At 46.2% G+C, this 57,671-nt stretch carries 39 protein-coding genes and 1 CRISPR repeat array (1 of these 40 only partly in view); of the genes, 27 read left to right on the top strand and 12 right to left on the bottom strand.

The window, feature by feature from the left end; translation table 11 throughout:
• The 5 genes from QT987_RS10530 to moeB all read left to right on the top strand — a co-directional run.
• A protein-coding gene (locus QT987_RS10530) for an ATP phosphoribosyltransferase regulatory subunit (protein ID WP_333239593.1) crosses the window boundary here: on the top strand, positions 1-698 show its 3' portion. It extends 538 nt beyond the left edge of the window; the window shows 698 of its 1,236 coding nt (coding positions 539-1,236); the start codon falls outside the window, past its left edge; its stop codon occupies positions 696-698.
• A 130-nt stretch (positions 699-828) separates the two neighbouring features.
• Positions 829-1,056: a ferredoxin family protein gene (locus tag QT987_RS10525; protein ID WP_333054336.1), complete on the top strand. Its 228-nt coding sequence runs from the start codon at positions 829-831 to the stop codon at positions 1,054-1,056.
• Between the two features lie 181 nt (positions 1,057-1,237).
• Positions 1,238-1,846 carry a Uma2 family endonuclease gene (locus tag QT987_RS10520; protein ID WP_333239591.1) on the top strand — a complete coding sequence of 203 codons (609 nt, stop codon included), beginning with the start codon at positions 1,238-1,240 and terminating at the stop codon, positions 1,844-1,846.
• A gap of 113 nt (positions 1,847-1,959) precedes the next feature.
• On the top strand, positions 1,960-2,439 hold the full coding sequence (locus QT987_RS10515) for a M67 family metallopeptidase (RefSeq protein WP_333239589.1): 480 nt from the start codon (positions 1,960-1,962) through the stop codon (positions 2,437-2,439).
• 79 nt (positions 2,440-2,518) lie between these two features.
• Positions 2,519-3,691, top strand: a complete 1,173-nt coding sequence (moeB, locus tag QT987_RS10510; RefSeq protein WP_333239587.1) for a molybdopterin-synthase adenylyltransferase MoeB — start codon at positions 2,519-2,521, stop codon at positions 3,689-3,691.
• 270 nt (positions 3,692-3,961) lie between these two features.
• On the opposite strand, the gene alaS is transcribed toward moeB, so the two are convergent.
• Positions 3,962-6,613 carry an alanine--tRNA ligase gene (gene alaS, locus QT987_RS10505; protein WP_333239585.1) on the bottom strand — a complete coding sequence of 884 codons (2,652 nt, stop codon included), beginning with the start codon at positions 6,611-6,613 and terminating at the stop codon, positions 3,962-3,964.
• 950 nt (positions 6,614-7,563) lie between these two features.
• On the opposite strand from alaS, the gene QT987_RS10500 reads away from it, so the two are divergent.
• From QT987_RS10500 to QT987_RS10465, 8 genes are all read left to right on the top strand, one after another.
• Entirely contained in the window at positions 7,564-7,704 is a 141-nt protein-coding gene (locus tag QT987_RS10500; RefSeq protein ID WP_333239583.1) for a hypothetical protein, read from the top strand.
• A gap of 170 nt (positions 7,705-7,874) precedes the next feature.
• Positions 7,875-8,483 (top strand): hypothetical protein, encoded by a 609-nt coding sequence (locus QT987_RS10495; RefSeq protein WP_333239580.1) that lies wholly within the window; start codon positions 7,875-7,877, stop codon positions 8,481-8,483.
• 6 nt (positions 8,484-8,489) lie between these two features.
• The gene (locus QT987_RS10490; protein WP_333239578.1) at positions 8,490-11,189 is read left to right on the top strand and encodes an OmpA family protein; all 2,700 of its coding nucleotides are present in this window, start codon (positions 8,490-8,492) and stop codon (positions 11,187-11,189) included.
• A 2-nt stretch (positions 11,190-11,191) separates the two neighbouring features.
• Complete coding sequence (locus QT987_RS10485) at positions 11,192-11,728, top strand: Rab family GTPase (protein ID WP_333239576.1); 537 nt, start codon at positions 11,192-11,194, stop codon at positions 11,726-11,728.
• The gene (locus tag QT987_RS10480) at positions 11,725-13,281 is read left to right on the top strand and encodes a PAS domain-containing sensor histidine kinase (protein ID WP_333239574.1); all 1,557 of its coding nucleotides are present in this window, start codon (positions 11,725-11,727) and stop codon (positions 13,279-13,281) included. The genes QT987_RS10485 and QT987_RS10480 overlap by 4 nt, the downstream gene beginning before the upstream one ends.
• Before the next feature lie 57 nt (positions 13,282-13,338).
• Positions 13,339-16,125, top strand: coding sequence for an adenylate/guanylate cyclase domain-containing protein (locus tag QT987_RS10475; RefSeq protein WP_333239572.1), 2,787 nt, complete (start codon positions 13,339-13,341; stop codon positions 16,123-16,125).
• A 90-nt stretch (positions 16,126-16,215) separates the two neighbouring features.
• Positions 16,216-19,923, top strand: a complete 3,708-nt coding sequence (locus tag QT987_RS10470; RefSeq protein ID WP_333239570.1) for a PAS domain S-box protein — start codon at positions 16,216-16,218, stop codon at positions 19,921-19,923.
• A 4-nt stretch (positions 19,924-19,927) separates the two neighbouring features.
• On the top strand, positions 19,928-21,046 hold the full coding sequence (locus tag QT987_RS10465) for an ATP-binding protein (RefSeq protein ID WP_333239568.1): 1,119 nt from the start codon (positions 19,928-19,930) through the stop codon (positions 21,044-21,046).
• 46 nt (positions 21,047-21,092) lie between these two features.
• On the opposite strand, the gene QT987_RS10460 is transcribed toward QT987_RS10465, so the two are convergent.
• Positions 21,093-22,325 carry an FAD-binding oxidoreductase gene (locus tag QT987_RS10460; protein WP_333239566.1) on the bottom strand — a complete coding sequence of 411 codons (1,233 nt, stop codon included), beginning with the start codon at positions 22,323-22,325 and terminating at the stop codon, positions 21,093-21,095.
• A 210-nt stretch (positions 22,326-22,535) separates the two neighbouring features.
• Here QT987_RS10460 and QT987_RS10455 point away from each other — a divergent pair, with 210 nt between their 5' ends.
• Positions 22,536-22,814, top strand: a complete 279-nt coding sequence (locus tag QT987_RS10455; RefSeq protein WP_333225179.1) for a hypothetical protein — start codon at positions 22,536-22,538, stop codon at positions 22,812-22,814.
• A gap of 50 nt (positions 22,815-22,864) precedes the next feature.
• Positions 22,865-23,404 carry a DUF2231 domain-containing protein gene (locus QT987_RS10450; protein ID WP_333239564.1) on the top strand — a complete coding sequence of 180 codons (540 nt, stop codon included), beginning with the start codon at positions 22,865-22,867 and terminating at the stop codon, positions 23,402-23,404.
• A gap of 67 nt (positions 23,405-23,471) precedes the next feature.
• Here QT987_RS10450 and cutA read toward each other — a convergent pair whose 3' ends face one another.
• The 3 genes from cutA to QT987_RS10435 all read right to left on the bottom strand — a co-directional run bounded on the left by cutA (position 23,472) and on the right by QT987_RS10435 (position 27,647).
• Positions 23,472-23,792: a divalent-cation tolerance protein CutA gene (cutA, locus tag QT987_RS10445; protein WP_333239562.1), complete on the bottom strand. Its 321-nt coding sequence runs from the start codon at positions 23,790-23,792 to the stop codon at positions 23,472-23,474.
• 188 nt (positions 23,793-23,980) lie between these two features.
• The gene (locus tag QT987_RS10440; protein WP_333239560.1) at positions 23,981-24,877 is read right to left on the bottom strand and encodes a pentapeptide repeat-containing protein; all 897 of its coding nucleotides are present in this window, start codon (positions 24,875-24,877) and stop codon (positions 23,981-23,983) included.
• A 253-nt stretch (positions 24,878-25,130) separates the two neighbouring features.
• The gene (locus QT987_RS10435) at positions 25,131-27,647 is read right to left on the bottom strand and encodes a VIT domain-containing protein (RefSeq protein ID WP_333239558.1); all 2,517 of its coding nucleotides are present in this window, start codon (positions 27,645-27,647) and stop codon (positions 25,131-25,133) included.
• A 315-nt stretch (positions 27,648-27,962) separates the two neighbouring features.
• On the opposite strand from QT987_RS10435, the gene QT987_RS10430 reads away from it, so the two are divergent.
• The 3 genes from QT987_RS10430 (at position 27,963) to QT987_RS10420 (ending at position 31,571) form a co-directional block, all read left to right on the top strand.
• Complete coding sequence (locus QT987_RS10430) at positions 27,963-28,919, top strand: Rpn family recombination-promoting nuclease/putative transposase (protein WP_333239556.1); 957 nt, start codon at positions 27,963-27,965, stop codon at positions 28,917-28,919.
• A 106-nt stretch (positions 28,920-29,025) separates the two neighbouring features.
• Positions 29,026-30,684, top strand: coding sequence for a CTP synthase (locus QT987_RS10425; RefSeq protein WP_333239554.1), 1,659 nt, complete (start codon positions 29,026-29,028; stop codon positions 30,682-30,684).
• 464 nt (positions 30,685-31,148) lie between these two features.
• Complete coding sequence (locus tag QT987_RS10420) at positions 31,149-31,571, top strand: hypothetical protein (protein ID WP_333149438.1); 423 nt, start codon at positions 31,149-31,151, stop codon at positions 31,569-31,571.
• Between the two features lie 234 nt (positions 31,572-31,805).
• On the opposite strand, the gene QT987_RS10415 is transcribed toward QT987_RS10420, so the two are convergent.
• The 4 genes from QT987_RS10415 to QT987_RS10400 form a co-directional block, all read right to left on the bottom strand.
• Positions 31,806-32,693 (bottom strand): ROK family protein, encoded by an 888-nt coding sequence (locus tag QT987_RS10415; protein WP_333239552.1) that lies wholly within the window; start codon positions 32,691-32,693, stop codon positions 31,806-31,808.
• Between the two features lie 227 nt (positions 32,694-32,920).
• Positions 32,921-33,643, bottom strand: coding sequence for a tetratricopeptide repeat protein (locus QT987_RS10410; RefSeq protein WP_333239550.1), 723 nt, complete (start codon positions 33,641-33,643; stop codon positions 32,921-32,923).
• A gap of 376 nt (positions 33,644-34,019) precedes the next feature.
• Positions 34,020-35,243, bottom strand: a complete 1,224-nt coding sequence (locus QT987_RS10405; RefSeq protein WP_333239548.1) for a murein transglycosylase A — start codon at positions 35,241-35,243, stop codon at positions 34,020-34,022.
• The gene (locus QT987_RS10400) at positions 35,236-35,493 is read right to left on the bottom strand and encodes a hypothetical protein (RefSeq protein WP_172192361.1); all 258 of its coding nucleotides are present in this window, start codon (positions 35,491-35,493) and stop codon (positions 35,236-35,238) included. Before QT987_RS10400 ends, QT987_RS10405 begins: the two co-directional genes overlap by 8 nt.
• 579 nt (positions 35,494-36,072) lie before the next feature.
• Between QT987_RS10400 and QT987_RS10395 the strand changes: the two genes are divergently transcribed.
• The 3 genes from QT987_RS10395 (at position 36,073) to carB (ending at position 40,371) form a co-directional block, all read left to right on the top strand.
• Positions 36,073-36,312: a hypothetical protein gene (locus QT987_RS10395; RefSeq protein ID WP_333070946.1), complete on the top strand. Its 240-nt coding sequence runs from the start codon at positions 36,073-36,075 to the stop codon at positions 36,310-36,312.
• 266 nt (positions 36,313-36,578) lie between these two features.
• Positions 36,579-36,782 (top strand): hypothetical protein, encoded by a 204-nt coding sequence (locus QT987_RS10390; RefSeq protein WP_333239546.1) that lies wholly within the window; start codon positions 36,579-36,581, stop codon positions 36,780-36,782.
• 277 nt (positions 36,783-37,059) lie between these two features.
• Positions 37,060-40,371, top strand: a complete 3,312-nt coding sequence (gene carB / locus QT987_RS10385) for a carbamoyl-phosphate synthase large subunit (protein ID WP_333239609.1) — start codon at positions 37,060-37,062, stop codon at positions 40,369-40,371.
• A gap of 286 nt (positions 40,372-40,657) precedes the next feature.
• Here carB and QT987_RS10380 read toward each other — a convergent pair whose 3' ends face one another.
• Together QT987_RS10380 and QT987_RS10375 are read right to left on the bottom strand one after the other, a co-directional pair.
• Positions 40,658-40,912: a DUF6737 family protein gene (locus tag QT987_RS10380; protein WP_333239544.1), complete on the bottom strand. Its 255-nt coding sequence runs from the start codon at positions 40,910-40,912 to the stop codon at positions 40,658-40,660.
• Between the two features lie 52 nt (positions 40,913-40,964).
• Complete coding sequence (locus QT987_RS10375) at positions 40,965-41,567, bottom strand: Uma2 family endonuclease (protein ID WP_333239542.1); 603 nt, start codon at positions 41,565-41,567, stop codon at positions 40,965-40,967.
• 388 nt (positions 41,568-41,955) lie between these two features.
• Between QT987_RS10375 and QT987_RS10370 the strand changes: the two genes are divergently transcribed.
• The 6 genes from QT987_RS10370 (at position 41,956) to QT987_RS10345 (ending at position 49,106) form a co-directional block, all read left to right on the top strand.
• Positions 41,956-42,618: a VWA domain-containing protein gene (locus tag QT987_RS10370; protein ID WP_333054290.1), complete on the top strand. Its 663-nt coding sequence runs from the start codon at positions 41,956-41,958 to the stop codon at positions 42,616-42,618.
• A 225-nt stretch (positions 42,619-42,843) separates the two neighbouring features.
• Complete coding sequence (locus tag QT987_RS10365) at positions 42,844-43,629, top strand: PP2C family serine/threonine-protein phosphatase (protein WP_333239540.1); 786 nt, start codon at positions 42,844-42,846, stop codon at positions 43,627-43,629.
• Positions 43,630-43,820: 191 nt separating this feature from the next.
• Positions 43,821-44,513, top strand: a complete 693-nt coding sequence (locus QT987_RS10360; RefSeq protein WP_333239538.1) for a hypothetical protein — start codon at positions 43,821-43,823, stop codon at positions 44,511-44,513.
• A gap of 350 nt (positions 44,514-44,863) precedes the next feature.
• On the top strand, positions 44,864-45,868 hold the full coding sequence (locus tag QT987_RS10355) for a ribonuclease III domain-containing protein (RefSeq protein ID WP_333239536.1): 1,005 nt from the start codon (positions 44,864-44,866) through the stop codon (positions 45,866-45,868).
• A gap of 33 nt (positions 45,869-45,901) precedes the next feature.
• Positions 45,902-46,618, top strand: a complete 717-nt coding sequence (locus QT987_RS10350; protein WP_333239534.1) for a Uma2 family endonuclease — start codon at positions 45,902-45,904, stop codon at positions 46,616-46,618.
• A 370-nt stretch (positions 46,619-46,988) separates the two neighbouring features.
• Positions 46,989-49,106 carry a DNA-binding protein gene (locus QT987_RS10345; protein ID WP_333239532.1) on the top strand — a complete coding sequence of 706 codons (2,118 nt, stop codon included), beginning with the start codon at positions 46,989-46,991 and terminating at the stop codon, positions 49,104-49,106.
• A gap of 279 nt (positions 49,107-49,385) precedes the next feature.
• A CRISPR array of direct repeats spans positions 49,386-56,438; the repeat unit is 37 nt; unit sequence GCCGCAATTAACCAAACTCCCTATCAGGGATTGAAAC.
• Between the two features lie 51 nt (positions 56,439-56,489).
• Here the strand turns inward: QT987_RS10345 and QT987_RS10340 are convergent.
• Complete coding sequence (locus QT987_RS10340; RefSeq protein WP_333239530.1) at positions 56,490-57,590, bottom strand: precorrin-8X methylmutase; 1,101 nt, start codon at positions 57,588-57,590, stop codon at positions 56,490-56,492.
• Positions 57,591-57,671 lie beyond the last annotated feature (81 nt).

The following is a 57,671-nucleotide window of genomic DNA, read 5'->3' as shown; positions in this document are numbered from 1 at the left end:
AAGTTCGGGGGGCGATCGCAAATCTCGATCGAATTGCCTTGGAAACTTTGCCGCTGTCAACCGAATTGCGAGAAAGAGCACTGTTGTTATTTGACTTGCGCGGCCGCCCAGAAGATGTGTTGCCAATTGTTGCCAAGCTGGATTTAGATTTGCCGCAGCAAGCCGCGTTAAATAATCTCAAATCGGCGATCGAATTGCTGCACCAATGTCAATCAAAAATTCCCAATCTCAAATCCCACATTCACCTCGATTTGAGTTTAATTCAAACCTTTGACTACTACACGGGAATTGTGTTTGAAGTTGTCAGCAGCAGCAAGACAGGACAGCGAGTTTTAGGACAAGGGGGACGCTACGACCAACTGTTGGGACTGTTCGATCCGCAAGGGCAAAATTCCCCCGGCATCGGGTTTTGTCTGAATATTGAAGATTTGCACCAAGTTTTGCTGACAGAGGGACAATTGCCCACCCAGACGCCTGCTAGCGACTGGTTGGTTGTGGCTCAAACTCCTGAAGCTAGTGCCGCCGCGTTTGCTTACGCTCGCAAACTCCGAGACTCTAGTCACCTAGTTCGGGTAGAAATAGATTTGGAGAGTCGGGAGACAGAGGAGGCGGCGCGGGAATTCGCGCGCGATCGACGAATTGCTCAAATTGCTTGGGTAAATGCCGAAGGATTGCCAACAATTGAAACGGTAAATTAGGCTAATTGGTAATTGGTAATTGGTTAAAAATCACCTGATATGATATTATGTATCCTGCTGATTGAGATCAGGTTTTGCCAATTACTAATTGCTAATCCCCTATCTAACTAAAATCTTTTGAGAGAACACTATGGCACACACTATTGTTACGAATATTTGCGAGGGAATTGCTGATTGCGTCGGCGCTTGTCCGGTTGCTTGCATTCACCCCGGCCCCGGCAAAAATGTCAAGGGTACTGATTGGTTTTGGATTGATTTTGATACCTGTATTGACTGCGGTATTTGTTTGCAGGTGTGTCCTGTCGAAGGTGCGATCGTTCCAGATGAGCGGCCTGAGTTACAGCAAACTCCGACTTGATTGAATTAACTCTTTTTCCCCTTTTCTTCTCTTCCTTTGTTTCCTAAGCGTCTTCGCGGTTCGTTAAATTTATATAGGAACTTTTTTTACGAACCGCAGAGGCCGCAGAGGACACAGAGAAGAAGTTGAGAAAGAACGAAAAAATCTAACGTTGAGATATCTTAAGTGCAGGTAATTAGTTATGCTACTTTTAGATCCAAAAACTCTCGATCCAGCGACTGAACAGCGCATAATTCTATATGATGTGACTTGGAAGCAATACGAACAACTTTCCGATATGTTTGTCGATGAATTTCCAAGGATGATCTACTTGGAAGGAACGTTAGAAATTATTATGACGACTTCGCCAGAACATGAAAGGCTTAAGAAAATTATTGCCCGGTTGATAGAAACCTATGCAGTTGAAAGGCTAATTAATCTCAACGGTTACGGAAGTGCTACATTTCGCCGCGAAGCTGTGAGACGGGGTGCCGAACCCGATGAGTGTTACTGCTTGGGTGCACTTGCAGAAATCCCTGATATTGCGATCGAAATTGCTCTCACTAGCGGCGGTGTTGACAAACTAGAAGTGTATCGCGGTTTGCAGGTTCCTGAAGTCTGGTTTTGGGCTAACGATCAATTTTCTCTTTACCGCTTGCGGGAGTCTGGTTATGAGTTAATTTCGAGGAGTGAATTTTTGCCTGAGTTAGACTTTTCTGTATTGAGCCAATATGTAGGATATGTTAACCAAACTGAAGCTGTTATTGCTTATAGAACTGTTTTGCAAACAGTTACAGGAACCTCAAATTAATAGACATTTCCAGAAAAGCCAGTATTGAACAGGCAAGATGCCTGTTCCACAATTTAAAAAAAGCCCATCGCACTTTACAAAAAAAACTACAATAAAATCTACAATAAAATCCTATGCAGCCGATCGCACTTTCCGACTCTCACATTTTATCCATGCGAACCCACGCCGAAAGCGCTTATCCTGAAGAATGCTGCGGTTTGTTGCTCGGTCGAGTTACTGGCGATGTTAAAACTTTAGTGGAAGTTTGGCCGACTGACAATGCTTGGAGTGCGGAAGCTGAGGAGAATTGGCCGGAAGAAAAAGGATTGACAGAAAGACGCAGATATGCTATTAAGCCCGAAGATATGTTGCGGGCGATGAAACATGGGCGCGATCGCAGTCTGGATATTATCGGTATATATCATTCTCACACGGATTGTCCCGCAGTGCCCTCAGAGTGCGATCGGACATTGGCGTGGGCCGAATACTCTTATATCATTGTGTCCGTCCGACAAGGCTGTTCGGAAGACATCCGCAGTTGGAGTCTTGACGGAGAGGGGAACTTTCAAGCAGAGGAAATTCTCGCACAGGAACCGACTGAGATTAAGAAATAATTAGTAAAAATAACAAACAGGTAAAAATGCGAAAGATTCAGATAGGATGTAATTCAAAATCTGCGCTACACACAATATCATGCTAAATCCTAATCTGGAGGAGATCCAGCTCAACAAACAAGAATACGAACGCTACTCTCGCCACCTGATCCTGCCAGAAGTTGGATTGGATGGACAGAAGCGTCTCAAAGCTGCCAGCGTGCTCTGCATCGGTACGGGAGGCCTCGGTTCGCCGCTGCTGCTGTATTTAGCCGCAGCCGGTGTTGGCCGCATTGGGATTGTAGACTTTGATGTTGTAGACCATTCTAATTTGCAGCGGCAAGTAATTCACGGCACTTCTTGGGTTGGGAAACCGAAGATTGAGTCGGCTAAAAATCGGATTTTAGAAATTAATCCTTTTTGCCAAGTTGATTTGTACGAGACTCGCGTTAGTTCCGAAAATGCGATCGACATTGCCACTCCTTACGATATCATCATCGACGGCACGGACAATTTCCCGACTCGCTATTTGATGAACGACGTTTGCGTGCTTTTAAACAAGCCCAACGTCTACGGTTCCATCTTCCGATTTGAAGGGCAAGCAACAGTTTTCAACTACGAAGGCGGCCCGAATTATCGCGATTTGTACCCGGAACCCCCGCCTCCTGGGATGGTTCCTTCTTGTGCCGAAGGCGGTGTTTTAGGCGTTTTGTGCGGAGTTGTCGGGTCTATCCAAGCAACGGAAGCTATCAAGATTATCTTGGGTCAAGGCACTACTTTGAGCGGCCGACTGTTGCTTTACAATGCCTTAGATATGACGTTCCGCCAATTGAAACTGCGGCCTAATCCAGTGCGCCCGGTAATTGAAAAGTTAATTGATTACGAACAATTCTGCGGCATTCCTCAAGCTAAAGCGCAGGAAGCAAGTCAGCAAACGCAAATTCCTGAGATGACTGTCACGGAACTTAAGGAGTTAATCGACAGCGGCGCCAAGGATTTTGTATTGTTAGATGTTCGGAATCCCAACGAGTATCAAATTGCTCAAATTCCGGGGTCTGTTTTGGTTCCTTTACCGGATATCGAACACGGCCAAGGTGTTGAGAAAGTTAAGGAATTGTTGAACGGGCATCGCTTGATTGCACACTGCAAAATGGGCGGGCGTTCTGCGAAGGCTTTGGGCATTTTGAAGGAAGCTGGAATTGAGGGGATTAATGTTAAGGGCGGAATTACTGCTTGGAGTCAAGAAGTAGACTCGTCTGTTCCTCAATATTAAGTAGCAAAGCAGGACACGGCACCGTGCTTTTCGTCCTGTCAATTTAAGCCGAAAGCCCGCCAGTCTTCCCACTCACCCGTCAGTCCGCCAGGGACTGAAGTCCCTGGCTAATAGCGAAAGTCCTCTGAAGAGGACTAATGAGTTCTTCAGTCCTCTTCAGAGGACTTTCGCTTTGAGGCAGGGGTTTCAACCCCTGCCGGACTGTGGGTTTGACGTTAAGTTGACACGAAGCAGGACACGGCAATCCCGTGTCCCTACAAAAAACCCAGACTAACCCAACCCTTCAACTAACAAATTGCGAGCACTTTCCAACGCTTCCTGCAACTTACTTGCATCGCGTCCCCCAGCTTGCGCCAAATTCGGCCGCCCGCCGCCTTTTCCGCCGCAAATTTGAGCAATTCCCCCGATAAACTTGCCAGCTTGCAATCCTTTCTTATTGACTTCAGGACTAAAAGCTGCCACCAAACTTACCTTGTCCGGTTCAGGAATTGATGCCAAAACAACCGCAGCATTTCCTAACTTTTGCTGCAACCTTTCCGCCGCAGTTTTCAGCGCTTCTGTATCCACATCACCCAATTGAGCTACAATGATTTTGAATTCGCCGATCGCCTCCGCCGCACTCAGCAACTGGTCGGATTTCGCGATCGCCAATTCCGACTTCACAGCAGCCAAATGTTTCTGAGTATCCTTCAACTCATTCTGCAAATTAGTAATCCGGTTCGGCAATTCTTCAGGCTTCGCCTTAAATCGATCGCCCAAATCGCGCACCACCTTATCCCGCACGTTCAAATAGTCCAAAACAGCTTGACCGGAAACCGCTTCAATCCTGCGAGTTCCCGCCGCTACCCCCGCTTCCGAAACAATCTTAAACAGCCCGATTTCTGCCGTATTGCTAACGTGAGTTCCCCCGCACAATTCCATCGAAACGCCGGGAAAATCGATCACCCGCACCACGTCGCCGTACTTCTCGCCAAACATCGCAGTCGCGCCTTTTTCTCTCGCAATGGCGATCGGCATTTCTGCAACGACTGCAGCGTGCGCCTCAGCAATCCAACTATTAACTAAATCCTCAATTTTATGCAACTCTTCTGGTGTGACAGCGCGCGGAGAATTGAAATCAAATCGCAATCTCTCTGACGATACCAGCGAACCAGCTTGCGAAATCGAATCGTCCACAATTTTCCGCAAAGCTGATTGTAATAAGTGAGTTGCTGTGTGGTTAGCCTGAACTCGGCGGCGGCTGCTATTGTCAATTTTCGCAGTAATACTATCGCCAACTCTCAGCGTTCCCCGTTCCACCAAGCCGAAATGCACGAAGAAATCCGATTCCTTCTTCACATCATCAACTCTTACCAACAAACCATCACCATTATCTCCGCTTTTCAAATAACCTTTATCCCCAATTTGTCCGCCGGATTCAGCATAAAACGGCGTTTGGTTCAAAACAACTTGTACCTCAGTGCCGGCCGCTGCTTCCTCGACAGATTTACCGTCAACTAAGATAACTTCCACCTCAGCTAAACTCGACAATTCAGCATAACCGACAAACTCAGTTCCCTGGATAGTTTCAGCCAACTTATCCAAAGAACCCTGCACCGTCAAATCGATTGTTTGGCGAGCATCTTTCGCGCGATTTTGCTGTTCCTTCATCGCCGCTTCAAAGCCGTCCAAATCCACAGTTATGCCCTGTTCCTCAGCAATTTCTTGAGTCAGTTCTAAGGGGAAACCGTAGGTATCGTAAAGAGTGAAAGCGTCTTGACCGCTGATTTGTTGGTTGGTTTGCTGTTTTGTACGATCGACAATTTCCTCCAGCAGCTTCTCTCCGCGTTCCAAAGTCTTGAGAAACTGCGCCTCTTCCCTTGCCAATTCCGCCTTAATTTGAGCTTCCCGCCGCCGCACGTTGGGATAAGCTGCTTCCGAAAGGGCGATCGCACTTTCAGCTACCCGCACCGTAAATTCGCCCTGAATTCCAATCAGTCGCCCGTGGCGCACCACCCGGCGAATCAACCGGCGCAAAATGTAACCCCGACCAACATTCGACGCGCGAATTTCGTCCGCAATCATGTGCACCACAGCCCGAATATGGTCGCCAATTACTTTCAGCGAAACCTTGACTTTTTCATCGCTATTGTGGTAATCAATCCCGGCAATTTCCGCCGCCGATTGAATGATCGGAAAAATCAAATCTGTTTCGTAATTATTGGGGACTTTCTGGAGGATTTGCGCCATCCGTTCCAGTCCCAAGCCAGTATCAATATTTTGATTTTGCAGCGGAGTTAAATTGCCCTCTGCATCTTTATTGTACTGCATGAAAACCAGGTTGTAGAATTCAATAAACCTGCTATCATCTTCGAGGTCAATATTGTCGCCTCTTTCTGGGTGAAAATCATAGTAAATCTCCGAGCACGGGCCGCAGGGGCCAGTCGGGCCGGATTGCCAGAAATTGTCATCTTCTCCCATGCGTTGAATCCGATCGCCCGGAATGCCAATTTCATCGCGCCAAATCGCAAAAGCTTCGTCATCTTCTCGGAAAACACTAACAACCAAATTCGACGCTGGTAAACCGAAAACTTCCGTGGAAAGTTCCCACGCCCAGGCGATCGCCTGTTTCTTGAAATAATCCCCGAAACTGAAGTTGCCCAACATCTCAAAAAACGTGTGGTGGCGGGCGGTGCGGCCGACGTTTTCGATGTCGTTGGTGCGGATGCACTTTTGAGAAGTCGTGGCGCGCGGTGATTCGGGGGTGCGCTGTCCGAGAAATATCGGCTTGAATTGTAGCATTCCGGCGATCGTCAGCAACACCGTCGGATCTTCTGGCACCAAAGAAGCACTCGGTAAGATTTTATGTCCTCGCTGGGCATAAAAGTCGAGGAATGTTTGGCGGATTTGGCTACCACTGAGAAACTTAGGAGAAATAGTCATGACAAGAACTGTTAAGAATGTAAAGATGTAGCAACAATAGAATTTATAGGACTTTTGCACGGGTGTCCAGAAACCGGGTTTTTCAACCAAAATACTTGCTTAAAATCCTCAATCTCGGTGAAAAAACCCGGTTTCTTTGTGGGCGAGTGCGTGAGTGCTAACTTACATCTATTTGGATATTCATATCATTATACTTAGTAATGTAAAGACCTATCAAGTTTTGCAAATAGTGCTTTACTCCTCGGAAAGCTCATGCTAACTTAATAATAGACACCGGGACAGGAAGAGAAAGGAGGTCGCTATATTTAGAAAGAAAGTTCGAGGATATAGACATGGTGTCTCCGGTCTAGATTCCGAGGCGCAGCTGAAATTAACCGAACACAACTTGAAATAGTGGCGAACTGCCGATCGAGCAGTCAAGCCAAACCGCAGTCGAGTCAGACGTAGTTGTAGTTGCGGATTAAGAGTAAAGCTGCACAAGTTGTAAACCCTAGTAAGTCACAGTTCTCAACCGGAAACACATCTCGTTTGTTAGAAAAAACAAAGTTCTCATATTATTGGGTCTGGTCGCTGTCGATCGGGCCCTATGAATTTTATAGGACGATCGCAGGATTCGAGGATTCGAGGGGGAGAGCTCGGCCGAGTTCGACTTTATAAGGAATGACAATTAAATAACTTACAATGCGTGATGGTTCTTGTGGGATGGGCGTCCCGCCCGTCCAGAAAGGGCGGGCTATAAGCCCAACCCCTACTCCCCAAAAACTTGTGTAAATTATTTAATTCGCGCTCCTAAGTGCTTTCTGCTCAAAGGCAGCATCCCTCCGAGCCGATCGGCGATCGATCGGTGCAGGTTTTGAGTTATATATTATATATAATGGCACGTGGAGCGCGCCCGCCTGCTTTTTGCCGGGACTCCAGCGCTGTGGTATGAGGCACTGTCAAGATGCGATATGATTGAGGATGTCACTCAAGACCTTAAAACCTACCCCGCTGTGCTGTATAGCAGCAAAATCAACGCTTCTATGAGCTTGCTGCAAGCCAAGGATAGCCAACCGCCATTTTTGGTGACAAGACCAGGCTCAAAAATTTGAATCTCAGGATATTTAGAGTCAAGACTCTAAAAAATCCCATCCCCGACGCATGGGTGAGAGTTCAAATAATAAAAGCCCGCCCACTCAAAAAAGCTAGTGCCACCAACAACGCTAGTAAATCACTAGCACAGTTCTTAAACTCACAATTTCCGGAGATTCCAGGTGCAAGTATGGCCGAAATAACTAAAGAAGAAATGCGCGAACGGCTGGGAAATATCGACCAGATTCGCGATATAATTTTCGGAGCGCAGCTTAGAGAATACGATAATCGCTTCGATAAAATAGATTCCGACTTGTCGATGATGCAGCAAGATATGCAAACTCGCATCGAACAAGTAAAAACTGTTCTTTCAGGAGAAATGAGGGCGGCTGTTGATTCGTTAGAAAAGAAAGTTAAATCGCTCACCTCAAACACCCAAGAAGAAAGCGCAGACATCCGCCAGCAAGTCGATCGCATTAACCGCAAATTCTCCAGCAGCATGGAAGCCCTCGACGAAGCTATCGACAATCAAACCAGTTCGCTGCGTGAGGAACTCTCCCAAACCAGAGAGCGACTATCTGAAGAAACCCGCACTTTGAAAACACAGGTTTTTGAAGAGCTCGATCGTCGCTTTTCTATGCTCAGAGATGTTAAAGTTTCTAGAGACGACATGGCAGAAATTCTGTTTGAACTCGGCATGAGGCTCAAAGGAACAGAATTTGTACCCGAACTTAAAGGCGTTGCGGATAATAAGTTAAATACCGAGTTTCTGTTGCCGGAGCGCCACCATAACGGATAATAACGCATGGCTTTACCGAAAGAAAATCCGGCTGACGACAATGAGTTAGAGGGTTTTGTTTCTCAACCTGACGAGTCTGCTGCCGATGCAGCAACCCAGCTAGAACCCTTGCTGAATCTGTTAGTCGATCTCAAAATTATTGCTGGTTCAAACCAGCAAAATGCAGATCGCGAAACTGACAGCAGCGACAAAAATAATCAAGCTGGGGCCCTCGGCGGGTTGATGGATTTGTTAGGTATTTCTGAGCAAGCGCCAGAGGAAGTTGCAGCGAGTGTTCCGCCAAAAACTGGGGATCGCGAACCGGAGTCTACTGATTCTGCTAATGCAGACGAACCTAAAAGTCTGCTATTCGCTACTCACAGACTTAATAGTTCAGAACTGGAAAAAGACTATTCCTCAGCTAAAACTATAGATGTTTCCGCGATCGCCCAGCCGGATTTGGAGGAGGAATCACAGCCTGTCGAAGAATTGTCTAACTTGACAATGAAAGATTCTCTACAGTACGTACAGGCTCAAAAATCCCACAAGCTCGATCGGCATTTACAGGATTTTTCCGCTCCCGAAACCGAGTCAAAACCCTCGGAAATTCCCGATAATCCCATAGTTTCCACAGTCTCAGAGCCACCAGAAAAGGGATATTTAGATGCTGCGGTGGCTTCGGATCTAGAAATCCCAAACTTACGAGAACAGCCAGCAGAAATATTAGGTCAAATTAAACAGGATTTAAATGAAGCCGACAGCGCGATGGAAAGGCTGCAAAATCTGATGTTCGGCTCAAAAATGTCGGATATCGAGCAAGTCAAAAACCTGCTGGCAGAAAACGATTTGCCGGGGGTGCGCCACCTGATGGCCACAATCGACGATAAATTAGGAAAATTGGAGCACCAAATCTACGAGCCCCAAGAGTTGATTGAGTTGATGCTGCCTTGGATCGCAGAAATTCTCAGTCGCAAAGTGGCCGATTCCAGGGAAGAAGTTGTTAAGGCGATCGTGCCGATTATTGACGAAGTGATTAGGGCAAAAACTGTCGAAAACAAGTCGGCAATGAGTGCGGCAATAGCTGAGCTGCTTCCCGACGCACTTGCTCAACAAATAGTGAATTCGCCAGCGGATATTGCTAAGGCGATCGCCCCAGAAATTGGTCTGGCAATTAAAGAGCAAATTCGCCTTGACCAAGAGTCGATCGCCCAAGCCCTTGCACCGGAAATGGGCAAAGCGATTACAGCCCAAATAAAACTCGAACGCGACTCTATGGTGGATGCCCTCTATCCCGTAATTGGCAGTACAATTTCCCGATACATGGCAGAAGCTATCAAGACAATCAATGAAAAAGTGTCAAATGCCATCAGCGTCGAAGGATTCCAAAGAAAAATTCGCTCCAAAGTACAAGGAGTCTCCGAAGCTGAATTAATCCTCAAAGAATCAATACCCTTTACCGTCCAAGCAGCATTCTTAATTCACAAAGCATCAGGCTTGATTATTTCCGAAGATCAAAACTCAGAAAGCTACCAGTTAGAATCAGAAATGGTAGCAGGAATGCTCACAGCTATTCGCAGCTTTGTTAACGAGTGCATCGTGCGGCCGGGAGAATCTTCCGAACTAAATCAAATTGAATACGGCGACTCAAAAATTATCCTAGAAGTAGCGGGATATTGCTACATGGCCGTCGTGATTAAAGGAGAACCGCCCCACTTATTCATCAAAAAAATACGACAAACCGTTACTAATCTCATCCTTAATTATGCTAAAGTAATTCACGAGTTTAACGGCGACCCCGATACTATACCGGAGTCGCTGCACCCGTACATAAAAAGTTTATTCGACCCGCTGCAAAGGGAAAAATCAACAAAACCCCCGATCGCCCTAGCGGCTATCAGTTTAGCCGCCATCAGCTTAATCTTAGTACCTTGGGGAATTTATCAGTATCGCAGCAGCGTGGAGCGACGCCTCGAAGCAAATGCCATCGCAGCTTTAGCCTCCACTCCCCAATTAGCAGTTTACCGCTTAGATGTTGCAGTTGATGGCAAAACTTTAAAGCTAACCGGAAAGTTGCCCAATCAAGAATTGCGGGCACAAGCTGCAAAAATAGCCGCATCAACTGCCCCCCAATTGCAATTAGATAATAGAATTCTAGCTGTAGATGTCCCCCCAGACCCAGTTTTGACGGCGGCCGAGGTGCAGCGGATTACCGCTGTTTTGAATCAGAAAGAGGGCGTTTCTATTTCTACGCGGTATGGCGATCGTAAAGTGACAGTAGAGGGTAGCGTTAGAGATGGTGCAGACGCACAGAAAATAGCTCAGTCCCTGAAGCAAATTCCCGGTGTTGAGTCGGTGATTAGCACAATTAAATTAGATCCGCTGAAAATTACAAGCCGCATTTACTTCCAGCAAGGAACGGCAAAATTAGACCCTACATACGGAGAAATCATCGCCAGTGTCAAAAATTTCATGGATCAATATCCTCAAAAACATATTAAGATAATTGGGCACAGCGATCGAACTGGGGAACTTGCCACAAATCAACGGTTGTCACTCCAGCGTGCCACAGCAGTGCAAGAGGCTTTAGTGCGGCAAGGTGCTGACCCCAAGCGCCTTGTCGCGATTGGCAGCCCACATCCTCCTTCCGGCTTGGAACCCAATCAACCGCTACTTTTAAGCAGATGTGTGCTATTTGAACCAATAACTAAGACCATAAACAGCAACTAATTATGTCAGTTACTATATCTAAAAAAATGTGCATGATTGGGGATTTCGGCGTGGGTAAAACTAGCCTAATCCGCCGTTTTGTCGATCGGCAATTCAGCGACCAATACCTCTCCACAGTAGGAGTAAAAATTTCCAGCAAAATCGTAGAATTAGAAAGCGTAAAACAGCGGGAAAACGTGACTGCAAAGTTGCTTATTTGGGACTTAGAAGGGCATACAAAATTCAAAGGAATAGCACCGACTTACTTGCAGGGAGCTAGCGGCGCTTTAATCGTTGCCGATGTCAGCCGATCCGAAACAGTTGAGCGAATCTCCGAACACATTCAGCTTTATTCTTCCGTCAATCCTAAAGGGTCAATTATCGTCGCTTTGAACAAAGTAGACTTAATTGACGAGGAAAAATTGGCGCTGCTAGTGGAAATGTCCCATGCGATAGGTCAAGACAAAGTAATAGCAGTTTGCACGACATCTGCTAAAACCGGCAAAGACGTTGACGAAATTTTCTACAAACTAGCTTACACAATGGTAGAACAAGTATGAACCTCCTGTTAAGAAAGCTGTTAGGCCCGCGACAAACACAGTATTTTCTAGTAAATCACCATTTCATCATTCAGGAAACCTCCGCCGAAGTGCAGCATTATGCTGATATTCCGGGCCAGGCTATACCCGGTGCAGATGCTCGCCTGAGTTTTCCCGAACTGATTGGCATTGAAAATATCCTCATGTCCATCATTATGGGACGGCTGCCCGGTTTTGAAGTCAAAGGTATCGCTCGGTTTGCCGACCCAAACCGCCCTTTATACTTTGATATGTTGGCTATCAAATATGAAGAAGAACAAGAAGATGTGCCAAGTAAATTGCTAATTTTGATTGAAGATACCACCGAAAAGATGGTCATGAAGCAATCGTTGATTCAGAGGGCGAATGAAGCTAATCTTTTGGTTAGTGCCTTAGCCGCTTCTAAAGATTATATAGATAAAGTTATTCGTTCGATGGGTGATGCTTTGTTGGTGACAACAACATTAGGAAATATCAAAAAAATCAATCAATCTGCCCAATGGTTATTTGGGTATAGCGAAGCAGAATTAATCGGCAACCCCCTGTCCAGAATAGTAGTCGAAGAAACATTAATTTACCAAGCTCGCCACCGATATATTTTGTCTCAAAAAGAGCTACGTAGAGAACTAGAAATAGTCTGCACTACTAAAGCAGGAGAAAAAATTTGGGTAGAATTTTCCTGTTCGGCAGTTCAGACAGAATTAGAGGGACTTTACGATTTCATTTATATAGGTAGGGACATCACAGAACGCAAACAACAAGAAATAGAAATTCGCCGCTCTTTGGCAAAAGAGCAAGAACTCAGACAGGTAAAATCTCGTTTTTTCTCGATGATTGCTCACGAATTTGGCAATCCTTTAAGTACAGTATTATTTGCTACTAAAATCCTCCAAGACTACGGCGACGATATCACCCACGCGGAAAAACAACAATACCTGCAACACGTTAAATCAGCATCTCAACAAATGGCTCAGCTATTAGATGACGTGCGGTTGCTCAGCAGCGCCGAAGCAGGAAAACTCGAATTCTATCCCGCACCAGTTGACTTAAAAAAATTTTGCAGCGAGTTAGTAGAATTCATTAAAATTAGTTATGGGAAAAATCATACAATTAACTTTATTTATCAAGAATTAGTTACGCCAGCGAAAAAAGATGATACCGACTTACAGGAAACGGAACAGTTGCCCGCACTAGATCCCAAATTGCTGCGACACATCTTGACAAATTTGCTGTCAAATGCAGTCAAATATTCGCCCCTCGACAGCAATATTTATTTTGAATTAAATTGTCAGAATAATGAAGAAGCCACATTTAAAATTAAAGACGCAGGCATTGGCATTCCTCTCGAAGACCAAGAACAACTCTTTGAATCTTATTATCGAGCCAAAAATGTCGAAAAAATACCCGGTACAGGACTGGGTTTATCCATAGTCAAGCAGTGTGTAGATTTGCATGGAGGTCAAATCGAGTTTTCCAGCGAGATAGGGCTAGGCACTACCTTTTTAGTCAGAATTCCATTTAATAAACAGAGATAAATAGATTGATTTTAGATAATTCAATCCCTAGGGCGCATTCAATAATAAAAATCTCACATGAAAACCTTGTTAAAAAAACTGTTAGTTCCCCACCACTTGGAGTACCTAGCACTGGATAAAAACTTTTTTATCCAAGAAATCTCTCTACAAGTGCAGCAGTTTGCCGACTGTCCCGAGGAAGTAGTCGCCGGCAACGATGTTCGCATTCCCTTTCCCGAATTAGTGGGAACTGAAGAAATTTTAATCGATATTTTTGAAAAACGTTTGCCAAATTTTGAATTAAAAGCGATGACGCGACTATTAGAAAATGGTTCGCGGCTTTATTTTGATATGTATATCGTGGAGTTTAGCAATGACGAAAATTATCAGAGATTAATTATATTTTTTCAAGACGTAAGCGACAGGATGGCTTTAGAACAAACTCTAGTGCAAGCTACCAATGAAATGGATATTTTATTGAGTACCTTAGCCGCTACTAATAATTATGTTGAAAAAATTATTACTTCAATGGCTGAAGTTTTATTGGTAACAACAGCATCGGGAAAGATTAAAAAAGTCAATCAAGCGGCTCAAGATTTGTTCGGTTACAGCGAATCAGAATTAGTAGGCCAGCAAATAGACGCTCTTGCTGCTTTTGGCTCCTCTTTGCAAGCAGTTAGCCCAGATGAGCCTCAACAATCGCAAACTAATGCCGAAGTAATTTGCACGGCAAAAACCGGAGAAAAACTAACAGTTTCGTTTTCCTGTACGGCTATTTCGACTGACATTCAAGGCATTTCTAGTTCTTTGCCCACCCTTCAAGATTTCGTGTACATCGGCCGCGATGTCACAGATAAACAGCGCGCCCGCAAGCGACAAATAACTCAGTACATCGCTACTCGCATCCTGTCGGCATCCGAAACAATCAAAAAAGCTATAGCAGCAATTCTCCCTGTAATTTGCGACAGCTTGGGATGGGATACCGTCGAACTTTGGATGCCAGAATCCGGGGAAAAACTGCTGTCAGAAACTAAGAGAATAACTGCGGTTTCTGCTCCCAATTTGCTTCGCTGTGTCGCCAGTTGGACAAAACGCTCACTTTCGATCCCCAAATTTGCAGAATTTACCGAACAAATGACCTGTGCATTTGGCGAAGGATTGCCCGGTTTCGTTTGGGCTAGCGGTTCAGCTCAGTGGATTGCAGATGTCACAAAAAGTGACTGTTGTCTGCGTAGAGAAATCGCTGCTGAAGAAGGACTGCACGGAGCTTTTGGTTTCCCAATTTTGGGTGGCTACGAGGCGGAAAAATCGGCCCGGTCTGTTTTGGGCGTGATGATTTTATTCAGCAGGGAAGTGCAGTGCTTTGATGAAGAATTGCTCCAAACCATGGCAACAATCGGTAGCCAAATTGGTCAATTCATTAAGCGCAAGCAAGCTGAAATAGCTTTGCGGGAAAGCGAAGAACAACTGCGAGACTTATTTGAAAATGCTACTGACTTAATTCAAAGTATAGGAGCGGACGGTCATTTTTTGTATGTAAATCGGGCTTGGCGGGAAACTCTGGGCTACACCGAAACAGAAATTGCTCAAATGACTGTTTTTGATATCATTCATCCGAACAGCTCGCCTGAGTCTCTGGATATATTCTATAAAGCTATTACCAAAAAAACGATCAATGAAAATACATTGTATCCCGACTCTATTCAAACAATATTTATTACTAAAAATCACGAACAAATTTTGCTAGAAGGCAGCATAAGCTGTAAATTTGCGGAAGGTTCGCTAGTAGCGATTCGCGCTATTTTGCGAGACATTACTGCTCGAAAAATGGCCGAAGACGCCCTAGCAAAATCTGTATCCCTGCTGCAAGCAACTTTTGATTCTACTGCTGACGGTATTTTAGCTACTGACAGGAGCGGAAAAATAGTCACTTTCAATCGAGAATTTGTGGAAATGTGGGGCCTACCTAACGAAGTGATGGCACTCCGAAATGACGCCACAACGATCGCCTTTTTCCTGAATCAACTCAAAGACGCCCAAACATTTCAAGAGAGAATAGAATCGCTTTACGATCAGCCAGAAGCCGAAAGTTACGACTTGTTGGAATTTCAGGACGGCAGATTTTTTGAACGCTATTCGCAACCGCAGCGGCTGGGAGATAAAATTATCGGCCGAGTCTGGAGTTACCATGACATTACGGAACGCAAGCAAGCAGAAGATGCCCTGCGGGAAGAACAAGAAAAATCAGAAAAGCTGCTGTTAAATATCTTGCCCAAGGCAATAGCAGAACGCCTCAAGCAAAACGAAACTACTATTGCCGAATACTTTCCAGAAGTGACTGTTTTGTTCGCTGACATTGTGGGGTTTACTGCTTTGTCTGCCGTCATGAATCCGATCGAACTGGTGGATCTTCTGAATCAGATTTTCTCAGGATTTGACCTTTTGTGCGAACGGCATGGGTTAGAGAAAATCAAGACCATCGGCGACGCATACATGGCGGTTGGAGGGCTGCCTGAACCCAGGGCAGACCACGCAGAGGCGATCGCCCAAATGGCGCTAGATATGCAAGCAGAAATAGCCCGATTTAATGCTAGCCATAATAAATATTTTAGCATCCGCATCGGCATTCACAGCGGCCCGGTTGTGGCTGGAGTAATTGGCATAAAAAAGTTTATTTACGATTTGTGGGGCGACACAGTAAATATTGCTTCCCGCATGGAATCTCACGGTTTGCCTTGGCGGATTCAAGTCAGCGAAACTACTTATAAGTTATTGGAACACAAATATGTATTTCAGGAGCGGGGAACTATTGAAGTTAAGGGCAAAGGGGCAATGAAAACTTATCTGCTCCTTGGCCGAATATAAGGCAGGTCATCGGTCATCAGTCATCAGTCATCTGGCTGATGACTACAAGTGTTGCTAAAGTTAATTAACAATACTTTTTCACCAAGACTAATGGAACTTGCTAATTTGTCGGCCAATTTACGATCGCCCGACGAAGCTGTCGATCGCCATCCTGTGATGGTTGGGCCCTCAACTTCGCTCGCAGAGGCGATCGCCCTGATGCGTCGGACGAACAACCATTGCCCACTGCCTAATTCACCTGCATTTCCCGACTCAAACGAAACTGTAAAAGCATTTATTAGTTGCGTCTTAGTTGTCGATAAAAATCAGCTAGTCGGACTGCTAAGCCCGGAAGATGTGCTCAACTTAGCTGCGACCGAATATGGATGGCAAGGCATGAAAGTTGCCGACGCAATGACGCGGAATTTAATTGTTTTAAAAGAATCAGAATTTACAGATATTACTACCGCATTCAAGCTATTTTGTCAATACTCGATTGATTGCTTGCCAATTGTAGATGAACTGGGTCAGCCAGTAGGTTTAATCAGTGAAAAAAGTATTCGTCCAGCAATGTATAGCTGGATCGAGGCACTGCACCAAGAAGTGGCAAAACTCCAGGAACAATGCGAACTGTTAGAGGGCAATTGTGAACTAGAAAAAGTCAGCGATCGCCAAAATGCCGAAAATACCCTGCGGCAGAGCGAGGCGCGCTACCTGGCGATTGTGGAAGACCAAACCGAACTGATTTGCCGCTACCTCCCAGACGGTAAAATAACTTTTGTCAATCAAGCTTATTGCCGTTATTTCGGCGTGCAGCCGATCGACTTACTAGGCAAATGCTTCATGTCGCTGCTGCCAGAAGCAGACCGAGAATTTTTTCAACAGCAATATACTTCTGTGTCTCCCGACAACCCTATTTTTACCTGCGAGCACCAAGTAATTTTGCCGAGCGGGGAAATTCGCTGGCACCAGTGGATCGATCGGGCTATATTCAACGAGAGCGGACAAATCGTCGAGTATCAAGCTGCAGGCAGGGATGTCACGGATCGCAAACAAGCAGAAATCGCTTTGCAGCAGCTCAATGCAGAGTTAGAACTGAGAGTGCAGCAGCGGACACAATGGTACGAACTGGCAGTATCGGCCGGCAAAGTGGGGGTTTGGGACTGGAATTTGCAAACCGATGAAATCTACATTGCTCCCTCTTTGAAAGCTTTGTTGGGCTATCAAGACACAGAGATTCCTAACCGCATGGAAAATTGGGCATCTCACGTTCATCCCGACGATCGAGTTGCCGTCGCCGAAGCAGTAAATGCTTATTTAGAAGGTTTGACAGAAATTTATGAAGTAGAACACCGGATGGTGCGTAAAGACGGCAGCACCTGCTGGATACTAGCCCGTGGCAGCGCGATTCGATCGGCTTCTGGCAGGGCTTTCCGCCTGACTGGCACTGACACTGACATTACCGATCGCAAATTGACGGAAGAAAAACTCCAAAACTCCGAAGCCGAACTGCTGGCGCTGTTTAACGCCATGACGGATATCGTCCTGGTTTTCGACGCAAGCGGCCGCTACCTCAAAATCGCCCCCACGGCTCCCGAACTGCTGTACAAACCGGCTCCTGAAGTGCTGGGCAAAACCCTCGCCGAAATCTTCCCAGAAGCGGAAGCTAATTTTGCCCTCGGCCACATTCGCCAAACATTGGCATCTGGGGAAACCCACAGAATTGAATACAGGATGGAAATTGGCTGCAAGTTATTTTGGTTTGATGCCAGTATTTCGCCCCTGGAGCTCGATCGGGTGATGTGGGTAGCCCGAGACATTACCGCTCGCAAACACGCAGAAGCTGCACTGCAAAAGAGCGAGGAAAAGTTTCGCAACTTATTTGACGATGCTCCGATCGCGCTTGGTTTGGCAAGCGTGCGCGACTTCCGCACGATCAAAGTGAATGAAGCTCACCGCCAGATGTTGGGCTACAGCGATTCGGAGTTGGCTAGCATGACTTTTAGTGAACTCACGCATCCAGAAGATTTACACGCAGATGTAGAGGAAGTCAAGCAGTTGATCTGTGGCAAAATTTCTCGCTTCCAAAGGGAAAAACGCTTGATTAAGAAGAATGGCGAGCTGATGTGGGCAAACTTGACGGTGACGCTGATCCGCGATCGCGAGGGCATTCCTCTCTACAGTATGGGGGCGATCGAAGATATCAGTTATCGTAAGCGAGCAGAAATGGAATTTCAGCAGTTAAAAGAACGCCTGCAATTTTTGCTGGGTTCTAATCCGGCGGTAATTTTTACAGCCGCACCGATGGGGGACTTTTGTACTACTTACATCAGCGACAACGTTCAGACAATCGTTGGCTACGACCCCCAAGAATTGTTAGCAGATTGTAAATTTTGGTCGAGCCGGATTCATCCTGAAGATCGGCCACAATTTTTAGTAAATTTTTCGGATTTGTCCGAGGGTAAAAATTGCATTTGCGAGTATCGTTTTCTACACCAAGACGGAAGTTACCGCTGGCTAAGGACGGAACTCAAACTATTGGTTGATAGCAGAGGTGTTCCGATCGAAATTATTGGTTATGCCGCGGATATCAGCAATTCTAAATATGCCGAACTCGCTAGGGGGCAGCAGTTCGAGCAAGAAAGGCTTGTGGAGGCGATCGCCCGTCGTGTGCGCCAGTCTTTGCAATTAGAGGAAATTCTCAACACTACCGTTGCCGAACTCCAGCAAGTATTATTAGCCGATCGAGTTTTGGTTTATCAACTTTTACCCGAAAATGGCGGGCGAGTCATTGCTGAAGCCGTTGCAGAAGGATGCAGCCAACTGGTGGATAAATGTTTTGGCGAAGAGGTTTTTCCGGCCCAAAGTTCTCAGCTTTATTTGCAAGGGCGAATTTGTGCGATCTCCCAACTAGATGATCCCTCCCTTACACCTTGTATGGCCCAGTTTATGAAACAGATTCAAGTTAGGGCCAAGTTAGTAGTGCCGATTATTCAGCACAGCCAAATTTGGGGATTGCTAATAGCCCACCAATGCGATCGCCCTCGTGAGTGGCAAGAATCGGAAATCAATTTATTTCAGCAGTTGGTAAATCAATTGGCGATCGCGATTCAGCAATCTCTACTTTACCAGCAACTGCAAGCTGAACTGAGCGATCGCAAACAAGCAGAAGCAAATTTGAAAAACTCCCTCAGAGAAAAAGAAATTTTGCTCAAAGAAATTCACCACCGCGTCAAAAACAACCTTTGCGTAGTTGCCAGTCTGTTAGAATTGCAATCGAACACAGTTGCCGACCCCCAAGTAAGCAAAATGTTTGAAGAAAGTCAGAATCGCCTTTATTCTATGGCTCTGATTCACGAAAAACTGTACCGTTCGACTAACCTAGCGCAAATTAATTTTGGCGAATATCTCGAAGATTTGGTAAGTAACTTGTTTCACTCTTACAATATTAGCAACAACCAAATTCAGTTGCAGGTATTAGCTGAGCCAATCTCCCTAAATCTTGAAACTGCTACTCCCTGCGGTTTAATTGCCAATGAATTGGTTTCAAATACGCTGAAACACGCTTTTCCTGATGGCACAACTGGTACAGTTAGTGTAGAATGCTATCAAACGGGCGATCGAGAAATCAACCTTTTAGTTAAGGACAACGGCATTGGCTTTCCTCAAAACTTAGATTTTCGGAAAACTCACTCGATGGGGTTTCAAGTTGTCTGCACTTTAACCGAGCAGTTAGAAGGAACAATCGAAATATCCAGAGAAGTTGGTACATCCTTTCACTTAAAATTTAACGAGTTAAACTACTTTCAAAGATTGTAACAATATGAGCTTGGTCGAAAAACCAATTAAGATTTTGATTGTCGAAGACGAACTGTTAATTGCTAAAAACTTATCCCCTAAATTAGAAAAATTGGGATATCAAATTGCCGATATCGTTTCTTCTGGAGCGGATGCCATCCAGCGCGCCCGCGAACTAAGACCAGATTTAATTTTAATGGACATAGTTATCAAAGGCGACATTGACGGCATAGAAACAGCAGCAATAATTAATCAAGAATTAGATATACCAATTATCTATACAACTGCCTATGCTGACGACGAAACTTTGCAGCGAGCCGAAAATACTGGTTCTTACGGCTACCTGCTCAAACCTTTTAAAGAAAGAGAAATGCACGCCACTATCAAGATAGCACTGAGCAAACATCAAGAAGCTGTTATCCTGAAAAAATTAATGGCATTAGCAGCAGAAAAAAGCGAAAATAGATCGCGCTTTATTTCGATGGCATACCACGACTTAAATACTCCTTTAACTACTATACAGTTATCGGCTGAAATGCTAGAAGATAGCGACTTGCAGAGAACCACCGGAACGAAAAATAAAAATGTTGATCGCATTAAAAAAGCCGTCAGTAATATGAGTGGGTTGCTGGAAGATATTTTAATGCTTAGCAAAGCAGAATCAGGCAAAATCTCCTTAAATTTAAATCTGATTAATGCGACGGATTTATGCAATTCTATTTTAGAAGAACTGCAACCTATCGTCACCGACAAGCACCTAGTACATTTCCGCAGTCACACAAATCCGCTGCACGCCAATCTTGATGCCAAACTACTGCACCACCTTCTGACTAATTTGCTTTCAAACGCTATTAAATATTCTCCAAACGGCGGCAAGGTAAGTTTAGACTTAAGCTGCGAAAACCAACAAATAATTTTGTGCGTTCGAGATGAGGGAATTGGGATGACAGCGGAATATCAAGAAAAACTATTTCAGCAGTTTGAACGGGGTGCTAATGTAGGCAAAATTAAGGGATCGGGTTTGGGACTCTGCATTGTCAAACACATAGTTGACCTGCACGGCGGTACAATAAGTGTGGAAAGTGCGATCGACAAAGGTACTACATTTATTGTCACGCTGCCTTTGGTAGTCATTAGTCAGTAGTCAGTAGTCAGTAGTCAGTAGTCAGTAGTCAGTAGTCATTAGTCATCTATCCTTCTTCCTGACATCCGTTACATCCGTCGAGCGAATCCGTTGCCGAACTTTCTTCTGCGATAAATCGACTAGGAGACAAAAGCGCCATCGCCCTATCTTCTTCTCCCCCCGCCCAATTAGCAAATCGCTCAGCCAAAGCAGGTACAATAGCCAAAGGATTGCTGAGACCCGAAAAAACGTTCAATCCAGGGCGATCGGCGATCGGCCCCACTACAGGCAAATTATCAGCGCTAAATGCCACACTACACTCGTGCCAAGTTGCAGGTAAACCTGCCAAATCAGGCAAAACCTTGCCGATTCCTGCACGAATTGCCGTTTCGCTGGTTTCTCGATCGACTTTAGCATTCAAATCGCTCAAAGTGCGCGACAATTGCCCGATCCGCAAACTGCTATCATTAAATTGAATGGCACCCGAATCTAAAATCGGCGGCTGTAACTCTTTACCCGGTTCATCCCAAAGAAAATCCACCTCATTTCTACTCGATTCAGCTTCCAATTCAAAACGTTTTAATACCGCAGGCATCACCAAAGTCCTGAGTTTCAAATCCACAGGTGCAGTTTCCAAAATCTCCGTGCGAGTAAAATAAACTCCCACAGAAACACTAGCGGCTTTCAGTAAACTCCGACTCCAACCTCCAGCACAAATAACCGTATTTTCGCAGGCATAACTTTCCTGTACCGTCTTAACTCCCGAAATCCGATTTCCCTCTTCTATAAACCCAATTACTTCAGCAAATTCTATAGTTCCTCCCAACCGCAGAAACCCTTGACAATAAGCTTTATTTGTGGCATTCGGCGAAATGTGACCGTGACGCACAGTCAGAGCTCCGGCGATCGCGCTTTTATTCAGCAAAGGTTCCAACTCGCCAGCTTCTGCAACACTCAAAAGCTGCGGAACGATCGCAAAATGCGCGTAATTAGCCGCCACTTTTTCTACATCAGTACCCGCATCAATTGTCAGCAACAAATCCAACTCGCGAAACTCAGTATCAGCATCTAATTGGGCCGATAAATGGCGGTGGCGTTCGATACCTTCCCGACACAATTGCCGCGTTAAATCAGTCGTTCCCGACCAATAAGCCAAGCCACCATAACTAAAACGAGTAGCATTTTGCATGGTAGCATCTCGTTCCAAAAGCAGCACAGCAAAACCTTTTTTTGCCAGTTCGTAACTCAGTGACGCACCCGTAATGCCACCGCCGACAACAATCCAATCGTAACTTTTCATGGGCAACTCAAAGGAAATGAAAATATCATGCTTAGATTTTAGCTTAGTTTTTTCGGAACAAATCGAAAAACCTCTACCTACAGGAAGAGGCTGTCTGCGATCGCCCTAACTGAAACTTCCACCCGTCGGGAGATGTTTACCTAGAGAGATTTTTCGTTCAATAGTAGGAATTAGAGTCAGCAAAAAATTAGAAATACCAGAGAGGTTTTTATGAGTATCGACAAACCAGGCAAAGATATGGAGCGCACGGTCAATCCGGGCGATCGTATTTCCGACAAACCGCAAACCATTGAAGAAAAAGCGCAGCAACTGGCGGTAGACCACGTACCCGACATCGTGGGAGATGTTGTTACAGTTCCAACTTATGTAATCGTCGAAGAACCCGATGGGGAAAAGAAAGCTTTGCACCACGTCAAAGACGCCGACGAAATTTCCGACGTAATTCGGCAGGCCCGCGTTGACGAAAATGGCGAGCGGGTTTGGGATTAAGTTCAATCCAATAAAAACGGGTTTTTTGTACAAAAGTTATCGTAGAAATCATGGAAACAAATCCCAGAAATAGTACGCCCTATCCCAATCTTCCGCCGATTCTAGAAAGTCACGATACAGAGTACCGCGACGCCGGTATTACGAGTACGCTTTCAGTTGCAGGCCATCCCATCCACCCCATCATCGTCATCTTTCCGGTAGCCTTTTTAGTAGGAGCCGCCGGCACTGATGTCGGTTATTGGCTGACAAGCGATCCGTTTTGGGCGAGAGCTTCGGTTTGGCTGATGGGTGTCGGTTTTGCTGCGGGGATTTTGGCCGCAATCACGGGCTTTTTAGATTTTTTCAAAGTTAAAAGAGTGCGCGATCGCAGTGCCGGTTGGTTGCACATGGGTGGCAATGTGGCGGTTATGGTACTTACCCTGATTAACTTGCTGTTGCGACAAGGAAATCCGGCTGAGCCGATCGTATACACAGGTTTAGCAATATCGATCGTCGTAGCAACTTTGCTGGGCGTTACAGGCTGGTTCGGCGGCGAACTAAGTTTTCGCCACAAAATCGGCGTCATCGGCCCTACCAGTCATAATTCCTAGGTTTCCGATCATTTTTAGTAGGGAATTCCGTCCCTCTTCATTGGATAATTTAGGACTAAAATCTTGACTACAAACTTAAAGATTGTCCCAGCCAATTGAGATAAGCATCGCTGCCAGCGATAATAGGAAGAGCAATAATTTCGGGAACTTCATAGGAATGGAGTTCCTGAACTTTTGTTTTTAAAGCATCAAATTTAGCCAAATCAGTTTTAATCAGCAACTGCCACTCTGACTCGGAATGAATCTCGCCTTGCCAACTATAAATCGAGCGAATTGGTGACAAACTCACACAAGCAGCCAGCTTGTTTTCAACTAGAGATTTCGCGAGATTCTCCGCCTCCGCCTCCGATGCCGCAGTTACCAGCACCACCCCAAAATTAATTGTCATAGTAATCAGTGAACAGTCAATCGATTTTAGATTTTAGATTTTAGATTTTAGATTTTAGCATTGACTTGCGCGAGATAAATTCGGGGGATCCTTTATCGGATACAGGTTTTTTATTTCTGGACAGATGAATCACGTGGCGGGTATCCTGGATGCTTGATTGTCAACAGTCAACAGTCAACAGTCAACAATCAACCGTTAATCTCATTAACTTCCCAAGAATTGACTCTGCCAGCCCCAGCTAAGGAAAAATAGCGCCTAGTAGATTCCGGCAAAATAGCTCCCGTCAACAAAGCATTATCTAAATTAGTTCCTATTAACGTCGCCTCGCTCAAATCTGCCGCCATCAAATCTGCTTGACACAACTTTGCCCAATTCAGATTTGCCCCTCTCAAACAACTTCCCCTCAACTTAGCCCCGGTTAAGTTTGCACCCGCCAACTTCACCCCACGCAACTGAGCCGCGCTGAAATTTGCGCCCGCCAAATTCGAGCCTTCCAAATTAGCTCCCATTAATTTAGCTTCGCTCACGTTAACGCCGCTCAAATCTACACCGCAAAGATTCACCCCTGTCAACTGCGCTCGCCGCAGACTGACTCCGGTTAATTGAGCTCCAAAAAGTTTTGCACTATTGAGCCTTGCACCGTAAAGGTTGGCCCACTTAAAATTAGCTCCCGTCAGATTCGCGCCCAGCAAGTTAACTAATTGCAAGTCGGCGCTGCATAAATTGGCATTCCACAACACAGCACCGCGCAGGTTTGCGCCAGTTAAAGTTGCGCCGCTTAACTTTACCTTGGGCATTTTGGCTTTTACCAAAAAAGCTCCACTCAAATTAGCTTTTGTCAAATCTGCACCAGAGAGTTGGGTTTCACCCATTTTGGCAAAACTCAGATTTGTTCTGTGCATCTGTGCATCTTTGAGTGTGGCTTTTGTGAGAAACGCCCTACTGAGGTTCGCCCCGGAAAGATTAGCTCGCGAAAGGTTGACTCCGATTAAGATTGCTCCGCTGAGGTTTTTCCCGCTGAGGTCGGCTCCAGTAAAGTCTCTTTGTCCTTTTTCGTAATTGTTGAGCAGTTCACTAACTTCCATAGGGCGTTATACCTTCTATGATTGGGGGGTTTCGATCCAGAAATCTTTACTGTTAAGGTTGTTTCAGAAAGGAAACTGTTTCAGAAAGGAAACTGTTTTAGCGTTTGCCTCAAACGGTATAAATTTCATTAACATCACTTTCTGTTTAAAGGCAATCTCTTAATAAAGATTTTATATCTTCCTCGCGGTAGCGATCGCCCTTTCGGTATTTTTGAATTAAAAGTTAATGTTTCTTGACATAGATAGTCATTCCTTAAGGCTCGACCGTTATTCGCAACTTCAGGCGCAGCGTGCCCTTGAATCCTGCAGGAGGTTGCCAGGAACTCAAGGCCCTCTTGAGAGCCTCTACGGCGTCTGTTGCTTGCAGCGTCGAGGTTTTAGTGTCGAGCGCCAATCGGGCAACGCGGCCGTCTTGTACCAATAACTTCCACACCGTTTCACCGCTAACCCCCGCCGGGAGATTAACAGATTGCAGGTATTGACTCAAAGCCGCGATCGCCTCGGCATCCAACCCTTCGACGCTAACTACTTGAAGGCGAGAAGCCAAAGGCTTCGGGCGTTGCAACTCACCGTAACCTTGCTGCGGCGCCATAGCAGGAGCTGGACTCACCGGTGCCGAGTTGCGATTCGAGGTAACGCTGCGAGTGCCGCCTCTAGTTGGCTCTGCCCCCTCGGACTCGAAAATACCCTCATAGCTGACACCCTGCGGCAATTCCACAGGCACTTGCACGCGGCGACGAGATCCATCGGGTTCCACTCGCACTTCTTCGCTCACAGCCACAAAAGCCGTGTATTCCGACAGCAAGCGATAAGTCAGAGCAGTATTAGTCACAGCTTCCACCAGAGATTTAGTCTCACCACCAAACATTTGATTCATTAAATCTTTAATGCGCGATCGCCCCCAAAGTTGAGCTACCGCCGGATTGCCAAAATCCGTAGCGGTTGCTGCGACGGAAGTAGACTCTCGCTGCCGCCCGCCGGATTGAGCAAAATTAACCGGTAAAACTTGCTCGTAAGCTTTGCCGCCCGCCAGAGTGCCGCGGATGCGAAGTTGGCCGGGGGCTCGATCGCTCTTTTTGCCAAACAAAACCAGCGGCCCACTCGCAAACAAGTCTGGGGGTGCGATCGGATAAATCTCCGGTTTTTCCCCCACTCCTTCCCAACTAATTTGAATATTAGTCAATACCGGACGATTAATTTCACGAAAAAACTTTTCTGTCGCTTCTGCCGACGGTTCATCTTGACGAATTACTTGAGAAGTGCCTCTTCCCACTTCCGCCAAACGGTTGAGCAAAAACCGATTCACCGAACCGCCAACACCAAAACTATAAAGTCGATTTCCTGGTTTCAGACTCTGCTGAACCAGAGCCAGCACTTCATTTTCATTACCAATGTAACCATCCGTAATTAATACAATACTCCGCAGCCTTCCCGTAGCCGCCGCCGGAAAATTCATCACTGCTTGAAGGCCGTTAAGCAGTTCACTGCCTCCGTTAGCCTGCAACTTTTCGATATAATTAATTGCGCTTTGTCGATTTTCTGCCGTATTCGCTAAAGGAGTAGTTGAAAGCGCTTGCGTAGTATTGGCAAAATCAATAATAGTAAAAGTATCGTTGGAATTCAATCCTTGAATAAAGCGGCGCATCAACTCCTTAGATTTTGCCAGCGGTTCGCCCTTTTGAGAACCGGAAGTATCCATCAAAAACACGACATCTTTAGGTACAATTTCATTAGTTTTGTAATTTAATGCCGGAATTAAATAAGTAGCAAAATGACCGCCCCGCTGGTCGGATTGAGTCAAGACAGTTGCGCGCGTATTTTCGCCCGCCACTCGATAGCGCAAAATTAAATCTTTATTGGGAATTGTGTCAGAATTGGCTAATTGGACTTGCACAATATTTCCCCTGCGGTCAGTTGTAATTTGATGGGAAGTAGAGCGGACATCGCCGATCGCAACTCCGGCATCTATTTCTACCGAAACAGCAATATTGTGACCCGATCGCGCTCCCGGAGGCAAAACAGGCGGGTTAATGCGATCGCCCCCCCTTAGCAAGGGGGGGTTGGGGGGGGTCGTATTTCCCGAAATATAGCGAGGCCCTACCACCATTGGAAACACAAATTCGTAATCGCCGCCGACAAATTTGAGACTTTCGGTGTAGCGAATCGTAACTTCAATTTTTTCTCCAGGTTTGATATTAGCCAGAGACTGAGTAAAAATATTGGATCGTTCTTGTTCCAACAAACCTGCACTCCGGCCTTGCTTTCTGGCTTGTTCGTACATTTCCACAGCTTCCTCGCGGCGTTTGATATCAGCTTTAATAATTCGTGAGCCTATTTTAATTTCCATATCATCCACCGCCGCTTCATCGGGCAAAGGAAATACATAAACAGCTTCTATAGATTCGGGAAAAGGATTTTCAAACTTCTGAACAACTTCGACGCGGGAGATATTGCCAGCTATTTTGGCTTTAACTTCAGTCTGTTTCAGAGGAAAGACTTGTTCTGGCGTCGTGTTGGGAGTTTTGACGAACAAACCGCCGACTGGACAGGGAGTTTCGGGCGATCGTCCGCCATTGCAATTAACATCGTTACTAGCGATGATTTTCGGCGACACAGACGAATAATTTTCCCCAGGATCTTTTGCCCGCGCTGCATTGGGAGCGCCCCACGCGCCACACTCGTTAGCGAAGCCCTCGAAGAGGAGCGCAGCGAGCAATGCCATACCAGTACAAAGCAACCGTTGAGGGGAGAGAACGCAGACAAACTTCATAGCAGTTGTTTTTTAGCAGACTTGAGGTGCTTTGTTTACCATGACTTTACGATTGCCGAAACGTTCCTGAGTTAGCTTTTTGGGAAAAATGACTGAGCGCGTAGGGCTGATTTTAGATTTTAGATTTTAGATTAACTCTACAGGCGCTCATGGGGGAGTGGAACTTTTGTCTAGACTGCTGTGGGCTTGCATCCGTATTTGGGTGAAGTCGGTTGGGGCGATCGTCCGCGAACCCAACCTAGAAGATTGTATGATAGTTAAATAATTAAATAACTCTAACCTCAACCTCTCAATCTCTAATAAATTGAAAAAGCCATGAATTTTATTAACCCCAAAACCGACTTTGCATTTAAAAAAATCTTCGGCTCGGCTGACAGCAAAGACATTTTGATTAGCTTCTTAAATGCCATTCTCTACGAAGCGCAGCCAGTCATCGAAGATTTAGAAATTCTTGACCCTTATTTAGCTCCCAAAATCAAAGGAGTCAAAGATACTTACTTGGATGTTAAAGCAAAAATTGGTGGTAGCAAAACTGTGATCATTGAAATGCAGGTATTGAATGTAGAATCCTTTGAGAAACGCATTTTATACAATGCTACCAAAGCTTACTCAGTGCAATTAAAAAGCGGAGAAAACTACAACCTGTTAAATCCCGTGATTGCCTTGACGATTACAGATTTCCAAATGTTTGAGCATCTGGAAACAGTAATTTCGCGGTTTTGTATCAAAGAAAAAAACAATCGGGTCGAGTATTTGGCGGATGAATTAGAATTTGTCTTTGTTGAGTTGCCAAAATTTGACAAGACTTTAGCAGAATTAGAGACTCTGACTGACAAGTGGATATATTTCATGAAAACCGCTCGCACGTTAAGGTCTGTGCCGGAAGAGTTGGGAAATGTACCGGAACTCCGCAAAGCTTTTACAATTGCCAATGAAGCAAATCTAGATCCTGATGAATTGGAGGATTTAGAAAGGCGAGAAATTTTTATTCAAGACCAGCGCGGTGCAATTAGCAAAGCTACCAGAATCGGGATAGAACAAGGAATCAGACAAGGCATTGAACAAGGCATCGAACAAGGCATCAAACAAGGAAATGTGACATTAATTGTTCGTCAGTTGGAGCACAGTGTCGGCCAGTTGTCGCCGGAGATTCAAACTCGCATCGCTCAGTTATCCGCTGAGCAATTACAGAGTTTAGGAGAGGCGCTATTAGACTTTGCCAGTGTGTCAGATTTGACAACTTGGTTGCAAGCACATAACAATCGTCAATAATTTGGTCAAATGAGTGTAGGGGCAATCCCCCGTGGTTGCCCTTATGGATTACCTATGTCACATTTGAGTCTGACCTGACATTGAAACATCTAAAGTCGAAAATCCTATGAGCAAATTTGTGTTTGTGACCGGCGGCGTGGTTTCCAGCATCGGCAAGGGAATTGTCGGTGCTTCCTTGGGCCGCCTATTGAAGTCGCGGGACTATTCAGTCTCGATTTTGAAGCTAGACCCCTATATTAACGTTGACCCCGGCACTCTGAGCCCTTTTCAGCACGGAGAAGTCTTTGTCACGCAAGACGGTGCGGAAACTGACCTGGATTTGGGGCACTACGAGCGTTTTACCGATACTTCCATGTCTCGCCTCAATAGCGTCACCACGGGTTCCATTTATCAAGCGGTGATTAACAAAGAACGCCGCGGTGAGTATCAGGGGAGCACGGTGCAGGTGATTCCGCACATCACTAACGAGATTAAAGATCGAATTCACCGGGTAGCAAAAAATACCAATCCCGATGTGGTGATTACGGAAATCGGCGGAACGGTGGGAGATATTGAATCTTTGCCGTTTTTGGAGGCAATTCGCCAGTTTCGCAAGGATGTCGGCCGGCAAAATGTTGTGTATATGCACGTGACGCTGATACCTTGGATTCCTTCGGCTGGGGAGATGAAAACTAAACCGACTCAGCATTCGGTGAAGGAATTGCGGTCGATCGGCATTCAACCAGATATTTTAGTCTGTCGGTGCGATCGCCCGCTGTCTTTGGGCATGAAACAGAAATTGTCGGAATTCTGCAACGTCCCCGAAGAATGTGTCATCACCGCTCAAGATGCTAAAAGTATCTACGAAGTGCCGCTGATGATGGAACAGGAGGGTTTAGCGGAACAAACGATCAATTTGTTGCAACTCGAACATCGCCAGCCAGATTTGCATCAGTGGCAAACTTTAGTCAACAGGCTTTACAGTCCCAATCACAAAATTGATATTGCTTTAGTTGGCAAATACGTGCGGTTGAACGATGCTTATCTTTCGGTGGTCGAAGCTTTGCGGCACGCGGCAATTGCGATCGGCTGCGACCTGAATTTACACTGGATTAACTCAGAAGATTTAGAATCGGGAAACCTCGATAATTATCTCAAAGGTATCAACGGCATTCTTGTACCGGGAGGTTTTGGGGTTCGGGGAGTTGACGGGAAAATAGCGGCGATCGAATATGCTAAACACCACAAAATTCCATTTTTGGGATTGTGTTTGGGGATGCAGTGTGCTGTGATTGAATGGGCGCGCAACATCGCTCAACTAGAGGATGCCAACAGCGCTGAATTTAACCCAGATACAGCGAATCCGGTAATTAATTTATTGCCAGAACAGCAAGATGTAGTCGATTTGGGCGGTACAATGCGACTGGGTTTGTATCCGTGCCGTGTCAACCCAGACACGCTAGCTTTCAAACTTTATCAGAAAGAAGTGATTTACGAGCGGCACCGCCATCGGTACGAATTTAACAACGCCTACCGCAATCTTTTCTTAGAATCAGGTTATGCAGTCTCCGGTACATCGCCAGACGGCCGCTTGGTAGAAATGATCGAATTTCCCAACCATCCCTTTTTCATAGCCTGCCAATTTCACCCCGAATTCCAATCTCGACCTAGCGCCCCCCACCCATTGTTTCAAGGGTTTATCCAGGCCGCTAGCATCCAGGGAAAGCAGGATGTTTTAGAAGATGAGGGTCGCGACTTGGTGGCTGGGAAAGTTGCAGCAAACTGATCTCATATCATGTGCGATCGATTAGTTCTGATATATTAGATGTCTGTAGGGGCGGTTCAGAGTACACAATATTCAAATCGCCCCGACAATCGACATTACAAAACCCGCCCAACAGACCAATAGGATTTGATAGAGGTTGCACTTATCGGACTAGATATCGGGCAGCATTCTCAACGAGTGAAAAACCTTCCCCCCCAACCCCTATGCTAGGGCTGGGGGGCTAGCACCACAAGGGAGAAGGCAGAAGGGAGGAGGCAGAAGGTAAAAATGCTGATATTTTTACTTAACTTTTTAGCTTGGATTTCAATGGTGATACCAGTAAAAAAAAATGTAACTTTAGGCAACTTCCCAACCCCGATAGTCATCAGTCATGCCCAATCTAAAATCTACAATCTAAAATCTAAAATGGTATGAGTTGTCAAACTATCCTAAAATACCAGGAAACACAGGTTTGAGGAGGCTTTGTGGCTTATTGGAGCAAAATTACTTATGAGAAAAGTACATACATAATTGACCTTGACACTATTAGTGCTTTTTCTAGCGAACTGGATAACAAGCGTCTCACCTTTTGGCTGCCTAATAGCAGTCAGCCGATTATCCTCAATCCCCAAGGCAATTCTGAGGCTTACAAGCAAGTTCTCGATTACCTCAAAAAAACCATCGATCGCAATTCGAGAGGTTCGTGGATTAAAATTCATTATGACCGCAAAGAATTTGCGATCGATATGAGTCGAATTAGCTCTTTTGCTTGCGAACAGAACGGTCGGCTAAGCTTTTGCCTGCCTGACAGCGCAACTAATATTATTATCCTGCGCCAAAACAACCCGGAAACTTATCAAGAAATTCAGGAATACATTAAAAATACCACTGGACAATCTCTGCCATGAAGCAGTCATTAGTCATTAGTTGTTAGTCATTAGTCATTAGTCATTAGTCGTTAGTTGTTAGTCATTAGTCATTAGTCATTAGTTATAAGTATGAACAATGAAGGAGGAAGGAAGACTATTTTTAGTAAATCCTAACATTCATTTTATTTTTTTTTGGGGTAAGGTGCTTAGGTTGCACCCTAAGTTTAGATATGAAAAAAGCGCAATAAACTGCGCTGCTTTTTGAAATTTTAACTATTGAACAAGCTGCCAAGCTAATTTTGCCGCCCCTACCATGCCTGCTTGATTGCCCAATTCAGCCACCAATAACTGTAAATCCTCGCGAGAACTCGGCAGTACACGTTGCTCAAGTTCTTCTCGAACCTTCGGCAAGAAAAATTCTGCACCTGCACTAATTCCACCGCCGATAATAATAGCTTCCGGCGTCAAAATATAAATGAGACTTGCCAAACCGATACCCAGATAGCGCCCGTAATTTTGCCAGAATTCTAAAGCTTTGGCATCTCCAGACTTAGCTAGATTTGCTAATTCTAGCGGTTCCAAACCCGTTTCTCGGCGAATTGCTTGCACCGAAACGTACTGTTCTAAAGAACCGCGATTGCCGCTGTTGCACTCCGGGCCATCGGGATTTATAGTAATTAATCCGAGTTCTCCGGCCGCGCCTTGATGACCTACAAATAGTTTGCCGTCTAGGATAACTGCACCGCCGACTCCTGTACCTAAAGTTATTAAAATTAGGTCTTTAAAGTGCCTTCCTGCGCCCAACCAAGCTTCTCCCAATCCGGCACAGTTGGCATCATTTGCTAACATGGTTGGCAGTCCGGTTTTAGCTTCTACCCAGTCAGCGAGGGGGACGTTATGCCAGTTTTTGAGGTTAATTGCAACTCTGGCTATGCGGCCGGCGGCGTCTGCGGGGCCTGGAGTGCCGATGCCGATCGCACTTACAGCATTTTCGACCGGATTCAGTTGTAAAATAGCATCCGTCATCGCGGCTAAAACTGCTTCTGGCGTTGCGGGTTGAGGGGTTGGAACAGTTAAGGATTGGTGACAAAGACCATTTTCGCTAAATCTGCCGAGTTTAATGGCGCTTCCGCCTAAGTCAATGCCGATTACTTGTATCATTCGATTTGGGTTTGGGATGCAAGGATTTGGGATTGATCCTCATAGGATAAACATATTTTAGGGTGCAGATTGTGCACCTTACCAATTAACTTTGTAGTGAGGATTTAAATCCTCCAACTCCTATTTTAGTGTATAATAATTAGCGAGGGAAACTGCGTTTAATTCTTAATAGTAGTATCATACCGATCGCACTACCTAGCAAAAATTATGGAGACCAGCGAGTTCGCCTATTGAATTTCGCCTAACTTACGTTGCGCTACCTCTCGGTTGTGCAAAGCATCGTGATAGTCTGGTTGGAGAGCAATTGCCTGGTTATAAGATGCGATCGCCTCTTCAAATCTTCCTAAATTATACTGCTCATTCCCTCGATCGCACCACGCTTTCGCCTCTACATTAACTTCCGATTCGGCCTGTGCACCCTCAGCGCCTCTGCGGTTCACTTCCCCAGAAAAACCCAAACCATTCCCAACAAAAACCGCCTCAATTACCCTCCCCTTTGTATCCTCCTCCTCAACCTCCGGCAGCGGAAACCGTGTCAATATCTCCCGCCCAATTTGCCTCGCCACCTCTGAGAATTCCCCGCTGCCAATTCTACCTAACAATACCAGCCGCTGCGCCAGTTCCTGAAGCGATGCCACCGCATCCGTAGGGGCGGTGCCCCCGTGCCCGCCCTGCAGGTTTTCGCCCTCTAACAATCGAGTCCCAAACCGTCGCAGCCAAGCAGCCAATTCACCATCTTTAAGGCGTTTTGCGATTAAGAATCCCGCTACATCTCCTCGACTCCAACCGGCATTCACCCCTTCGAGAATTTCCATGAATTTCGACTCGTATTCCGCGTCAGTTAATGTTGGGCGGATGGCGGTATTTTCCGAAGGCGGGGTGGGTTTGGTTGGGGTTCCGAACAGTCGCTGAATTAGTCGTTTGAAGAATTGCAGAATTTTGTTGAGCATTTGTGAGGTTGGGAGGGTGGGGTATTTTCTATTTTATAGCAATTATCAAAAGTAGGATTACATATAGATTGTCCGCGATATCTGTAGGAAGACGGCACTGTTGTGTCTGGGATTGCGACGCACAGCAAACAATCACATGAATAGGACTTACGCAATCATCCCAGGTATGGGGGCAACCACGGGGGGTTTGCCCCTACAAAACACTATATATTGAGGCTGTGCGTAAGTCCTGATGAAGTAGAATTAACTCACATCTTGCACCATTCTCAAGAACAGGCAAGATGCCTGTTCCACAAAGAGTGAGTTTTCTTGTGGAACAGGCATCTTGCCTGTTCCTAAACAAGTAATTGACAATGGTGCAAGATCTCAGATTAATCTACTTTAAAAGCGGATAATACAGTTCTCCTGTTGAGTTGATATAACCGGCCCGATCGCCCGCTAAATCCCCCGTTCCCATAAATACATCAACTCTCCCCGCGCCTTTGATTGCGCCGCCAGTATCTTGATCCAAAACGTACCGATTCACGGCATTTTGTTCGAGTTGTCCTGCCGCATTCGGATAAGGGAGTTTTGTACTAATTAATGCTAGCGCACCTGGTGGCATTAAGGCTTTGTCCGTGGCGATCGACCTTTCGGCAGTTACTGGCACTCCAATGCTTCCTGTGGCTGGAGATCCATTACTATCCCGGAAGAATACAAAGCTTTCATTTTTCGGCAAATATTTGTTCATATCTGCGGGAAAGTTGGTAAAATATTCCCTTAGTTTCGGCAAAGTTAACTCTTCTAAAGTAAACTTTCCGTCTTTAACTAATTCTCGTCCAACTCCTGTATAACTGTGACTGGTTTTGCCGGCAAAACCGACGGTCATCTCGCTACCATCTGTTAGTTGCAATCTCGCAGAACCTTGGACGTGCACGAGAAATGCTTGGAATCGATCGCGCAACCAAACTAATTCTAATCCTCGCAGCAATCCTTTACTTGCTTGCAAAGCATCTGCGCCTTCTAATTGCAATCTTGTCGGGTGAGGTTTCGGCCAAGATGCCATGTTTGGCGGCATCCGGTACAGGGGATAACGGTATTCGGAATTCGGCGTCCGAGATGCTGCGTAAGTCGGCTCGAAATAACCTGTAAATGCGACTGTTCCTTTGCCGTCTTTGCCCGTGGATTTGTAAAAGACAAATTCGCGCTTGACAGATTCCTGAAGTTGTGCGGGGGTTGTGGAACTGACAACTAATTGACGGAATCGATCGAGAGAACGCCTAACTCGATCGCGCGTAACTCCTGCGACTGGATAGCGGCTGTAAGCAGTGGCGGCGGCTGATGTATTGAGATAGCGGAGGCTGTGGTCGATCGACCTTAACAGCAATTCTTTATCGCCCGGTTTGCCATTTTCGCCCCAGATTTGAGCGTCAAAGGCGAGATCATCCGCCTCGCCAGCTTGCAATTGATTTATACTAATTGGTTGCAGCGATGGAACTGCAACGGCGGGCACCGAAAAAGCGATCGCCAAAACGCAACAGGCGATCGCTAATAGCTGATAGCGAAAAATCTTGCTCAATTTCCAATCTTTCCTACTAAATTGATTATTTTCCTTATTCATCGTATCGTTCGACACTAGAAGTAAATATCGGTTCTACGCGAATTGCGAGAACGCTGGTAGGCCGAACTACCATGTATTCGCCTTGAATATTTTTAATCGGGACGTTAAGAAATTCTCTTGAATCTTGTTTCGGCACCAGCGTACTGCTGTACCACTTTTGAAAATCTTGCAGCGTTGCGAAACGCACTTCTTCGCGATGGCCGCCCTCAAGCAGCAGGTGCACGGAATATTCGCTGGGTGTTCTAGGCATATCTGTATTTTAGATTTTTGATTTTAAGGTTGTAGAACGATTTCATATTTTACCTCTTACTCGGCGCATTCCCCGATCGAGTAGGTTGGATAGGGGGAGAGTTGTTGGAGGCATTGGTGTCAACTTAACGTCAAATGTAGTATGGGTCTGCTGTTTGACGATTAGGCCCGCTGATCGCCCCTTCTTAACAGGGATGCCAGGGGGAGCAAGACTCGACTAAAAGCGAGATTTATCAAGGGTTTTAGGCGATTTTTGACACGCTTTGGTGGGAGGACAACCCAAAATCCAAAATCTCAAATCTCAAATCGATTGACGGCGGCCCCCCTCTGCGGCTACGCTATGAAGTTAGAGGTTGCTAAAGCTTGTAGAGGAGGCAGCCCGCGTCGCTCAAAAATCTAGTTGCACTGCCCAAAGCTGCTACCAACAGCAATGGACAGCTAACCGCCAAACTGAGCTAACCAGTCTGGAGGCTAATTGAGAATCTTAACACTCTCTGTAGCCGCCCTGCTCTGTGTTACCGTGCGGGGCGGCTGGGTTTTTGGGTTTTCCTAGAAAACCAAAAACCAGGAGACCATAATTATGTCACAGGAATTCGTACCTGACGATAACTTGTCCGCGCGTCCAAATTCCGACTCAGCAGTATCCGAACAGGAAGTCGTGCGGATAACGGTTGTCGGTTCCCGCGCCGCCGTGTTAGAAACCATCCACACCTTGTACCGACTGGGATTTGCCGCCGTCGGGGATTGGAGCCCGCCCCAGCGAGGTGCAAAGCCGGGACAAGTGATAAGCGTACTCATTCGCCGATCGCGCAAAGCCTAAAAATTGGATTAAATACGGTAGGGACACGACACCGTGCCTTTCGTCGTGTCAACAAACACGTTAAACCCGCAGTCCGACAGGGGTTGAAACCCCTGCCTCAAAACTCAAGTCCTCGCTATGAGGACTCAGAAGAAGACTTTTAAACTCATTAGTCCTCTTGAGAGGACTTTAGCTATTAGACAGGGAATTCATTCCCTGGCGGACTGACGGGCGGGTGGGAGGACTGGCGGACGATGGGCTTAAGTTGACACGATGGAGGACACGGTATGCCGTGTCCTCCATCGCCCCGGCTACATGGCTGGGTGATTGTCACATCCTCCGAGGGCGATGGCGTCGGGCCCTCGCCCGTGCTACGGGAAATTTCATCATCCAACCCCGTTAATTTTATCCGTTCCCCACAGTCAGGACACGCCTTGGCCGAAGTCCCTACAATGATTAATCCGGCGGAATACAGGGATTGTGTATTTTAGAACACGATTTGACCGCAACACTTAAAATAGTCTTGATTTACCGATCGACTGCACCCTTTTCTCATCAATATTTCTGGTTAGCTGGGGGTGTCTGTGGGCCGGAGTTGCTAGGTTCTGCTTCCAAAAGGCTGAGAATGGTGCACAATTTCAAATTAACAACAAAACTTGCACTTTTTTGAGTAAGCTTTTGGGGGAACAGCTTAGAAAGCCTGTTTCTAAGACTGATGCAAAATATCAAATTAATCCTCAACCTTGTCCAATTACTAATTACGAACCTATGCCCCGTCGTCAAGACTTAAAAAAGATTCTTCTCATTGGTTCCGGCCCAATTGTTATCGGTCAAGCGTGCGAATTTGACTATTCCGGGACACAAGCTTGCAAAGCTTTGCGAGAAGAAGGCTTTGAAGTAGTGTTGGTGAATTCCAACCCGGCAACGATTATGACCGATCCGGAAACTGCCGATCGCATTTACATCGAACCTCTAACGCCGGCCATCCTCGAACAAATCATCGCTAAAGAAAGACCTCAAGCAATTTTACCGACAATGGGCGGTCAAACGGCGCTAAATTTAGCAGTTGCCGTCGCTAAAAATGGCGTTTTAGAAAAATACAACGTCGAGTTGATTGGTGCTAAATTGCCAGCAATTGAAATGGCCGAAGATCGGCTATTATTTAAGGAAGCGATGGCGCGAATTGGTGTCGCCGTTTGCCCTTCTGGAATTGCCAACACTCTCGACGAAGCCAAAGCCATTGGTCACCAAATCGGCAGTTATCCGTTAATTATTCGTCCTGCTTTTACAATGGGAGGCACGGGAGGCGGCATTTCTTACAATCAAGAAGAGTTTGAAGAAATGGCACAAGGCGGGATTGATGCCAGTCCAGTATCGCAAATTTTGATCGAACAATCTTTGATTGGTTGGAAAGAGTACGAACTCGAAGTAATGCGAGATTTGGCAGATAATGTAGTGATTATTTGTTCGATCGAGAATCTCGACCCGATGGGCGTCCACACCGGCGATTCTATCACCGTCGCCCCGGCGCAAACTCTCACAGACAAAGAATATCAGCGCCTGCGAGATGCTTCGGTGAAAATTATTCGCGAAATCGGAGTTGAAACCGGCGGTTCCAACATTCAATTTGCCGTCAATCCAGTCAACGGAGATTTCATCGTTATTGAAATGAACCCTAGGGTTTCCCGTTCCTCCGCCTTGGCCTCGAAAGCAACTGGTTTCCCTATTGCCAAAATGGCGGCAAAATTAGCGGTAGGTTACAGCCTAGACGAAATTTCCAACGATATTACCAAGAAAACTCCGGCGTCTTTTGAGCCGACAATTGACTACGTGGTGACGAAGATTCCCCGATTTGCCTTTGAAAAGTTCCCCGGTTCCGAACCGACTCTGACAACGCAAATGAAGTCAGTTGGAGAGGTAATGGCGATCGGGCGCAGCTTCAACGAATCCTTCCAAAAAGCCCTGCGGGGATTGGAAACAGGCCGCGCAGGTTTCGGCTGCGACAAACCGGAAAAGTTGCCGAGTTTGGAACAAATTCGCGCCGGATTGCGGACGCCAAATCCCGATCGCATTTTTACAGTTCGCCACGCGATGATGATGGGAATGTCGGTGGAAGATATCTTCGAGTTTACAGGAATTGATCCTTGGTTTTTGGATAAAATGCAGGAATTGCTGGAAACTGAGAAGTTCTTGAAACGAACGCGGTTGGAACAGTTGACAAAAGAGACAATGTTTGAAGTAAAGCAGTTGGGTTTTAGCGATCGCCAAATTGCTTACGCCACCAAAACATCGGAAGATCAAGTCCGCGCTTACCGCAAACAGTTAGGCGTAATTCCGATTTACAAAACAGTCGATACCTGTGCCGCTGAATTTGAAGCGTTTACACCGTATTATTATTCCACCTACGAAGCGGGAGCGGCAATTTGGGAATTGGGCGATGAAGAAAAGAAAATTTCGCCTGTAGGCCACAGTCTCGCGCCGGAGTCGGAAGTTTTGCCTTCTACCAAGCGAAAAGTGATGATTTTAGGTGGCGGGCCCAACCGGATCGGACAGGGAATTGAGTTTGATTACTGCTGCTGTCACGCTTCCTATTCCCTAGGAGAAGATGGCTTTGAGACAATTATGGTCAACTCGAACCCGGAAACGGTTTCAACGGATTACGATACGAGCGATCGCCTGTATTTTGAACCGCTCACAAAAGAAGATGTTCTCAACATCATCGAAGCCGAAAATCCCGAAGGAATAATTATTCAGTTTGGCGGACAAACCCCGCTGAAATTAGCGCTTCCTTTACAAAAAGCTCTGGAAAATCACCCCGATGTACAAACAAAAATCTGGGGAACTTCGCCGGATTCCATTGATACTGCTGAAGACAGGGAGCGATTTGAAAAGATTCTGCGGGAATTGGATATTCAGCAAGCTGCTAATGGTCTAGCGCGCAGTTTTGAGGATGCTTTAATAGTAGCTCAACGGATAGGTTATCCGGTAGTGGTGCGGCCGAGTTACGTATTAGGCGGGCGAGCAATGGAAATTGTTTATTCCGATACGGAATTGGAACGTTACATGACCTATGCCGTCCTGGTAGAACCCGATCATCCGATTTTAATTGATAAGTTTTTGGAGAATGCGATCGAGGTTGATGTCGATGCGATCGCCGATGTTACTGGCAATGTGACGATCGGCGGTATTATGGAGCACATTGAGGAAGCGGGAATCCACTCCGGCGACTCTGCTTGTTCTATCCCTTACCAAACGCTTCCTGACGCAGCTTTGGTAACAATCCGCCGCTGGACTGTAGAATTAGCAAAATCCCTGAAAGTCATCGGGTTGATGAATATTCAATTTGCTGTTCAAGGGGAAGAAGTTTTCATTTTGGAAGCTAACCCGCGCGCTTCTCGAACAGTGCCTTTTGTCTCCAAGGCGATCGGAGTTCCCTTAGCAAAAATGGCCTCGCGAGTCATGTCTGGCAAAACTCTAGAAGCTTTGGGTTTTACTGAAGAGATTATACCCACTCATGTTTCGGTAAAAGAAGCTGTATTGCCCTTTGCTAAGTTTCCGGGAACTGATACTTTGCTAGGGCCAGAAATGCGATCGACCGGCGAAGTCATGGGAATTGACACCGATTTTGGTAAAGCCTTTGCCAAAGCTCAATTAGGTGCTGGACAAATGATGCCGCTGTTTGGAACTGTGCTGGTTTCGATGCGCGATCGGGACAAACTAGCAGTTGTACCCGTTGTCAAGGAATTCTTAGAATTGGGTTTCCGAGTAGTCGCAACTCACGGGACACGCAAAGTTTTGCGAGAGCAAGGTTTAGAGGTAGATTTGGAATTGAAACTGCACGAAGGGCGGCCGAATTTGTTGGATTCGATCAAGAATGAGAAAATTCAACTAATTATCACCACACCTTCCGGCGAAGAATCCCGGGCCGACGGAATCTTTATCCGCCGCACAGCTTTGACTTACAAAATCCCGATTATTACCACAATAGCCGGTGCCAAAGCGACAGCAGCGGGAATTCGATCGCTCAAATCTCACCCGATGGAAGTAAAAGCAATTCAAGACTATTACCCGCAAACCTAGACTGCGAAACACTCAAAGGTAGGGTGTGCAGGGCGGACTATTAGTGTCAACTTAAGCTTTTAGTCCGCCAGTCCTCTCGCTCACCCGGCAGCCCGCCAGGGAATGAATTCCCTGTCTTATAGCGAAAGTCCTCTCAAAGAGGACTGAAGAACTCATTAGTCCTCATAGCGAGGACTTTCGCTTTGAGGCTGTTGTTTCAAACCCTGCCGGATTGAGGGTTTAACGTGTTTGTTCACACCAATGACCGCGCACCTTATCCTAAAAATAAGGTGCGCCTTACCAAAACCTAATCTGCCTCCGCATCCAAAACTCCGCTAGACAGCATCAACCTCGGCCACACTAACAAGAAAAAACCCATCCAAGCTAATAAAGGAATCGCGACTAAAACAGTTATCCAAACAGTTTTTAATAAAAACCAACTACCGCTAATCAGGCTAGTACCAGTTAAAAGAATCGACCAAGGCTGACACCACCACGGTTTGTAACTCCAAGGACTAATAGCTTTTTGATTAGAAAGTTTATTGTCAGAAATAGATTTCATATTTTTAGTGATTGTTTATGGAGAATAGTCGGGCTAGCTGGATTAACCGAAGTTAAACATTCATCACTTCTTCTGCTGTCAGCGTTAATTCGGGAAAAGTCGGCGATACAATTCGTTCGCTGCCTTTAAACGCGCTTCTTTGATAGTTGCCCTCTGCATCCAAAAGGTGGACAAATACAGTTGGAACTTTGGGATTTCCCAGAAATTCCCTGCTACCAATTGCTAAATAATCGACAATCCAATACTCAGGAACTCCGAGGCGCCGATATTCGTCCAATTTGTCTATATAATCGTCCTCCCAATTTGTTGATGTTACTTCCACTGCCAGTTGAATTGGTTCTTGTAAGGCAGAATAAGCAGAACGGTTCGATCGCCACAAATCGCGATCGATTACGCTGACATCCGGTCTCCGCCCTTGTTCGATTCCGGCTTTACTTACAGTTCTGATAACGGCGGTATTTTTGACTACATAATTTAAACTTAGCCGTTTAATTTGATCTTTAAATGAGTCAGACGTAAAATCAGCAACATCATCATGATTTCGGGTGGCATTCATCTCTACAATTTCTCCGTTTACCAGTTCATAGAGTCCATCTTCTGGACATTCTACAAGGAATTGGTCAAAGGTTAATTGCTGTGTGACTGTTGCAATCATAAGATTTATCCTTATTTTGCAGTAATATTATTAGCCTATATTACCACAGGCAGGAAGAAATTTGTTTTTTTGAGAATCGAATTTCTAGATGGTACCCGCCACGTGATTTATCCGTGGAATCAATCCCAAATCTAAAATCCTCAAGCCCCCGAATTTATCCGTGGGGTCGCCTCCAAAATCTAAAATCTAAAATCTAAAATCTAAAATCGAATGACTGCAGACATCCAATTCTCAAATCTAAAATATACAATCAAAAATCAAAAATCGATTCACGTAAATGGTAAAATGCGATCGCCAGCGGGCAGATTGAGCTAAATATGTCACCTAGTTGCTAGGGTAGAAAGTAACAAACCTAGAAATCGAGCCACTCCCAGGTCAACCCCGAACCATGAGACTAGACGAAGCCGTAGAATTTGCCGAAAACCCAGAGCCGCGCTGTCCCTGCGTCCTCCTGCTGGACACCTCCGGCTCCATGCAAGGCGCACCCATAGATGCCTTGAATGAGGGGCTGGAAATTTTTAGGAATGACCTAATTAAAGACGAACTAGCTAAAAAGCGAGTCGAAGTCGCGATTATTTCATTTGACAATCAAATCAAAATCGTGCAAGACTTCGTTACCGCCGACCAGTTCGAGACGCCACTGCTGACAGCTCAAGGACAAACCCACATGGGCGCAGGCATTCAGCTAGCGCTAGACACCATTGCCGCCCGCAAATCCGAATACCGCAACAACGGCATTACCTATTACCGCCCGTGGGTATTTATGATTACTGACGGCGAACCTCAAGGTGAATCCGACGATGTTGTGGAAATAGCAGCACAGCGGATTAAAGAGGAAGAAATTAACAAGCGCGTGGCATTTTTTGCAGTCGGAGTGGAAGGTGCTAATATTCCTCGTCTCGCGCAAATTGTCGAGCGCACGCCTGTAAAATTGAGAGGATTAGACTTTAGAGAGATGTTCATCTGGCTGTCGGCTAGTATGCAGAGAGTTTCTCACTCAAAAATTGATGAACAAGTAGCACTGCCCCCACCCGGATGGGGAACTGTTTAGTTATTAGTCATTAGTCATTGGTCATTGGTCATTAGTCATTAGTTATTGGTCATTGGTCATTGGTCATTGGTCATTAGTATGTGACAAGCGGTAATGTGTGGTGTACATCGCCCTACCAAATTAGTAAAGTGTGGTGTGCATCGCCCTACCTAATTAGGGATAAATAAACCCGTCCAGACTTTGCATAGTTTTGAATTTACGCAGTTTTGAGTTAAAGAGTTATTAATGCAGAATTCATCCTTTAATTGGCAAGTTGTAGCGGCATCGGTGATAGGTACGAGCCACGAAAAAAGATCGCAGCCTTGTCAAGATGCCCACTGCTGGCGTCTCTTGCCAAACGGTGTTTTAGCGGCAGCGGTTGCCGATGGTGCGGGCTCCGCAGCACTCGCAGAAGTTGGGGCAAAAATTGCTGTGGAAGCGGTTGTCGAAACGATTTGCCAGCAACAGGAAAGGCTGCCTGAAAATGACGATGAATGGCAGGTATTCTTGACAGCATCACTGCAAGTTGCGCGGGCGCAGGTGGAAGCAGAAGCGGCAGTGCGGGAAGTGGCTGCGAGAGATTTAGCCTGCACTTTAATTGCTGTTGTTGCTACGCCGGAATTAATCGCCGTTGCTCAAATCGGCGACGGTGCGGCGGTAGCAGGTGATAGTGCAGGAAATGCGATCGCCCTGACAGTACCCCCCTGCGGCGAATACATCAACGAAACTATTTTTTTGATTTCGCCGAATGCGATAGAAACAGCGCAATTTCAGGTACTGCGGGAAAAACTGCGGCACTTGGCCGTGTTTTCCGACGGCTTGCAAATGCTAGCGCTCAAAATCCCAGAAGGGACGCCGCACAAGCCGTTTTTTGCGCCTTTGTTTCGGTTTTCTGGCGAGTGGAAAGAAGAGGAAGATGCGAAACAGCAGTTAGAGTCATTTTTGCGATCGCCCCGCGTTTCCGAACGCACCGATGATGACTTAACATTATTGCTAGCAACTTTTTCGAGTTCGGAGGCACAGGACAATTAAAAATAAACATTTTGCCACAGCCAATACCCATCTGGGTGAATTGGCGTTGATCTGCGGTTAAAAATTTCCGATTCTGAATTTTGCAACAAGTCTAATGCGTTCAACCTCATCAGCGGTGAAAATTTGGCGCGGTTCTATAATAAAATCGAGGTGTCAACAATTCTGCTTTAGTCTGTACAGTAGGTCGTCGTTTGCAAGCACAAGAGATTAAGGATAAGCTCAACTCCCTAATTAGCGCCGCAGATCCAATAGATCCGAGTTTGGCGAGAAGATTGGATGAAATCAATCGCTGGGTGAAAGATATTAAACCCGGTTCGCTAACTGCTAAAAAATTTGTGATGGCTTTTTTGCTGCAGCTTATCCGAGATTCTCAGGTTTGGCTGGCAGTTCAATCTCTACCTTCGGAAAGAGAACAGCAAGCCGCGTTTGAGTTAATGACGCCGGGGGAAAGGTATTGGTACAGCTATCTATTTCCTAAATGGCTGAGCGAAAACGATCGCAAATTTTACATCTGGAAACAAAAACTCAAGGCCGGCCAATTCGATCCGGGTGATGATATCGTGATTCGTGCGATCGCAGCCCGAATAGTCGATCGCCAAGGCACTGTTTTGTATCGATATGTTGCAGATCTTTCTATGGCAACCGATTCGATCGTTAGTAGCCGCCAACAGCAGCCCCTCTGCATTCAAGTCACAACTCTTTCGGATGAATTCTCTGAACAAAAATATCATAATTGGCAACAAACTCTTCAAGATTGGGGGATTGACAGAGGATTATTTTTAAGTTATGATAAAAACGATGCAAATTTCCTGAATCAGTTAGTTAATATAGCATTATATAATAGTGATAATTTGCCCGCAGGTCGTTACCTCAAGTTCCCGTAAATCAAGCATATCTGCTGCTGAGAATAGTTCGACTGCTCCAAACTCTGTGAAAAAAAATTTGACTAACTCACATATTGCACAATTTTCGAGAAGGGCAACAGCCTAGTCCCCAGACAGATTCTGGAAAAGGGAAAACAGAGCAAGATTTTTCCTCCCCTTTTCTGTCTCCGGGAGGGGTTTGCCAGACACTGGAAAGAGGTGCTTGATACGAAGGCTAAGCAATGGGAACATTTACCGCAGCAATCAATCGGGTGAAATAACTAGCAACTCGGCCTAAATTGAATTGAGATTTGATTTAATTGCGGTGAAAATGTTGGAAATAAAATCTAATTACATCAAAATCAAATACTATGACATTACAAGGTACACATACCGTTGAAAATAACTTGCAAAAAGTCTGGGAAGAACTGGAAGCAGCCAGAAAAATGCAGGATGAATGGATGAATTACGGGGTAGATTTTGTAGATTTGTATGTGGAAGATGCGGGCGGTGATTGGTTGGAAAAGTGGGGTAAATGTGAAGAAGAATTAGAGCGAATTAAACATAATGTAGATATTGAAGCAGTCAAAGAAGCGATCGACATTCCCAGCTTTCAGCAGACAAAACTGCTGGAAATTGCCTTAAATTGCCGTTACTCTACCAGCTATTACTCCGATCGCCCCGAGGAGTCTCCCGCTTGGCAAGAGGTTAAGTACAAACGGCTGTCACTCTTAGGGGGAGCGATTTTCGGTGCAGTTGTTACCGATTACCTCTACCGCGAATATCCACAACTCGATCCAGATGCTATCTCAACCTTAAAAGCTCGTTTAGCAGACCCGAAAAAACTTGCGGATTTTGCACAACATTTGAAATTAAACGAACTCGGTTGGCGCGTAGGGAATGGGAAAGAAACAGACAAAAGCGAGCACAATAGAGTTTTTTCGGAGACTTTTGAAGCTTTGTTGGGCGCGATTTACTTGGAGTTTAATCGCGATTTTTTGCGTGGGGGAAACTGGCTGATTCAGCACTGGATTGAACCAAATGTTAGCCAGCATGGGGATCTAACTGGGCGGCGACAAATAGGGCCCGAAAACGAGGTGAAACGCCGGGAAATCCTGGGGGCGGATATTCTAGATGCGATCGCGATCGACTATTTGTACAACCGCTTTCCCGAACGCAACGCCAGCCAGCTAACTCGCTGGAAAAATATGTTAGTTGCCAAAGAGATTTTCCCCAAAGACTTTAAGGCAAAACTAGGCAGTCAGTACCTGGAGTTGAGAAGCAATTTCTCGCGTACCCGCGACTGGTTGGTGGATAACTTTATCCAAACCGCCGTTGACGAACTGGAAGAGGAAACAGGCGATCGACTAAAATAAAATCAACTTGTCAAAAAAAATGGGGAAACAGCAATGGTTACACAACTGCAATCTCCCGAAAAATCAAATATCATCTACCCCGACGATAACGGCGAACCGATGTCAAACAATACAGATCAGTTTCGATTAATTGTTTGGATTAAGGAAAACTTAGAATTGCTGTTTGCCAATGATCCAAATGTTTTTGTAGCAGGTGACTTGCTTTGGTATCCGGTGGAAGGCAATAACAAACTGTCTCAAGCACCAGATGTAATGGCAGTTTTTGGCATCCCCAAAGGATATCGAGGTTCCTACCAACAGTGGTATGAAAATGATATTGCGCCACAAGTCGCATTTGAAATTTGGTCGCGGGGAAATCGTCTGACTCCGATGATGCAAAAATTTCAATTTTACGAACGCTATGGTGTGGAAGAATACTATTTGTACGATCCAGAAAAATTGGAACTGATAGGATGGTTGCGGGCTGAGGGAAAATTAGAACCGATCGAACAAATTGATGGTTGGGTAAGTCCGAGACTGGGAGTGCGGTTTCAATTATCAGAAACAGGACTCGAAATGTTCGGGCCCTCTGGAGAACCGTTTATGAGTTTTGTGGAACTCGATCGACGGCGACAGCAAGCCGAGGCGCGGGCCGAACAAGCACAGATCCGGGCCGAACAGGCAGAAATGCTGCTGGAACAAGAACGATCGCGATCGCAAGCTTTGGAAGCAAGACTCCGAGAAATGGGCATCGATCCGAATCAATTGTAAGCACAACTGCAAAATTGAACTATTGTGGAACAGGCCCTCGTAGCCTGTTGCTGAATTTTCCAGGGCGGGCTCTCCTGCCCAATCCCTACTCCCCACAATAAAATTGAACTATTGTGGAACAGGCCCTCCTAGCCTGTTGCTGAATTTTCCAGGGCGGGCTCTCCTGCCCAACCCACAATAAAATAGAATTATCGTGGAACAGTCCCCAAAGCCTGTTGCTGAATTTTCCAGGGCGGGCTCTCCTGCCCAACCCCTACTCCCCACAATAAAATAGAATTACGGATTTATCAGTGGGGTAGCTTTCTTTAATCTAAAATCCAAAATCTCAAATCTAAAATCGATTGATGCCCCCATACCCTAAGCGAATTCTATGCAGTTGCAGCGCCAATTTAGCGGACAACTGATTGCGATCGACACCAAAAACGCGATCGCCAGTGGGGGTGAAGGTCGCATCTACCCGATCGCCCAAGACTCGTCCCTTGTAGCAAAAATCTACCACAAACCGACAGACGAAGACGGCGACAAACTCACAGTCATGTTCAGTATGCCGCCGGATGCGCCGATCGCGGAACCCGGGCACGCTTCTATTGCTTGGCCGATCGATTTGCTGCATACTGTCGGCGGGCGCGAAAAAATCGTCGGTTTTGTGATGCCGCGCGTCAACAAAGTGATGCCGGTACACACTTTCTACACTCCCAAAACCAGGCGCGAACAAAAACCGCTATTTAGCTATCTTTACCTCCACCGTACCGCCAGAAATCTCGCCTCGGCTGTAAACGCCCTCCACGTCAGGGGTTACGTCATCGGCGACGTAAACGAGTCGAACATTCTGGTGACGGATACGGCGTTGGTAACGCTGGTAGACACGGATTCGTTTCAAGTCCGCGATCCTTATACGGGTTACGTTTATCGGTGTCCCGTGGGGAAACCTGAGTTTACGCCGCCGGAGTTGCAGGGCCAGACTTTCCGCGATATCGATCGATCTCCAGAGCACGATTTGTTCGGTTTAGCGGTATTAATTTTTCAATTGCTGATGGAAGGTACGCATCCGTTTTCAGGAGTTTATCTCGGTAGCGATGAACCACCGTCTTTGGAAGCGAGAATTCGATCGGGCCATTTCCCTACAGGTACGAAACGGATTCCCTACCGCCCGATGCCCGCTGCGCCTCCTTTTGAACTCCTGCATCCCCGGCTGCGGCAACTGTTTATCCGCTGTTTTGAGGAAGGACACGGCAATCCTTCGGCGCGCCCGGATGCGAAAACTTGGGTGAATGCGATTCGGGAAGCGGAAGATGCTTTGGTAACTTGCAGCAAAAACAGTCAGCATAAATACGGAAATCATCTCAGTCGCTGCCCTTGGTGCGATCGGGCAAAACTCCTCAAAGGGCGCGATCCGTTTCCTTCGCGCCAAGCAGTCAGCCACGGATTGCACTTGCAGCCCGCGAAAATCAAGCGTAAAAAGCCCCAACCCCCGCCTGTCGTACCCCAGCCCGCAGTTCGCAGGCAACAGCCTTCCACGGGGCTGCCACGCCCCATGGGCCAGTACGCAGTGCCGTTGCTACCGATGCCGATGTCTTCTCGGAGTCGGACTCCTGCGCCTCAGCTTCCCGTGGGCAAGTTTGAGCGCATTTTTCAGGATGCTGCTTGGGGAGGTGTTTGGGGTAGTTTGTGTTTGGCGGCGATCGGGGGGATTTATTCGGCAATAGCTGAGGGCGGCAGTGCTATTTTGGGGGCGATTTTTGTTGGTTCGATTTGGGGCTGTTTTTTTGGGGTGATGTGGGGTGTTTTTACTTTGCCGCCGAATCAGATTTGGCGGAAGTGGGGCGGAGTTTTGGTGGGGGCGTCTTGGGGGGCTTTTTTGTTGGCGGCGATCGGCGGTGCGGTGTTTGGGGCGATTAATAGCACTCCGGGGATCGGGGAGAGGATTTTGGCTGGGGCGGGGGTTGGTGCTGTCTGGGGCTGTGTTTGGGCGAGTTTTCGGCCTCCTCTGGCGCTGCCGGCGGGGAGGGTGTGGGGCCGGCGGGGAGGGTATTTGGGGGCTGTCTGGGGCTCGTTTGTGGGGACTCTGGCTGGTGTTTTTTTGGGGGCTGGGCTGGTGGTTTGGCAGCAATACGGTGTCCAGATGCGGCCGGTGAATGAGTTTGCGGGTTTGCTGCTGGGTGTGGCGATCGTGGCGGCTGGTGTGGGTTCTGTTGGGGGTGTGGTTTCTGGCGGTTTGTTGGGTTTTTGCGGGTTTGCGCCGAAGTTGCCGATTTCGTTTCAGCCTTCGGGTGTAAGTGGTGGGAGTTTGGGGGCGATTTGGGGCAGTTTTTTGGGGACTTTTGCGGGTGCTGTGTTGGGTGCGGGGGTGTCTGCGATGTTTCCGGCTGTTAGTGCTGGGGTGCCGGTGGAGTTGGGGCCTGTGGCGGGGGCGATCGTGGGGGCTGGTTTGGGGGCGATTTGGGGGGTGGTTTCGGGTACTGTTTGGGGGGCTTTGGGTAAGTGGTGATTCGGTTGATGTCTGTTTTTGGGTGGAAAATGCGTCTATGCCTAGGTGTAAAAATCGAGGTGTTAAATTGGGGGGCTATAATGTAGATGCTGTAAGGTTTAGAGGCCCTTCAAGCAATAAAATGGTAGACGCAATCGCTGAAATCTTTGCGGGACAAGGGTTTGAGGGCTGTCTGATAATTGGGGTATTGACAAGTCGAAGGCTGAAATGGTACTTTTGTTTTATGCAGACGCAAATGAACGTTGAAAACCAAATACAGCAAGGCTTCTGGAACGGGCAGCCGCAATTAACCAAACTCCCTATCAGGGATTGAAACATAAAATATGCGGCCGGATTGTACCAAAGCCAATCGTGGCCGCAATTAACCAAACTCCCTATCAGGGATTGAAACTAAAGATGGCTGAAGCGTATTCCAAGGAGCAAAGCCGCAATTAACCAAACTCCCTATCAGGGATTGAAACCAAAGCCAACACACAATTCGCCACCCGGCACCCCGTAAGCCGCAATTAACCAAACTCCCTATCAGGGATTGAAACACTCGGTAGATCGACAAGCTTACCCTCAAGTGCTAACTCTAAAGCCGCAATTAACCAAACTCCCTATCAGGGATTGAAACGAGGGGACTTTTGCTCGCCCTAAAAGTATTCTACGCCGCAATTAACCAAACTCCCTATCAGGGATTGAAACCAAGCTCTGAAAACCAAGCATGAGAAAGTGAATCGAGCCGCAATTAACCAAACTCCCTATCAGGGATTGAAACCAATGCAGCAGAATCAAGAATTTGAGACATCGAGCCGCAATTAACCAAACTCCCTATCAGGGATTGAAACATATAAAATCCTGGGCGATAACGGTTATCATTATCGCGCCGCAATTAACCAAACTCCCTATCAGGGATTGAAACCTCCAAGGGAATCCGCCGAACAAATGCACCGCGAGGGGTTACGCCGCAATTAACCAAACTCCCTATCAGGGATTGAAACAAACAGTGGGGACAGAACGCTATTGACTGTCTCGCCGCAATTAACCAAACTCCCTATCAGGGATTGAAACCAGAGGGTAGCGGCTAGGAGCTAAGAGTATAAATAGGCCGCAATTAACCAAACTCCCTATCAGGGATTGAAACGGCAAAATTTGCAAAATTGCTTCAATCACATTCCCGAGCCGCAATTAACCAAACTCCCTATCAGGGATTGAAACAGCTGATTTAAAAAACCCTGCCAGCTCATCGCTGCCGCAATTAACCAAACTCCCTATCAGGGATTGAAACAATTATCTGGACGCCGCGAGCCGCCCTTCGACTGGGAAGCCGCAATTAACCAAACTCCCTATCAGGGATTGAAACAAAAAGTGCTAGCGGACAGATTGTGGATGTCTTGCCGCAATTAACCAAACTCCCTATCAGGGATTGAAACTAGCTAAAACTAGGTAGACTGCATGGCGGAAGGGTTAAGCCGCAATTAACCAAACTCCCTATCAGGGATTGAAACACGCTATAGGTGGCTTTTGAGTCATTAATTGCAAAAGCCGCAATTAACCAAACTCCCTATCAGGGATTGAAACGGTAAATTATTGCTGCAACCGGCGATCGCTTTCCAGGCCGCAATTAACCAAACTCCCTATCAGGGATTGAAACTTAGAACTCAAAGCAAAGGGATGGGGCAAGGCGAAAGCCGCAATTAACCAAACTCCCTATCAGGGATTGAAACCGCAAAGAACCCAGTGGCTACTGGTATGGCTGTAGAGCCGCAATTAACCAAACTCCCTATCAGGGATTGAAACTGGGAATTGATACTGACGAAATTATTGCCTTCCAGCCGCAATTAACCAAACTCCCTATCAGGGATTGAAACGCAGCAGCGGAATGTCTAAAAGTTGGTCTGCACGCCGCAATTAACCAAACTCCCTATCAGGGATTGAAACGGAAGAGTCTGAAGCGGCGCTTGATTGGTGGCGAGCCGCAATTAACCAAACTCCCTATCAGGGATTGAAACGAAAACTTGCCAATAGTTCTATATAAGTAATTTTCTGCCGCAATTAACCAAACTCCCTATCAGGGATTGAAACCCTCCTGACAAGACTGGTAAAACCTTGGTCGGTACGGGCCGCAATTAACCAAACTCCCTATCAGGGATTGAAACTAGCTGATTTTATACAGCGATTATTATCTATCCCTAGCCGCAATTAACCAAACTCCCTATCAGGGATTGAAACCCATCAATAGGATATTTCTACAGAATATGGTCAACGCCGCAATTAACCAAACTCCCTATCAGGGATTGAAACGATAAGTGCGATCGAGTTTCCGAGATGAGATGCGATAGAGCCGCAATTAACCAAACTCCCTATCAGGGATTGAAACAGATCCTATTTCTATTATAGCAGCCCTTACGGCTCGGAGGGCCGCAATTAACCAAACTCCCTATCAGGGATTGAAACGCAGGCATTTAGGGCCGGGAGCTGGAGCGCCTGCAGCAGCGATCAAGCGGCAATTAACCAAACTCCCTATCAGGGATTGAAACAAGTGAATCGATTCCGAATCGATTTGAATCGATGCCGCAATTAACCAAACTCCCTATCAGGGATTGAAACGTAATAGGTACAAACGGATCGATTGTAGAAACAGCGCCGCAATTAACCAAACTCCCTATCAGGGATTGAAACTCATTCACGCTATGCACATACTTCGATTTACCGAGCCGCAATTAACCAAACTCCCTATCAGGGATTGAAACGTAGTAGTACATTGACACAGAATTAGCCATTGTTGCCGCAATTAACCAAACTCCCTATCAGGGATTGAAACAAGCGGTTTGCTGAGTTCCGCTAGCAAAACGATTAGGCCGCAATTAACCAAACTCCCTATCAGGGATTGAAACACTAATGGCATAGGGAAGCGATTCCTCTAAGGGGCCGCAATTAACCAAACTCCCTATCAGGGATTGAAACAATTAAAACTTTGAGGTCTGGATCGACATCTAAATCAAGCCGCAATTAACCAAACTCCCTATCAGGGATTGAAACGCTGGCGGTAAGCGTTGAGTTTGTTGAAACCGCGCCGCAATTAACCAAACTCCCTATCAGGGATTGAAACTAGTACCCATATCCATACCCACCACCACTACGCCGCAATTAACCAAACTCCCTATCAGGGATTGAAACTTGAATCCAAGTATCATGGTAAATTTTTAATCCAGCCGCAATTAACCAAACTCCCTATCAGGGATTGAAACAAACGCTAACAGTATCAAAGATTTGAGCGAACAGGCCGCAATTAACCAAACTCCCTATCAGGGATTGAAACGCGTACTTCTCGATGAGGCTGCTATCTTTCTTGGTGAGCCGCAATTAACCAAACTCCCTATCAGGGATTGAAACAATTAGATTCATGGGAAAAAGTAACTCAACAAATTGCCGCAATTAACCAAACTCCCTATCAGGGATTGAAACGGGATTTCGTACTCGCCAGCAGGGATAGGCCCTTGCCGCAATTAACCAAACTCCCTATCAGGGATTGAAACATTTCACGCAGTGCTTGACAAACTTTCTTGTTTCCGCCGCAATTAACCAAACTCCCTATCAGGGATTGAAACACGGTGTACCGGGTGGAGAGTTGTGTGTCGGCTTTGGCCGCAATTAACCAAACTCCCTATCAGGGATTGAAACATCCGGCGTATCCTTCATCCCTAAGCCCTGATGCTTGCGCTTGCCGCAATTAACCAAACTCCCTATCAGGGATTGAAACCTCAGAACGATTATCGCAAAAGCTGAAGCTCAAGCCGCAATTAACCAAACTCCCTATCAGGGATTGAAACATTAAATCCCATTTTTTATCTGGGAGATAATCATTGCCGCAATTAACCAAACTCCCTATCAGGGATTGAAACCCACACTCCAAAATTATAATTACCGCCAATATGCCGCAATTAACCAAACTCCCTATCAGGGATTGAAACCACAAAGAGCACCGCAAATACGAGGGAGTGGTAGGCCGCAATTAACCAAACTCCCTATCAGGGATTGAAACAAAAGGCTGATTTAGTGAGCATCGATCGAGCCTTCCCGCCGCAATTAACCAAACTCCCTATCAGGGATTGAAACTTGCTATCAGTTGCTATCACTATGCAATCACTTTTGCCGCAATTAACCAAACTCCCTATCAGGGATTGAAACGTAATAGTTTTTCCGTTCCCCTACAACAGACTCTAGCCGCAATTAACCAAACTCCCTATCAGGGATTGAAACCAAATCTTGAAGCGTTCCCAATAAGTCGATCGGCCGCAATTAACCAAACTCCCTATCAGGGATTGAAACGCCCCTCTATGGTAGTGGCGTTAGTTGTTGCGTTTATTCCTGGCCGCAATTAACCAAACTCCCTATCAGGGATTGAAACAGTTGCAGCTTCTCTTGCTGCTTCTCGTTTTTTGGCAATATCTAGCCGCAATTAACCAAACTCCCTATCAGGGATTGAAACAGAGCGATCGCCTCTTCAGGCCTGAAACCAGTTAATGCCGCAATTAACCAAACTCCCTATCAGGGATTGAAACATATATTTGGCTTTGGTCTTTACGGTGCTATGTTGGGCCGCAATTAACCAAACTCCCTATCAGGGATTGAAACTTGATAGGCGGATATAACGAGTAAAAATCTACCAAGCCGCAATTAACCAAACTCCCTATCAGGGATTGAAACTTTGGAGTATTGTGTGCACGGCAACCTTATAAGGTGCCGCAATTAACCAAACTCCCTATCAGGGATTGAAACACCGCCTTCCTCAGCTAGGGCCGCAGCAATTTTACCCGATAACAGCCGCAATTAACCAAACTCCCTATCAGGGATTGAAACTTAGGATTCTCGATCGCAGCGTTGAGTTGATCGGCGAGCCGCAATTAACCAAACTCCCTATCAGGGATTGAAACACTAAACAGGTGTGGAAGCAGAACCCGTCGCGGGCCTTCAAAGCCGCAATTAACCAAACTCCCTATCAGGGATTGAAACATCAAAGCTCTAGCAGAACTTAGCGACACCGAGGCTCGGCCGCAATTAACCAAACTCCCTATCAGGGATTGAAACAAAGTAAGTCTGTATAAAGCCTTGGCAGCAGCCACTAGCCGCAATTAACCAAACTCCCTATCAGGGATTGAAACCATAAGTTTTTCTTATGAAATATCGCTTCAGTGGTGTACCTGCCGCAATTAACCAAACTCCCTATCAGGGATTGAAACCTGCTGATACATTTAAACCCTGTAATGGGTTAATGCCGCAATTAACCAAACTCCCTATCAGGGATTGAAACATCGCAAAGTGACCAAAAAGAGTATTTCTGATTGCCGCAATTAACCAAACTCCCTATCAGGGATTGAAACTAGAGAAATTCTTGGAGCCGGGAAAAGTTTGGACTCAAGCCGCAATTAACCAAACTCCCTATCAGGGATTGAAACGCCCCGTAGGCCCCGAAGGATTGAAGCCAATAACTGCCGCAATTAACCAAACTCCCTATCAGGGATTGAAACTCCCCTGGCGTTGAAATTTCGGAGCTATTTTCTAGCCGCAATTAACCAAACTCCCTATCAGGGATTGAAACTGCAACCCTCGCATCCATAACGCTTAACCAGCACCGCCGCAATTAACCAAACTCCCTATCAGGGATTGAAACGGAGTAGTGTGTCGAGTTTATTTTCAAGCCTAATTAAAGCCGCAATTAACCAAACTCCCTATCAGGGATTGAAACCGCTACCGACCTCCAAGAAGAGGGCGGCATGGTGCCGCAATTAACCAAACTCCCTATCAGGGATTGAAACTACCTTACGGGAACCGTTGCAGAGGCTCAAAAACCAGCCGCAATTAACCAAACTCCCTATCAGGGATTGAAACTGTAGCTTCCCAGTGACCTCTCACTACCGCGTCGCCGCAATTAACCAAACTCCCTATCAGGGATTGAAACTTACGGAAGAAGTGGCAGCCGGTATCAAGAAGCTCCAGGGCCGCAATTAACCAAACTCCCTATCAGGGATTGAAACCGGTTAACTGGTGTTTATCTTCAAGAGTTTAAGAAAGCCGCAATTAACCAAACTCCCTATCAGGGATTGAAACTGCCTGCTGACGCTTCTCCGCCGCCCTCTTTCTGAGCCGCAATTAACCAAACTCCCTATCAGGGATTGAAACGCGACGGGTTTGGACAACTGGTTTTTTTCAGGAAAGCCGCAATTAACCAAACTCCCTATCAGGGATTGAAACTCAGATAATTGTTGAAAGTAGTAGCAAAACTTATGCCGCAATTAACCAAACTCCCTATCAGGGATTGAAACTCCCGTTCCATCAATCCCTATTAGGGATGCCCTATGGGCGCCGCAATTAACCAAACTCCCTATCAGGGATTGAAACACAGTTACAGATCCGGGGCCAGTGCCGCCGCGTACCGCCGCAATTAACCAAACTCCCTATCAGGGATTGAAACTTTTAAATGACATTATTGAGTATTAGTTTTAATTGCCGCAATTAACCAAACTCCCTATCAGGGATTGAAACAGTAAGGATGCACTGGCGGTCAAAGTTTGCTGCATAGCGCCGCAATTAACCAAACTCCCTATCAGGGATTGAAACGCAAAATACGCAGAACTCGGCGCGTCTTACCAACAGCGCCGCAATTAACCAAACTCCCTATCAGGGATTGAAACGATTTGAATAAGGCGACACTACTCACACAAACCCGCAGCCGCAATTAACCAAACTCCCTATCAGGGATTGAAACCAATCAACCATTCAGGGGCTTGAATTGGTGGAGAGCCGCAATTAACCAAACTCCCTATCAGGGATTGAAACTTACAAAAGCTGATATTGAAATGGCTGTTAAAAAAGCCGCAATTAACCAAACTCCCTATCAGGGATTGAAACCGGAGCCTACAAGGGCGCTCAGAATAGATGGAAGGCCGCAATTAACCAAACTCCCTATCAGGGATTGAAACTTGACACTCTTCCATTACAAAATACTCCAAATATGCCGCAATTAACCAAACTCCCTATCAGGGATTGAAACGTGAATGCCTCCCATTCCTTCTACAATCCCTAAATGCCGCAATTAACCAAACTCCCTATCAGGGATTGAAACTCTACAAGCTCAGAAACTCTGTCAATACATCTGGATCAATGGCCGCAATTAACCAAACTCCCTATCAGGGATTGAAACATTCGATGCGAGATGTACTCGATGAAGTCGAAAAATGCCGCAATTAACCAAACTCCCTATCAGGGATTGAAACTGGGATGAGACGCTTGCATGGCCTCATCTAATCCGAGCCGCAATTAACCAAACTCCCTATCAGGGATTGAAACCTCTGAAAGAGCAAAATACAAATTAAGTCACAACCAACCTAAATCCCATCTTCACTTAAGATGACAATGACAATTCGGCTTTTCAATCAAAGACTCAACCAAAGCATTCAAAGCAACCGCCGCCAACAACCCGCCGCCAAAAGTCCCCACAGTCGTAATATAAGCAACGCCCGATCGCACTAACCGCCGTTTCGCCACCGGAGAATGACTAAAACCGATCGGCATTCCAATTACCAAAGCCGGTTGCAATTGCCCACACTCGATCGCCTCGCAAACCGCCATCAGCACAGACGGCGCATATCCTATCACCAATATACATCCCTTTTCCAGTTTCAACAACTTATCAAACCACTCACGCTGCTGCCAGAATTCCTGTTCCGCTTCCGCCGCAGCATTGATGTGCGGATCATCAATTAAAGTTGCAATACTTGTTCCCAAATGCGCCAATCTAGTCCCATCCAAAGCCGCAAAAACAGGCGGCACATCAGCCACAATTTGACACTGATTTTTCAAAGCTTCCCGCGCCGATTGAATCGCCGTTTCGCTCAACTTCACAAACGGCAGCAGCGAACAATCTCCGCAGGCTAACACCAGTTTAGAAAGCAAGTCTACCTCAATTTCCGAGCGATAGCCCAAATCCGGCAACAAAAGCTGCAACGACTCCCCAAAATCCTCCGGGTGAGTGTGCGCCCCCGCATCCCAACCCTCCCAAAGTTGTTCCAACTCATCCAACCCCCCGTCAGTTTCGGCCTGCAACAGCCTTAATTGCGCCAATGCGTCCGCTTGCACCGCTTGACAGGAAATATCCCGTCCCAGCAATCCTTCCAGCGCCGAAGCCGTTTCTCTGAGGCGAACAATTTGCTGAATAACCGACAGATATTGCCGTTGCAGAGTCGCCATCAGCGCGTCAGGAGAAGCATCCGCGTCTGTTTCTAACAGTTTGCGGATGTGAGACAGTTGAAAGCCTTGCTGCTTGAGTGCGACTATTCTTTGCAGCCTTTGCACATCGCTGCGGGTGTACAATCTGTAGTTAGAGGTCGATCGTACCGCCGGAGATAGCAGCCCCAAAGCGTGATAATGTCGCACCATCCGAGGGGTAATTGTACCTTTTACCGCTTCTGTAAGTTGTTTGATTGTCAGGTATTCTTGCATGGGATTTTTGGATTTTGGGATTGTATATTTGATTCTCGAATTCACCCTCCGTCCGCCGGGGAATCAATTCCCACGCATTCA

It is taken from the genome of Microcoleus sp. SVA1B4, assembly GCF_036700545.1.
In the GTDB taxonomy this organism is placed as follows: Bacteria; Cyanobacteriota; Cyanobacteriia; order Cyanobacteriales; family Microcoleaceae; genus Microcoleus.
This window is presented reverse-complemented; position numbering and strand designations above follow the sequence as displayed.

Coding starts and splice junctions, on each gene's coding strand:
- QT987_RS10370 (WP_333054290.1), top strand. CDS start 41,956: ATGAGACTAGACGAAGCCGTAGAATTTGCCGAAAACCCAGAGCCGCGC.
- QT987_RS10490 (WP_333239578.1), top strand. CDS start 8,490: ATGGCTTTACCGAAAGAAAATCCGGCTGACGACAATGAGTTAGAGGGT.
- QT987_RS10495 (WP_333239580.1), top strand. CDS start 7,875: ATGGCCGAAATAACTAAAGAAGAAATGCGCGAACGGCTGGGAAATATC.
- cutA (WP_333239562.1), bottom strand. CDS start 23,792: ATGACAATTAATTTTGGGGTGGTGCTGGTAACTGCGGCATCGGAGGCG.
- QT987_RS10450 (WP_333239564.1), top strand. CDS start 22,865: ATGGAAACAAATCCCAGAAATAGTACGCCCTATCCCAATCTTCCGCCG.
- QT987_RS10345 (WP_333239532.1), top strand. CDS start 46,989: ATGCAGTTGCAGCGCCAATTTAGCGGACAACTGATTGCGATCGACACC.
- QT987_RS10430 (WP_333239556.1), top strand. CDS start 27,963: ATGAATTTTATTAACCCCAAAACCGACTTTGCATTTAAAAAAATCTTC.
- QT987_RS10390 (WP_333239546.1), top strand. CDS start 36,579: ATGCCGTGTCCTCCATCGCCCCGGCTACATGGCTGGGTGATTGTCACA.
- QT987_RS10395 (WP_333070946.1), top strand. CDS start 36,073: ATGTCACAGGAATTCGTACCTGACGATAACTTGTCCGCGCGTCCAAAT.
- QT987_RS10425 (WP_333239554.1), top strand. CDS start 29,026: ATGAGCAAATTTGTGTTTGTGACCGGCGGCGTGGTTTCCAGCATCGGC.
- QT987_RS10350 (WP_333239534.1), top strand. CDS start 45,902: ATGGTTACACAACTGCAATCTCCCGAAAAATCAAATATCATCTACCCC.
- QT987_RS10465 (WP_333239568.1), top strand. CDS start 19,928: ATGAGCTTGGTCGAAAAACCAATTAAGATTTTGATTGTCGAAGACGAA.
- moeB (WP_333239587.1), top strand. CDS start 2,519: ATGCTAAATCCTAATCTGGAGGAGATCCAGCTCAACAAACAAGAATAC.
- QT987_RS10515 (WP_333239589.1), top strand. CDS start 1,960: ATGCAGCCGATCGCACTTTCCGACTCTCACATTTTATCCATGCGAACC.
- carB (WP_333239609.1), top strand. CDS start 37,060: ATGCCCCGTCGTCAAGACTTAAAAAAGATTCTTCTCATTGGTTCCGGC.
- QT987_RS10410 (WP_333239550.1), bottom strand. CDS start 33,643: ATGCTCAACAAAATTCTGCAATTCTTCAAACGACTAATTCAGCGACTG.
- QT987_RS10455 (WP_333225179.1), top strand. CDS start 22,536: ATGAGTATCGACAAACCAGGCAAAGATATGGAGCGCACGGTCAATCCG.
- QT987_RS10440 (WP_333239560.1), bottom strand. CDS start 24,877: ATGGAAGTTAGTGAACTGCTCAACAATTACGAAAAAGGACAAAGAGAC.
- QT987_RS10500 (WP_333239583.1), top strand. CDS start 7,564: ATGATTGAGGATGTCACTCAAGACCTTAAAACCTACCCCGCTGTGCTG.
- QT987_RS10375 (WP_333239542.1), bottom strand. CDS start 41,567: ATGATTGCAACAGTCACACAGCAATTAACCTTTGACCAATTCCTTGTA.
- QT987_RS10435 (WP_333239558.1), bottom strand. CDS start 27,647: ATGAAGTTTGTCTGCGTTCTCTCCCCTCAACGGTTGCTTTGTACTGGT.
- QT987_RS10485 (WP_333239576.1), top strand. CDS start 11,192: ATGTCAGTTACTATATCTAAAAAAATGTGCATGATTGGGGATTTCGGC.
- QT987_RS10480 (WP_333239574.1), top strand. CDS start 11,725: ATGAACCTCCTGTTAAGAAAGCTGTTAGGCCCGCGACAAACACAGTAT.
- QT987_RS10415 (WP_333239552.1), bottom strand. CDS start 32,693: ATGATACAAGTAATCGGCATTGACTTAGGCGGAAGCGCCATTAAACTC.
- QT987_RS10355 (WP_333239536.1), top strand. CDS start 44,864: ATGACATTACAAGGTACACATACCGTTGAAAATAACTTGCAAAAAGTC.
- QT987_RS10400 (WP_172192361.1), bottom strand. CDS start 35,493: ATGCCTAGAACACCCAGCGAATATTCCGTGCACCTGCTGCTTGAGGGC.
- QT987_RS10405 (WP_333239548.1), bottom strand. CDS start 35,243: ATGAATAAGGAAAATAATCAATTTAGTAGGAAAGATTGGAAATTGAGC.
- QT987_RS10520 (WP_333239591.1), top strand. CDS start 1,238: ATGCTACTTTTAGATCCAAAAACTCTCGATCCAGCGACTGAACAGCGC.
- QT987_RS10525 (WP_333054336.1), top strand. CDS start 829: ATGGCACACACTATTGTTACGAATATTTGCGAGGGAATTGCTGATTGC.
- QT987_RS10470 (WP_333239570.1), top strand. CDS start 16,216: ATGGAACTTGCTAATTTGTCGGCCAATTTACGATCGCCCGACGAAGCT.
- QT987_RS10460 (WP_333239566.1), bottom strand. CDS start 22,325: ATGAAAAGTTACGATTGGATTGTTGTCGGCGGTGGCATTACGGGTGCG.
- QT987_RS10340 (WP_333239530.1), bottom strand. CDS start 57,590: ATGCAAGAATACCTGACAATCAAACAACTTACAGAAGCGGTAAAAGGT.
- QT987_RS10475 (WP_333239572.1), top strand. CDS start 13,339: ATGAAAACCTTGTTAAAAAAACTGTTAGTTCCCCACCACTTGGAGTAC.
- QT987_RS10365 (WP_333239540.1), top strand. CDS start 42,844: ATGCAGAATTCATCCTTTAATTGGCAAGTTGTAGCGGCATCGGTGATA.
- alaS (WP_333239585.1), bottom strand. CDS start 6,613: ATGACTATTTCTCCTAAGTTTCTCAGTGGTAGCCAAATCCGCCAAACA.
- QT987_RS10380 (WP_333239544.1), bottom strand. CDS start 40,912: ATGAAATCTATTTCTGACAATAAACTTTCTAATCAAAAAGCTATTAGT.